The following is a 57,671-nucleotide window of genomic DNA, read 5'->3' as shown; positions in this document are numbered from 1 at the left end:
CCTCAGTCCCTACGCTGAACATATCCGTAAGCTTCTGACCGACATAGGAGATGGTCTCATCTCCCATGGTGTTAATCGGCGTTCCCCCGCCGTAAGTGCCAGTTTGTCCAGCATTATAATTCCATTCCGTGACATAGACAGGAAAGTTCGATTTTCCGCCATATTGGAGCGCCTTGGCACGCCAACTATTAACGGCAGTGGATATTTTGTCCGTTCCGTTATATACATGCATCGAGGCGAATTCAAGATTATCTCTATTACGGGGATCCGAAAATATATAACTTAAATAATCCGGCCACGTAGTCCCAGAGGCCAGTGCCGGGCCTCCGATCTTAATCGTCTTTTGAGGATCAACGGATCGGAGCGCATTGGTGACATGATAGAAGATATCATTGTATGCGTCTGCTTTGGTTGTATAGGGACTGCCCATTCTCGTGAAGGCGGATTCATTATCCGGTTCGTTCCATACCTCAACCCATGAAATTCGGTCCTTGTAGTGTTGAATCACTTTTTTTACAAGATCCTCGTAGACATCCCAATCCTTGGGCACTCCAACTTCCGTCCCGCTATAAGTAAGCCAAGTTGGCGCTTTGGTCACGAGAAGCATCATCTTCTGACCCGTACTCTGCCACGCGAAATTTGCGTCCATAATCGACCAATTCCACGTTGAAGGATCTTGAATACTGTTCACATTGTTCTTATAATCGTCTAGCGTGATCGTTGTGAACATCTTGTGCAACGCTGTTTCCGTACGTACGGTCCTAAATCCAATATCAGTGACCTGCTGTGCATATTGCGGAGTGGCTCCGCCTCCGTTACCGCCGAATACTTCCGGGTGACCGGTGGCTACAGCAGTCGCATAGTCAATCGATACCGTACCAGCCGCGGCCGAGACTGAGCTAACAGGAATGGCGCCTAGAAACAGCACGGCCGCAGCTAGCAATACTCCTGTGGTTTGCTTAACCTTTCGCTTCATCGTAAACATATAACATCTTCCTTTCTTCATCGTGGATTCAATAGTTGTTGATTCAAGCAACACACTGATGTCTCATACTCCTCTTCCGTTTAACCTCCCCCCCCTCACCTTGAGTTGCTCTGATTTTATCTTTGATAAAGACTGTCGCTCAACTCCCTGTTTTTAACTCTCCTTTTTTAAACCACCAACGCATCATAATAAAAAACGCTATATGAAAGTCGACAAGCCGACTCGTTGCATGACCTCCTTAGCGGTTGACGCAGCCGGGATTTCAATTTGCCTACCGCTTAGCGCTTATCTTCCTTTTGTCAATGCAACATTGGTCAGTTGAGCGGTTTGGTAGGTAGCATAGTCTCGGAGTGCAACGACTGTAGCTGGATCAGCAACCGATAAACCTGCGAAAATATCGTGGTGGGGCGCTTGGAATGAGGATCAAGGTCCTGACGAGATGATCAAGGAATTCAACAAAAAATTTCCCAAGATCAAGGTGGAATACGTCAAATTCGCCAACACTGATGAAGGGAATGTCAAGGTAGATACCTCTCTAATTGCAGGTCATGAAATTCGCAGGCGGTTACCGCTTCAAGACATCGCCCCACAAATCGAGAACACCGCTTCCTTCTGCAACGCATTCAAAAAAAGCCGAGGGCTTTCACGATTCATTCATTTGATACATAGAGTGGTCTGCCTGCTGAATCAACTCATCCAACTGAGGTGACTCCATCCCCGTTGAATCCGCTTCCCCAATAGAGCAGGTAAGAGAGCAGTTCACCCTTGACAACACCCTCAACTATCCCTTACACTAAATTAGTACCTAGTACTAATACTTGATACCAAAAGGAGTGTCAACCATGCCTTCCTCTCTGCCCTTGCAAGCTCGCCTCACCGCCATCGGCACTTATGTGCCATCGCGTATTCTGACGAACGAGGAACTTTCTCACTGGGTGGATACGAACGATGAATGGATTGTGCAGCGCACTGGCATTCGCGAGCGCCGCATCGCGGAGGAGCATGAGTTCACCAGCCACCTCTGCATCGCTGCTGTAAACAACATGCTGACGAGGTATCCCGACGCGCTCACGAACGTCGAGCTCATCATCGTCGCTACACATACACCAGATCTATCTTCTACGCCTGTGGCGTGTCTCGTTCAAGCTCATTTCGGCCTCGCGCACACTGGCGCCTACGATCTGAACGCAACCTGCGCGGGCTTCACCTACGCGCTTCATACCGCAAGCGCGCTCGTCTCCGCCGGCGCGCATCGCAAAATTCTTGTGATCGGGGCTGATGCCCTATCCAAGATTACAGACTACTCCGACCGTTCCACCTGCATCTTATTCGGTGATGGAGCTGGCGCCGTCATCGTTGAACATGATGCGGAGCAGCCTTCCTTCCTCGCGCATCATATCGGCTCAGATGGAACGGGCGCGAAGCACGTGTATCGTACTGGACTAGCCGCAGATTTAAACGGAGCTCCCCTGATCGGCAATGGCAAGCTTGTCCAAAATGGCCGTGAAGTCTATCGCTTCGCTGTTTCCACAGTCCCGCAGGGCATTGAGCAATTGCTCATCAAGAGCGGTCTATCCACCAGCGATATCGACTGGTTCATCCCACACAGCGCCAATCTGCGAATGATTGATTCGATTTGTGAGAAGAGCGGTATCCCGATCGAACAAACACTCTACAGCCTCGAATACTTCGGCAACACGTCCGCGGCCTCCATTCCGCTTGCGCTGGATCTGGGCATTCGCGAAGAGAAAGTACAAGATGGCGACACGATGTTGCTCTATGGCTTTGGCGGCGGCTTGACGCATGCTGGCTTAATTATTCGATGGGGGTAGCAGCAAGCGAAAGCGAAATAGGGAAAGTCAAGCTCACTCCCCCTCAATGACTTCCCTATTTCGAATAATATCCAGAAAATCGATCCGCCCCCCTTTGGCTTGCATCGCCATCTGCAACGCTTCGACATGATCACCAATGCCTGAACGAATCCCCTCGCGACTCGCCTCATTCTTGACTCCCTTGCTGCTAGTACTCGCAGCTGCGGGCTTTACACTGGTAGGCGCTGTGATGCGCAGGCCCGCCAGAACGGCGTGGGTATGTGCTTTGGGCGATACCATAAGTTCAGACTGGTCGACAATTTGGAGCGCTTTGCGTGAAATCGCATGAGGAACGTCCGCGAGGGAGTTCACATACAAATCGGTTCGATTGAGCGAAACATTCAGAAAATGCTTCATCACGGTATTCGTATCCCACTGGGAAAAGGGCGGCGTATACGGTGTGACATTGTTAAGCGCAATATCAGACCCTTTCTCGATATCCTGAATAAAAGGAATCAGCTTTTCCGCCGCAACGATCTGGTTGCCTTCCAGAAAAAGCAAAATATCGGATTTCGATCTCTTGGTTCCAATCGCCCTTCCTACATCCTGACCGATGAAATCCCGGTAAAGAACGACCTGCCCCTTGGCATTCGCTCTTACCCTCTCTAACGTTCGGTCCGTCGAACCGTGCACAATCACGATGAGCTCCTCAAGCGCAAGACGCTGCAGCTGCTCCAACACTTGCACAATCGTGCCCTCCGCATTGGAAACGGTGACAATGGCCCCGACCGTACGCTTCGTTGGAAGGAGCACCCAATTCGGCGGTTCCTTTTTTAACACTTTGCTGACACCAGAGATAAATCCTTTAGAAGCCTCCACATAGTTGGGCAGCTCAGCTAGCCTTGGCTGGGTTTTATACCATTTTACCCAAGCATCGCTCAGTACCTTGTTCTGAAAGACGCGCTGGCTTGCGCGCAAAGTAGTCGCATAGCTGGTTCCAGCTTGCAAGCCCTTGCTCCGCCAGAAATGCTGCGAACGTGTGAGTGTGCTGTCTCGTTTTAAGAGGGTTGTAGCTGCTGAAGTCATCAGCTCCCCGCGTTTGCTTTTTCGCTTGATGGGTGCCTGTTTCTTCGATGGCTTCTTACTTTTGGACTTCACGAACTCACCTCAACTTTTCTCTTTTTCGAGTCTTATCCAGGAGATGAGCCCTCGCATCTGTGGCTTGGATAAGCCAGCCAATCGCTTCCAAATGATCTCCCAGGATGAGGTCGCCGACAGGATCACCTGGCGTTGCATGCGTTCGAACACGATTTCGATTCCCGACTTCAATGTAATGTGGGGCACGAATACGAAGACCGCTTTGGATCGCAATCGTTTGTGCCAGCGGTGGAATAGCAAGATTCTCGGCTCCTATGGTTTGGAGAGCCCTCCGGCTAATCGCATGAGGAATGGAAGTCATGGAGTTGCCTTGCAAATCGGCGCGAGATAGGATCGCATTTAAGGCATATTTCGCCAGAACAACCCGATGAATTTCCTTATTCGATGTGTTGCCGTTATATTTATTCAGGGCGACATCCACCCCCTGTTCCACCGCTTGAATGAGCGGAATCATTTCCTTCGCGGGGATAATGAAATCAGCATCAACGAAAAGTAGGATATCGCCTTTCGCTTCTTTGGCACCTAAACTGCGGCCGACATCATGGCCTAATCGGTGTGGAAATGAAAAGACTCTTGCGCCAGCTCGCTCCGCAATTTCTTTACTCCCGTCCGTGGAGCCGTTCTCGATAACGATGACTTCCGTATGTTTATGCACGAGAAATGCTTGCCGAATGACCTTGGCCAAGGTCGCAGCCTCGTTGCAGACTGGGATAATGACAGAGACAACAGGTGGCGGTGAAGGCGCAGATGAGCTAGGAGAAACCTGTTCAGCGTCTAATTCAACCTTGTTATCACTCATGCGGTTCAACTCCTGACCGTGGCGGAATACCTGCTTTACACATTCTATGATGCTTTTGGGAATTGGGCAGGGCAGAAGCCGCGATTGCACAACTTCTATTGGATTTTTGTCAGGATGGCTGTCTCGAAATAATCCACCTGCAAGAAGAAATCGAGCGCAGAGCGCCAATCGCGCATCGGTGTAAAGCCCTTCTCGCACATCGCCTTCTGTGCAAAAGCCGAGTACATCGGCCGTGCTGCAGGTGAAGTCAGGAAGGCATCAGTAGGAACAGGTTTCAAGGTAACTTGTGATAACAAACCTGCGGTTGTCAGAATGTGCTCGGCAAATTCATAACGGGAACATATCCCTTCATTGGACGCATGATAGAGACCATAACGATCGGTGGCGATGAGATCTCGCATGAAGAGAGCAAGGTCTAAGCAATAAGTGGGCGAACCGAACTGATCATCCACAATGGAAATGGCCTGATCCCTACGAGCTTTTTCCAATACTTTAGTTACAAAATTCGTTCCCTTCGTCCCATATAACCAGGAGGTTCGGACAATAAAATGCTTCGCACACGTCATGCTAACGAACTTCTCTCCGAGCAGCTTGGAATGCCCGTATACACTGAGGGGATTAGGAATATCCTGCTCGTCATACGGGGATAATTTCGTCCCGTCGAATACATAATCCGTGCTCACATAGACAAGCTTGGCACCTATTCGTTCACACGCTTTAGCAACATGCAAAGCGCCCATGGCATTCACTTGGAAAGCCGCCTCTTTCTCCCTTTCAGCTCCGTCCACATTCGTAAAGGCAGCAGCATGAATGACAACGTCTGGCCGCTGCGCGAGCAGCAGGTCGAGGACGGCTTGTTCCTGAGTAACATCCAAGCTGGCTCTAGCAACGCCGATGATGCGATGGAGCGGACCCATGACACGCATAAGGTCATACCCTAACTGCCCACCCGCTCCTGTAATCAGAATGTTCATGAGGGATCCTCTTCCTTATGGCATCGGTACGAGCCATCAGCAATACGGGCACACCATGCCGTTTCTTGGACATACCAATCCAGCGTCTTCGCAAGTCCTTGCTCAAACGAATACGCAGGTGCCCAGCCTAGCTCCCGATGTATCTTCGAGCTATCCATCGCATATCTGCGATCATGCCCCAAGCGATCCGTAACGTATTGAATTAATTGCTCCGATTTGCCTAGCAGCGCTAAGATCCGCTTTACAACCTCCACATTCGTTCGTTCATTTTGACCGCCGATGTTGTACACTTCTCCAGGAACACCAGCGGCGATCACTCGTTCAATGGCAGAACAATGATCCTCAACGTACAGCCAGTCTCGAACATGTAAACCATCACCATAGAGGGGAATGATGCCATCACGAAGGGCGCGGGTGATCCCAAGGGGAATCAGTTTTTCGGGAAATTGACGGGGGCCGTAATTGTTGGAACAGCGGGTAATGACAGCGGGAAAGCCATAGGTTTCATAGTAGGCGCGGACGAGTAAATCGGAGCCCGCTTTGCTAGCGGAATAAGGAGAGTTCGGAGCGATTGGCGTCATTTCACTGAATGCCCCTTCATCTCCAAGGGAGCCATATACTTCATCCGTGGAAATATGAATAAACTTCTTCACTTGCCGTTGTCGTGCAGCTTCAAGCAAGATTTGAGTTCCCATCACATTCGTCATCACGAAGCCGCCAGGGTGCTCAATACTGCGATCTACATGCGATTCCGCTGCAAAATGAACGACCACATCTATCCCTTGCAGGAGCCTCATCATAAGCGCCTCATCGCTGATACTGCCATGAACGAACGCATATCCTAATTGCCCTTCCATCATGCGAAGGTTATCCCGATTACCTGCATACGTAAGTGCATCAACATTCACGATACGATCCTCAGGGTGATGTTCCTTCCAATAGTGAATAAAATTGCTTCCAATAAAGCCCATACCGCCCGTCACTAGCAATGATTGCATATTAACCGTTCTCCTTCCTAACGAATACAGAAGCTTGGAAGAGCGATTCATGTGTACCCGCGTCGATCCACCAACCCTTGAGAATCCTATGATTCAACGTGTGGGTTGCGGCATAGACATTATTCACATCAGTGATTTCCATTTCTCCTCTTGTTGAAGGAGATTGCCCTTTAATAATGTCAAACACTGAAGAATCATAGAGATAGATGCCCGTTACGGCATAGGGCGAGTCAGGGTGCTCCGGCTTCTCAACAATGACATCCAAGCGACCATGACTCATCGTAGCTACGCCATATCTGCGAGGGTCCTCCACCTCTTTCAGAAGGACCATCGCTCCTGTCTCTTGTGTCCGATAGACTTCGATCATCGGTAGAAGCGAATCTTCAAATAAGTTATCTCCGAGCATGACGACGAATTTCTGACCGCGCTGGATAAAATCCTCCGCTAAACCTAACGCTTGCGCGATACCGCCTGCCTGCTCTTGGATCTTGTACGTCAATTGAACGCCGAATCGGTCTCCGCTCCCCAAATAATCGACGAATAGCCCCGCTGATTGTCTCCCTGTAATGACAAGGATATCTTGAATACCTGCATTTCCTAGTTTCTCAATGGCATATTGAATCATCGGCTTTTCACCAACGGGAAGCAAATGCTTATTGATCATCTGCGTTAAAGGTCGTAACCGGCTTCCTGTTCCTCCTGCAAGTACAACACCTTTCACACGTCATCCCCCTCAACAACCACTCGAATCTCAAGTGTCATCCTCATTTCTCCTATCATATGCTTAGGTAATTTACAGAAATTGGACGATTTGCCCTCCCTTGAAAATTGGTTATCCAACTATCACACGGGTTACCTGGGGGGAAACAACAAAAAACGGCAATCCCGCATAAACTGCGAAACACCGTTTTATCAGAGTCATCATGCAGAAAGCTGATCATTGCCTTATTGACTTTGACCAATTGCCATCCAATTCACGATCCCTTTTTGATCATTGGAGAACTTCGCACGCACAATGGAAAGTAGCGCGCTTTTCGTTGACTTTGCACTAACAATGACATAGGAAGCGGGATGATTCGTGATCGCTGTCAGCACATAGTTCTCATTCGCATATTCCTCTTCGAAATGGAGCACAAGCTCAATCGTCTCATCCTGGATCTTCATTTCAAACGGCTCCAAACCAAACTGTTGCAAAATATTTCTTTGTTTGGAGGATGTCCGGAGAACATTATCTGCAAATTTCGTGACGGTCAACGAAGCATCGGCAAGATGCTCATTCGTGACAACTCCTGGTTGCAGCTTGCTTCCATCAATACTGCCAGGTGCAAGATGCGGATTCTGGACAGATCCATTCGCCAGCTTCTTACTATCGACACTGCCATCTGCGAGTTTGGCTGTAACGACCGCTCCACCCGCAATTTTACTGCTGTCCACACTTTCAGGCGACAGCTTTGCCCCCGTTACCGCTTCATTGGCAAGGTGTTCACGATTCACGGCGCCTTGCACCAGTTTGCTGCTGTCTACGCTGTTTGACGCAAGCTTATCAACGGTGATTGCACCCGCTTGCAGGTGCTCATTTTGAACGGCATCCACAGTTAGTTTACTACTGTCAATACTGCCATTAACCAGTTTCGTGCCTTCAATAGAGCCATTCGCAAGATGGGCGCCTGTAACAGAACTTAAAGCAATCTTTAAACCATCCACGATAAAGTCCGATAAATGCTCGCGTTGAACCGCCCCGTACATTATCTTACTGTTATCCACACAGCCAGGCGCCAACTTGGTGGCATCCACGATGCCCTCGATCAAATGCTCTCCACTTACCGAACCGACAGCCAGTTTGCTTCCATCGACGCTGCCAGGCGCCAATTTTACGCCAAATACTGCGTGATCGGCAAGATGATAGTTATTCACCGAGCCAGAAACGATTTTAGAGCTGTCTACGGAATTAACAGCCAGCTTTTCACTGTCGATCGCACCGGCAACAAGATGCTGATTACTCACAGATCCGTGCGCTAGCTTCGTCCCTTTCACTAGACCAGGCGGCAAATGTTCGTCTGTGATTGCGCCTGACATAATTTTCGAGCTGTCGATGCTATCATTGGCCAGTTTGCTGCCAACAACGGCACCGTCTGCCAGATGCTCACTTTGAATCGCACGATTAGCAACCTTAGCGCTATTCACTGTGCCGTCTGCCAAATGCCGTGCTACGACCGCACCTGCAGCAAGCTTGCTGCCATGCACACTTTCATTGGCAAGCTTTGAGGCCGTAATGGCTCCATCCAGGATATGCTCAGCGCTAACCGCTTTGTTCGCAATGATGCGACTGGTTACACTTCCATCCGTCAATTTATCTTCCGTCACAACACGATCCTTCAATTTCGCGTTTGTGATGGCTTGCTTGGCAATGCTCTCCGAGGAAACTGACTCCGCCTGAAGGTGCCGAGTTCCTACAGCGCCATTCGCCAGCTTATCTTCCGTGACTGCTCCGTCAGCGATCGTCTCTGTCGAGATGGCGCTTTCCTTCAGCTTCGTTCCGACCAGACTTCGATCCTCAAATACATCAAGTGTAATGGAACCCTGAGCTAGATGATCCGAGGTAATAGATCCTCTCTTAATATGAAGTCCCTCAATAATATCTTCTTGCAAATGACGTGATTCAATCGACATCGAGGCAATTTTCGCCGTCGTGACAGCTTCTTCGGCCAGTTTACTTGTTGTCACTGTTTCTTCTTGAATATGTCTGGTCACGATCGCTTCGTCTGCAATATGATTGCGATGAATCGCTTGCGAATCGATCTGCTGATCACCAATGGCTCCCTTGGCAATGTGCCCGCTCGCTATAATTTCATCCTGAAGATGCGTTGAGAGTATGCTGCGATTCGCGATTTTACTTGAAGTGACACTTTCGTCCTTCAGTTTGGAATTAGTCACACTGCCTTCGGCCAGCTTATCAGTTTGGACAGCGCCAGCAGCCAGCTTGGAACTGGATATCGCATGATCTTCCAAATGTTCGGTTTGGATCATATTGGAACCAATATGCTTGGATTCAACAGCTCCCGGTGCCAGTTTCTCTGCCGTAACAGCACTATCTTGCAATTTGCTGTTCGTAATCACGTTATCGGTCAAGTGGACAGACTCCACGACTTGTGAAGTCAAATGGCGGCTGGAAATGATATGATCGCTCAGTTTCTGTACGGTAATCGCACCGTCCTGGATAAGCTTCGTATCGATCGCGCCTTCCCCAATGTGCTGAGTCTGGATCGCTTGATTCGTAATGTGGTAACTCGTCACTTCGGCAGCATCAATATGGTGACCTTTAATAACTGCTTGCGAGAGATGTTCCGACTCGATGGCTTTGGGTGCCAGTTTCGTGCTCGTAACGGACTCATCAGCCAGAGTGTCACTCGTAATCGATCCATTCTCCAAATGCGCCGAAGAGATAATTTGTCCCTTAATATGTGTGGCATTAATGCTGCCAATCCCCAATTTGTTTTCGGTTATCGCATGATCCCTGATTTTGTCGGAGGTGACCGATGCATCCATTATCTTAGCTGTATCAATAATATGATTGGCCAAATGCTTTGTCTGCACAGCGCCGCTAAAAATTTTATCCGACGTAACCGCCTGATGATCAATCAATTGGCTTGTAATAATAAATTCAGATAAATGCTGCGGCAAAATCGCTTGATCCGCCAGTTTGGTGGAATCAATTGCGTGATCGGCAATTTTGGCTGCTGTAATGCTATCGTCTAACAATTTCGCGCCAGATATCGAGTTTTCTTGAATTTTATCTCCTGAAATGCTGTTTGGAGCCACATGCTCGTCGTGGATGGCATGATTCGAAATTTTCGAACGAGTTACACTTCCCTGCGCCAATTTGGACTGCTCAACAGCCAAGTCCTTGATCGACCTAGCACCGATACTGAACGGTTTGATTTTCGTATCATCGATGGACCGGCTTGCAATTTTATCCCATGTGATTGCTTCATTCACAATGTCATCGGTATAGATAACCGGTTCAATGAACTTCCCCGTTTTACGCTCGATTAACAAGTCGTCTGGCTTCTCATTTTCATTCGCTTTTGGCACCTCTGGGGCCTTGGCCGGCGTTGCCTTTTCCACCGCAGAAATAAGGGGTTTCGGCTTGGGCAGATCTTCGATCTTCTCCGTCCTAACCAGCGGTTCGTCGAGCCATTTCAATTCATTCAAGCTTGCGTTCACTTTGTGTACATTCGCCTTTTGGTTGTTGGTACTGGGGATGCTGTTGGTGCTGCGATTGATGATATTCTTACGCTTACTCATAGGACTCCTCTCCATTCACGAAGGATTACTCATGGTAACATATTCATTCTTAGCCTAATGAGTACATTAGCCCTGAAAAATGTGCGCTAACCTAGACAAGAGCCGTTTCCTTTCGCATTTGACTGTACAAATGAAATCTCACTTGGGCAGCTTTCTGCCATGTAAACAACTCGTTTACCCGCCTAAGTCCGTTCTCTCCCAGCGTGCGCTGTAAATTCTCATCTTTGATCACACGCAGGATATTTTCTGGCAGCTCTGTCTTAATGTTGGCCGGATCAACTAGGTAGCCCGTTTGCCCATGCTCGATCACTTCTTGAATCCCTCCGACCCTAGTCGCAATAACGGGAACACCCGTTGCCATCGCTTCTACATTGACGAGTCCGAACGCTTCAGGCCCAATAGAAGGCACAACGAGAACATCTGCAATTCCAATCCATTTGGGCATTTCTTGATGCTTCACATAAGGAATAAACGTTACATGATTGGACAGCTTTTTCGCCGATTTCACAAGCCCTTTGACATACCCCGTTACTTTATCTGATCCATAAAAGGCACTTCCGACAAGGACTAATTTCGCTGTTGGCTCGCTTTCAATAACACGGTGCATCGCCTCAATCAGATGATGAACACCTTTCTTCGAGATCAACCGGCCTACGAACAAAATGATTTTGCAATTCTCACAATCCAGCTTCTTTCGCATGAGCTTTCGCGTTTCCTGACCTTTTACCGACCATTTCGATGTAAATTGCCCTGTATCGACGCCCAAATAATGCGTTTTGATTTTGCGCGCGGCACTAGGTACTTCTTGTTGCAAATACCGTTTCAGGAAATCGCTATTCACAATAATGACGTCTGCCCCTTGCAAGCATGCGGTTAACGCTTTTTTGGAGATATGAGGCTCCGTAATAAAGGTCGTGGAATGCAAGACCAGGCTTAGGATCGCCTTTGGATGCTTCTTCCGAAGAATGCCAAGAAACCGCGGCCGATTGTCCACTTGAATAATGTTTGGCCGCAGGCGGGAGATTTCTTTATGGATATGTGAAATATAGGATTTAGGCCCTTGATAACGCACCCTCCTATATGCGATTCCTTGCTTAATCTCCTTCCATGGTTGATTCGGCGCCTTCCGGCCAAGCACATAGACAGGCATTCGTTTGACGAGATGCTCCGCTGTCTTCTGAATGACTTGCTCGACCGAGCTGCTGTTCCCTGAGGGGATAGGAAAGGATCCTGGTGTGACGATGACGAGACGAGGCAATGGGGACTTCCGTTTTGTCTTCAAAATACTGACCCTCCTGGTTCCAATGAGGCACGAATCCAGGCCCCATTTCTAATCTTCCTTCTATACATATGCGGAGAAAGTCATAAAGCATGGGCATCTGTCCTTGTTTTACGAAGAAAGTATCAGCTCCTGTACAAACAAGCACGCAACTTTTGCCATAAACTAAAAGTAATTCGCATTTCAGACTGCACGCAGATCCCCCACTTGGAGAAGGAGTGACGTACATGAGTAATCCCTATGTGGGTATTTTGGTCAACGATGCTTTGTTTGCAGGTATTCCTCTAGGGAACACAAAATATGAAGCTATTGGATTTTACGGGGATGCTGGCAAGTTTTATGGGGTAACACCATGTTATTTTCGCATACAAGATGTTCGTATGAAAACGATGAAGGTTCATGCCTATGTCCAAGAAGACGGCCGTTATAAAAGGAAATGGTCCAAACTCCCGAAAGTGGTCCACAATCGTGCCATATATTTGGATCCGGAGTCAGCGAAGACGTTGGGGGAATGGTCCAAACGCGGGATTCAAATCTTCAATCAGTGGAACCGCTATAGCAAGCTGCGCATACATGAACTATTGATGAAAAATGAAGCCATTCGTCCGCATCTCCCCTGTACATTCCCAGCTACGATCCCCAATGTCAAAGCGATGATGGCCTCCTATGACTCTCTCATCATAAAACCTACCAATTCTAGCATTGGGCGCGGCGTCATGAAGTTAGAACGGAGATCCGGGAAATGGAATCTTCAGTATCCCGTTAATATGAAGCTAAGCAATCGTAAATGGAGAACCCTCATCTTCCGTCAACGCTTACCCTTGATCCTGCGGCGCAGGCTTCGCACAGGCAGCTATATGGTGCAACAGTGCCTTCCCCTTGCAACGGTTGCGGGACGACCGTTTGATATGCGCATTTCGGTGCAGCGCGGGGCGAACGGTGAATGGGGGGTAACGGGCATCGTCGCCAAGGTAGCATCCAGCAAGCAATTCCTTACGAATGTGGCGCAAGGCGGACGGTTGATGACATTAACCGATATACTAAATACAGAATACCCGCATCTGAACCAAGATCATGTGTGCCGCGAGATTACGGACTTCTCGCTCCTCGTTGCCCAGCAGCTCAGCTTGGATTTACCGAATTTAGCTGACATCGGCCTCGATATTGCGATTACCAAAGATGGGTATCCGCTTTTCATTGAATGCAACAGCAAAGATCAACGTTACAGCTTCCGCGAAGCGGATATGCAGGCCTGTTGGCAGTCCACCTATTACAACCCTATCGCTTATGCCAAATTCATCTTAGACGGCGGTACGCCTCCTAATTGAACTTACAGCAAAAAACACCGTGCTTGCGAGGATTACCTCGCAAATACGGTGTTTTTACTATGTTTAGAGCCTATTTCTTGATCGGAGCAAGCACCCGCGCAACTTCCAAATCTAAGCTTTTCGGATCTGGGGCAACCACTGGTCGATCTTGCAGGAGATACTTTCGTTTTAACCGAACCACCTCTGCGACACTTTGATCGATGGTTGCCATCGGAATCGTACCTGCTTGCACAGCCGCCTTCAGAGATTTCAGGACAGCCATCGCTTTCTCGGGATCATGCCCGACCATCACTACATTCGAGCCAGCCAGCACGGACTTCTGGGCAGCTTCACTCATGTTGTAATTTTCAGCGATAGCCCCCATCGTCATGTCATCCGTCATAATAAGACCTTGGAAGCCAAGCTCCTGTCTGAGAAGGTCAGTCATGATTTTTTTGGACATGGAAGCGGGATTCGCCGAGTCAATTTTGGGCAGCAAAATGTGTGCAACCATTATCGCGTCCGCCTGCTGGCGAATCGCTTCTGCGAACGGCACCAACTCCAGCTTGCGCAAGCGAGCCAAATCGTTCTGCACAACGGGCAAGCCTACATGCGAATCGACTGAAGTGTCTCCATGCCCAGGAAAGTGCTTCACAACGGGAACGACTTTCATCTCTTGCAATCCCTTCATCATCGGGATCCCATACGTGCTTACCGTCGTTGCATTTGCGCCGAAGGATCGATCCCCAATGACAGGATTTTTCGGATTCGAATTTACGTCGAGATCTGGGGCAAAGTCCATATTCAAGCCATAGGCGAGCAGTTCTTTTCCTAATAACTGCCCAATATCGTGGGCTATTGCGGGTTTGCCCGTCTTTCCAATGATTTGACTTGAAGGTGTTTTGGTAATTTCATCTGGCAGACGTGTGACTCGACCGCCTTCCTCATCGACACCTAACCAGAGCGGAAGTGGATTCCCATTGTTGGACAGCTTAAGTTCATTGACCAAATCAACCAGCTGTTTCGTATCTTTCACATTCGGTTTATACAAAATAATACCGCCAACATGATAGGTGGTTATCAATTCACGAGCTTGCTCGTTTAATGTAAAACCATCGATGCCTGCAATAACCATCTGACCGAGCTTTTCATCCAAAGTCATGGAAGCAGGAACTCCCTGCATGTCTGTAGGCTTAGGAGTTGCAGTACTAGTCGGGGAAGGAGCTTCCATGTTAGGAGTGGCTGATGGGACTGAGCTTACAGGCAAGCTGCTCGTTGGTGTTGGCCTAGCGACTTGTGCTCCTTGATGAAACTGACAACCTGATAAGAGCAGTATGAACAAAATCAGTAGTGGCTTCACTTTGTCCTCCTCTCTTCGGGTTCCCGCATCTACAACGATAGACGCATTGCAACAACATTTCGCCCAATTTCCTCCTTATTCCTTGCGCAAGCCTTTCAGGAAGTGAAGCAGCAGCACATAAATCCCATATGCGCCCAAATAGGCTCCACAAAACAAAAACAATGTGTTCGTGAAGACCACGTGGATATTCGTCATAAATACCGTGTCATCGCGAAGAATATCGTGGATCGCCAGTGAGATCACGATGCCTACGATATAGGCACTTAGGACCGCTGCACCTGCAAATACATGTCGGCCGATCTCAAACAACCACGAACAGATCCCCATAACGGGAGGAATTAAAATAATGAGCAATACAATCATAATCGACATTTATGTTTTCACCTCCTTCACAGCATTGACGATTTTCGACTGGAAAATACAATTCTGAGCATGGCCAGTCTCAGATAATAGCCATTTGCAATTGATTCTTTTACCCATCTGTGGCAAGATTAGCGAAGAACCGCTAATAGGTAGCATTGTACCTCGTGCACAATCTGGCCTAACCACCGAATGAACAGGAGTTTATGAACTATGTCGAAGCCGTTTTTCCGATTACTGACCGAACTATCCTCGCGTAAATGGGTATCTCAAATCACAGGTGCCTTTGCTCGTTCCAAAATAAGCCGTCTTTTCATTCCGCGTTTTGCGCAAACATACGGCATTCGCATTGAAGATGCCGAGAAGCATCTCAAGGATTATAAGTCGTTGAACGATTTCTTCACGCGCAGATTAAAGCCAGGTCTTCGCCCTATTCATCAAGACACAACGCGTGTCGTGAGTCCTGTCGATGCGATGATTACAGGGATTGGCGACATCAAAGATGGCTTAATTGTCAATGTCAAAGGTCAAGACTACACGATCGAAGAGATGCTGAACCGCTCGCCGCGCACAGTGAACTACAAGAACGGTTTCTATTTCGTCTTGTATTTGAGCCCGACCGATTACCATCGTATCCATTCCCCGATCTCCGGTGATATTCTCGAGAAAGAGCATGTCCTAGGGAAAGTGTATCCCGTGAATGAATTTGGCCTTCGCCATATGAAACGCGTGCTAAGTCGCAATGAACGTCTCATTACTTTCATTCAACACGCATCAGGAGAAGTGGCTGTCGTCAAGGTAGGCGCTCTCAATGTGAGTTCCATTCAATATGTAACCCCGCTTCCAAACACACTTGAACGCGGTCAAGAACTCGCTTATTTTGAATTTGGTTCAACCGTCGTTCTGTTATTTGAAGATGGGATGTTCGAACCTCGCGCTGATTTACAACTAGGCTCCAAAGTGAAAATGGGCGAAGACCTCGGACGATTCCTGGAAAACTAAGCTGGGGAACAGTACCAGGGAGGAGTAAACCATGGCATCCATCTCAACAACACGCCCAGACCGCGGCGGAAGCAGCCTGCAGCATACAGGAGATATTAAGCCCACGGTGTATCGAATCTTATTCGCAATCGGTCTTGTTCATTTGTTGAATGATTCAATTCAATCCGTTATTCCTGCCATTTTCCCGATTTTGCAAAGAGATTTGGGATTAAGCTATACACAAGTCGGTTGGGTTCAGTTTGCAATTAATTTTACAGCGTCGATTATGCAGCCCGTTGTGGGCTTATACACAGATCGGAAACCATCACCTTACATGCTCCCCATAGGGATGACATCGACATTGATCGGCATGCTCTTGTTATCCTTCGCGCATTCGTACTGGATCGTACTCTTATCTGTCTGCTTTGTCGGACTTGGTTCAGCAGCCTTCCACCCAGAAGGCTCGCGGGTATCGCATATGGCGGCAGGCGGACGCAAAGGTCTTGCCCAATCCATCTTCCAAGTAGGCGGGAATGCTGGCCAATCCCTAGCCCCGATGATGACCAAATGGATTTTCATTCCGCTCGGCCTATTCGGCTCCATCTGGTTCACAGGCGTAGCGGCGGTTGCCATTGCCGTTCAAATGTACATAGCCCGTTGGTACAAAGTTGTGTTACAGGATGCACCAGCCAAAGCCAAATCAGTCGTCAAACGCACGGTTAGTCCGCAGCGGCGCAAGCAAGTGAGGTTCGCGATTTCGGTCTTAATTTTCCTTGTGTTTGTACGTTCCTGGTATGGAGCGGCGATGAGCGGGTTTTTCGCATTCTTCTTGGTAGATAAATATGGTATCACCATTGACCGTGCACAGGATTTCATCTTCTTATTTCTAGCCGCGGGTGCCGTCGGCACGTTCTTCGGCGGACCGATCGCTGACCGCTTCGGGAAGCGAAATGTCATTTTCTTTTCGATGCTAGGCTCGGCGCCCTTCGCATTATTGCTCCCCCATGTGTCCATCACCTGGGCGTATGTACTGCTCGTCATTATTGGGGTCATTCTCTTATCCAGCTTCTCGGTCACTGTCGTGTATGCGCAAATGCTCTTCCCTGGTAAAGTTGGAACTGTATCGGGACTCATCACGGGATTAGCTTTCGGACTCGGCGGCGTCGGCAGCGTCGTGATAGGTAAATTATGTGATGTGTATAAAACTACCACAGTGATGGAGCTCTGTGCGTTCCTGCCGTTGCTCGGCGTGCTGACGTTCTTGCTTCCAACGGATCGCAGGTTGAAGGAATGGACGGAGGAGCAGGTAGAGTAGGCAAAAACAAAAGCAGTTCAGGCCACGCGGTAATCGCGTTGGTGCTGAACTGCTTTTTGGTATTATTCGTGATGGTGCGCATCCTGCGTTTCACGTTGGGAACGTCGGCGAGCGACGCCTGATTCGTAAGCGGCTTCCATAACGGCTTCTCTTACTTTCTCGACAACCTCATGGTTGAACACGCTCGGAATGATGTAATACTCGTTCAACTCATCTTCGCTCACAACCGAAGCAATCGCTTTAGCTGCCGCGAGCTTCATCTCTTGGGTAATTTTCGAAGCACGGCAATCCAGTACGCCGCGGAAAATCCCCGGGAAGCACAGCACGTTGTTAATCTGGTTCGGATAATCCGAGCGCCCAGTCGCCATAACGCGTACGTAAGGCTCTGCTTCTTCCGGCGTAATTTCTGGGGTTGGATTCGCCATTGCGAATACAATCGGATCGGACGCCATACGCTTCACGTCGTCTTGCTTCAACACGCCTGGGCCAGAGAGACCGATGAAAATGTCCGCCCCTGCGATAACATCCGACAAGGTTCCACGTTCATCGTTCGGATTCGTATTCGCCGCATACCACTCCCAAGCGGCATTCGTATAAGTCTCGCTTCGCACAATCGCGCCTTGGCGGTCAACACCAATCACATTGGTGACGCCTGCGGACAGCAGCATTTTCGTACAAGCAATCCCTGCAGCCCCAATCCCCGTGATCACGACTTTACAGGACTCTAACGGCTTGCCCACCAGCTTAACGGCATTCAACAATCCAGCAAGGATAACGACAGCCGTTCCGTGCTGGTCATCATGGAAAACGGGAATGTCGAGTTCATTAATTAAGCGTTCCTCGATTTCGAAGCAGCGCGGCGACGAAATATCTTCTAAGTTAATCCCGCCGAACGCAGGCGCAATTGCCTTCACCGTGCGGATGATTTCTTCGGTATCCTGCGTGTCTAGACAGATCGGGAACGCGTCAACGCCCGCCATTTGCTTAAACAGCATCGCTTTCCCTTCCATAACGGGCATAGCGGCTACAGGACCAATATTGCCAAGTCCTAAAACAGCTGTTCCATCGGATACGACAGCAACGGTATTTCTTTTGATCGTGAGAGAGTGCGCCTTCGCAGGGTCTTCATGAATCGCCATACAAACCCTAGCAACACCTGGTGTATAGACACGGGACAAGTCATCCCGGTTTTTGATTGGCACTTTCGGCGTAACTTCAATTTTGCCGCCCAAATGCATCAGGAACGTCTGATCGGATACGTTAATCACGCGTACGCCTGGCAGTTTTTTCAATACTTTCGTAATCGTCTCAGTATGTGCAGGGTCACTCACAGAGACTGTGATATCACGCGTTGTCGTTGTTTTGCTGGCACGTGTTACGTCCACAGCTACGATATCGCCGCCCGCATCGCCAATCGCCGTAGCAATTTTCCCGAACGTTACGAGCTCCTTATGTATTTCCAAACGCACAATGATACTTGTGCCCCCACCATTTAATCCTGCCATACGAAGGATCACTCCTATGAAAAATTAATTTAATTGACCACATGTAGATAATAACATACTCCATCTCTCCTGCCAAAACTATTGTGGGCATCCTTCGACAAACCTTATCCAATTAAGGCTAATTTAAGTCTAAACTCGCGAGCATCCCCTCAAAAACAACCCGCATCCGAGCCACACCTAGCCGCAATTCCTCTTCTGTCAAATGCGCATAACCAAAGCAGGCGCCTGCCCGTCCGGCAGGCAGGTTGTAGGAAGCGGCGTCCGTCCAGGCCACGCCGGCCTCCCGGCATGCGGCTGCATAGGCCGCGTAAGTGGCGGGATCTCCCCGCCACCAGCCGAAGACATGCAGCCCGCTGTCGCTGTCCACCCACTCGAAGAGGGTGGACAGCCCCTCCTGCAGCAGCGCCTGCAGGAGCAAGAACTTGCTCGCGTACACCCGCCGCATGCGGCGCAGGTGTCGCTCGTAGCCCCCGCTCGCCATGAATGCGGCGAGCGAGCGCTGCTCGAGCAGCCCCGTGGGGTGCGGCTCGTACAGCCGCTTCGCGGCTGTAAAAGCGTCGTGCAGCGCCTCCGGCAGCACGACATAACCGATGCGCAGGTCCTGCAGCATCGTTTTGGAAAAGGTGCCGATGTACACCACTCGGCCCTCTTGGTCCAGCACCTTGAGCGGCTCTATCGGCCGCCCGCGGTGCCTGAACTCGCTGTCATAATCGTCTTCGACGATGACAGCGCCTTGCTCAGCCGCCCAGCGCAGCAGGAGCTGGCGGCGCTCCAGGCCCAGCACCGCCCCCGTAGGGAATTGGCGGCTGGGGGTCACGAACAGCAGCCGTGCGTTCCACGGCTGCGGGATCAGCCCTTGCCCGTCCACCGCCGCGTGGACAGGCACTCCGCCAGCCGCCAGCACCGCGCGGCTGGCGCCTTGGTACCCCGGGCGCTCCAGCACGACGGGATCGCCGGGGTTTACAAGCAGTTGGGTCAGCAGCGCGATCGCTTGCATCGACCCATTCACGATGACGATGCGCTCCGGCTGCGCATCAATCCCCCTCATCCGCCTCAGGTGCAGCGCAATCGCTTCGCGAAGCGCATAGTGCCCCTCGGCGATGTGGGCGTCCTCTTGCGGCGACTCCGTCATCCGCCGCACCTGCTCGTACATCACGCGGTTCCATTGCTCCCGCGGGAACGCCTCCAGCTGCGGGCGAGCTACCGCGAACGCAATCATTTGCTTTTGATCTACGCTCTTCGTATCGCTCTTCGTATCGCTCTTCTTCCCGCTCCCTCCTTCGCCCTCAGCGCGCTCCACCTGCCTGCTCTCCGTCAACCGCATCCCCCAAGTCGACAATTCGATCGCTTTCCCAGCAACCGCCTTCTGTTTATCCTGCCCATTTGCATAAACGACATATGTGCCGCGGCCGACATCCCCCTGCAAATATCCTTCCGCAATCAGCATGTCGTACACTTGGTTCACGGTCCCTCGGGACAAATGTAACATCGCCGCCATTTCCCTACTGGAAGGCAGCTTCGTATGCAGAGTAAGTTTATCCGTAATCATCGCATCGCGAAGCGCATGATATAAGGCAGCATATTTACTTGGGTATTGCGTGAGATAGCTCTGAAAAGGCAAATAAAATGTCATGAGACCCCTTCTTTTCATTTTCAAATTGGTACATACAAATCGACTTATATTGGCTCTTTTTATGAATCCAATCATAGCGTATTCTAGCTTATATCACACGAAAAAACTTTCCCATGTAAGGAGTCCTGAACGATGAATCTTCAATCGCCGCTTTTAGATGGAGTACGCGTTACTCTGCTGCCCCTGCAAGAATCCCACATCCCTGGTTTGACTGATGCAGCCAATGATCCTGCGATATGGGCGTATATGACCCCGCTGCGTAACCAAGATGATGTTGAACGTTTCGTTCATCAAGCACTCCAGGAGCAGCAAGCAGGGAAGGGCATTCCCTTCAGTGTCTATGATAAACAGCAAGATAAAATCGTCGGGAGTACGAGGCTCTTCGATATTTTCGCGGAACATCGCAATTTAGAAATTGGTCATACGTGGTACAACCCTGGGGTGTGGCGTACCCGCGTCAATACGGAGTGCAAATATTTGCTGCTCACCCACTGCTTCGAAACGCTTGACCAGCTTCGGGTACAAATCAAAACCGACCTGCGAAACGAACGCTCGCAAACCGCCATCGCACGATTAGGCGCACAACGCGAAGGCATTCTTCGCCAGCACCGCGTCATGCATGACGGCTATATCCGTGATACCGTGATGTTCAGCATTTTGGATAAGGAATGGCCTCAGGTAAAAGAAAGACTGCAAGGATTTCTCAATGCCTATGCGGATGCTGCACTGTCTTGAGCCGCTAGATTCGTTCGCGTAAGTCGTATTTCATCTAATCAGCGCCAAAACTCAGAAAATTTCTTTAGCGAAGTGACGTACACGAGCGAAAGTGATATAATAACTGGGAAAAAATGAAACGCAAATTGGAAGGAATGACCTACGCTTATGAATCCTTTGGCAAGACAGTTAAACGAGACCCTGCAACGTGAAAATTCTCACGTATTTGACATGCTTTCTGCATTAGGTAAATCGATTTACTTCCCGAAAGAAGGCATTCTCAGTCAATCGGCTGAAGCCAAGGCTAAAGCCAAGAAATTCAATGCTACTATCGGTATTGCCATTGAAAATGGTCAGCCCATGCATTTGAAGGTCATTCAAGATACACTCTCCACTTACAATCCAAAAGATATATATGAATACGCTCCACCTGCTGGTAAGCCTGAGTTGCGTACAGCTTGGCGCAAAAAAATGCTCGAAGAAAATCCGAGCATTGGCAACAAGCTCATCGGCAACCCGATCGTGACGAACGCTTTGACCCACGGTCTCAGCATCGCTGCTGATCTCTTCGCAGATGTAGGCGACGCTGTTATTATTCCAGATAAAAATTGGGAAAATTATGAGCTCACGTTCGAAATTCGCCGCGGCGCACAAATCGTGAATTATCCGCTGTATAACGAACAAGAACGTTTTAATTCAGCAGGCTTACGTGAAGCGCTGCTTGCACAGAAGTCTAAAGGCAAAGCAATTGTTGTCTTGAATTTCCCGAACAATCCGACGGGCTACACACCAGATGCTGAAGATGGTAAAGCGATTGTCGCTGCCATTCAAGAGGCCGCTGAGGCAGGCATTAACGTCGTCGTCCTAACAGACGATGCGTATTTCGGGCTATTCTTTGAGAATTCGCTGCATGAATCCTTGTTCGGTCAATTGGCCGACCTGCACCCGCGTGTGCTTGCTGTCAAAGTTGACGGTGCAACGAAAGAAGAATACGTATGGGGCTTCCGCGTAGGCTTCATCACGTACGCTGGTCAAAGCGATGCTCTACTAAGCGCGCTTGAGCAGAAAACGATGGGCATTATCCGTGCAACGATTTCCAGCGGGCCGCACCCTTCCCAAACCTTCGTGCTTCACGCACTGAATTCTCCTGAGTTCAATGCTCAGAAGCAAGAGAAATATGAGATCATGAAAGGCCGTGCGAACCGAACGAAGTCCATTCTGGACAGCGGCAAATTCGATGATGCATGGGGCTACTACCCCTTCAATTCTGGCTATTTCATGTGCTTAAAGCTCAAAACCGTAGAAGCTGAAGCGTTGCGCGTACATTTGTTGAATCAACATGGTGTAGGCACAATCGCCCTAGGCGAGACAGACCTGCGTGTTGCTTTCTCCTGCATCGAGGAAGGCAATTTGGAAGAGCTGTTTAACCTGATTTATCAAAGCGTGAAAGAGATCGAAGCTGTCACGGCTAGCAAATAACCGCGCATGCATATAGGAATGAAGCAAAAAACACGTACTAACGTAAGTTAGTTCGTGTTTTTTGTTTGTCGTTATTCTCATGTCGAGGTCGTACGGTTTATACGACAGACATTCATTCCTGAGTATGATCCATATTACATTGTGGGGGCGGTGAAACCACGAAAGAGGAAGCTTGGCGCGAATAGGTGCCGCGTCCTACTTTTACATGTGTTTCGTCGAACGATTCGACGAGACCGCCGCCGGCCATTTTACCCTCGATCAGAACCATGACATAGTGGCCAAACAGCATCGCATTTTGAAAATCGACATCATGAAGCAGGTTTCCCATTGCAGCCCCCTTGATTATGGTAAACAGATATCTCAAACCTAGTATATCATGTCAGAGGGGCGTGTGGGATTACCAATTAATAAAATTAACCCATTGATATCGAGTATATTGCGTAGTTTGTTTGCCCCTGTCTTAGTCCTCCGGCAACTCGCTTAACGCCTTCTTCACGCGTTGATATTTCAGCTCCGTACTTTGACGAAGCGATTGAATTTTCTCCAATTTATCATCCATGATCTGAAGTTGGCGGGCGATGATTTCTTCGATTTCTAACAGCTCTTGCTTCTTCTGCTGGGGATTGTCTGCCTGCAAATATCCTTGTCGATGCTCAAGCAACTGATTGCTGGACACTACAAATTCTTGTATTTCCTGCAAAGAAACACCTAGCACATCACGCGCAATCACGATCTGCTTCAATTGTTCTACATGCTCGTTCGAATATAATCGCATGCCGCCCTCACTTCGTTCTGGAGGAGAGAGCAGACCAATTTCCTCATAATATCGGATCGTTCGCTTCGTCAATCCACATTCTTTGGCTACATCATCAATTTTCAAATTCACCATACCCGTCACCTCACACCTTCATTACCAGACTACTCCTTCCTATTGTACACTAAAATAAAAGCTAATCGTATTTATCTTCATCTACGCTCTCGATCTGATCGATCATCATCGAGGCGAGTGACCAGCTACCTCAGTCTATTCATCCTCCTGAATGTCTCGGGACTCATACCCTCCGTTTTTTTAAACAGTGTACTGTAGTAACCTGGCGTATCAAAGCCTACTCGACGTGCGATCTCACCAATCCTTGCATCCACTTCCTGCAGCATCAGTTCCTTGCTTTTATTAATCCGTAATAAGTTCAAGTATTCAACAGGTCGATGATTGACAATTTTGCGAAATAACAAGCATAGATGTTGCGTTGAGACATTTAAAAGCTCAGCCATGTCCTCAAGCGTTATCTTGTTCGTGTAGTGGCTTTCCATATAGTCAAATACAGGCTGCAATCTCAAATAGTTTTGTTCGATGGACTGTTGGCGGATCGTGATGCTTTTCATCATATCGATGATGAGATTATACAGCAGCTTTGAGCACTCCAGACCGACTAGAGGCTTTTCAGATAAAGCTAAGGCTAGCGCTGCCTTCATATGATGAATCATTAACTCACTATTCGTCATGCGATATACGCCTGAACGATCTAAACCCGCCAATAAAGTCATCGGTAGGGCTTGTTCTCCTTTGAAATTAAGCCAATAGATTTCCCAGGGCTCCTGTATCGCTCGATACTCGTGGGGTTCGTTCGGCAATAGATATATGCCCATCCCTGGTTTGACGCTCATCTCTTCATGGCCTAGTTTCAACATTCCTTCGCCATTGGTACAAAAGAGCCATTGAAACAACGGATAACCCTCTGTCCGAATAATCGTTTCTTGACTTTCCCAATGGCCAGCTCCACACATGTAGATCGGCAGTTTCGTTTCTATATCCGAATGCATGAGAAATGCAAACCGTTGCAAATGATTCCCCTCCTGCTTTTCAAAATGTGAAAATCGTTAATGAAATGCGAATATCAAAATCTAGTTCTCACAAAATTTCCGCTATATAATGGTTTTATAACATATATATCCTTACCGCCACAACCTGAACCAATACGAATATTATTTAATTGATATGAGAACAGGAGATGCCAATCAAGATGACCGCCAAATTTCCACCAATTAGTAGTAAGCTTCCCGTATTTATGCATGGTGCCGATTATAATCCAGATCAATGGCTGCACGATCCAAGTGTGTTTGAAGAAGACATCCGCCTCATGAAACTGGCTCATTGCAATGTTATGTCTGTTGGCATTTTTTCATGGAATGCGTTAGAACCAGAGGAAGGCCAATTTAAATTTGAATGGCTGGATCATGTATTGGATACCTTTGCTGAAAATGGTATTTATGCATGGCTTGCCACTCCAAGCGGGGCGAGACCCGCATGGATGTCATCGAAATATCCAGAAGTTTTGCGTGTAACCCCAACGCGACAACGTAATTTACATGGTGCCCGTCATAATCATTGCTACACATCGCCTGTGTATCGTGAGAAGGTCAACATCATGAATACTAAACTGGCCGAACGCTATGCAGAGCATCCAGCTGTCGTCGGATGGCATATCTCGAACGAATATGGCGGCGAATGCCATTGTGACTATTGTCAGGATGCCTTCCGGGATTGGCTTAAAGTTAAATATCAATCATTAGATGAATTAAATCATGCATGGTGGACTTCCTTCTGGAGCCATACCTATACCGATTGGTCACAGATCGTCTCTCCATCTCCGATCGGTGAGTCAGCTGTACATGGCCATAATTTGGATTGGAAACGATTTGTCACCGACCAAACTGTTGATTTCTGCAAGCATGAAATTGCACCATTGAAAGCTATGAATGCCAACTTACCCGTAACCACCAATATGATGTATAACTTCTCAGCACTGGATTACCGGAAGTTTGCTCATGTAATCGACGTTGTATCTTGGGACGCTTATCCGACTTGGCATGATGCACAGGATCAAGCGGAAGATACCGTTGCCGCTTGGTTTGCATTCAATCACGATATATTCCGTTCGTTGCAAAAAAAACCATTTCTACTGATGGAGAGTACGCCAAGTCTTACGAACTGGCAGCCTGTTAGCAAACTGAAACGTCCAAGTATGCATCGCCTTTCTTCGCTTCAAGCCGTTGCACATGGATCGGATTCCGTCCAATATTTCCAGTGGCGTAAAAGCCGCGGTTCCAGCGAAAAATTCCACGGCGCCGTTGTTGATCACGTGGGGCACGAGCATACTCGCGTATTCCGTGATGTGGCATCCTTAGGGGAAACACTATCCAAGCTGACACCCGTGATTGGCACAACAACGAAATCAGAAGCTGCAATTTTGTTTGATTGGGACAATTGGTGGGCAGTCAACGACACGCAAGGCCCTAGAAATAAAGGGATTCATTTTGAAGAAACCGTTATGCAGCAGTATAAAGCATTATGGGAGCTCGGCGTGCCGACAGATGTGATCAGTTCTGAGGACAATTTCTCTACATATAAACTACTAATCGCGCCCATGATGTACCTTATGCGTGAAGAAACCGGCGCAAAAATTAGGCAGTTTGTTACAAAAGGCGGCACGTTCGTAGCGACCTATTGGTCAGGAATCGTCGATGAGAACGATTTGTGTTATTTGGGAGGCTTCCCTGGACCGCTTCGCGATACGCTTGGCATTTGGTCGGAGGAAATCGAAGGCTTACACGATCACGATCGAAACGGCATTGTGCTTCAGAAAGGGAATCCGCTTGGTTTGCAGGGAACATATGAGGTTAGGGAGCTTTGCGATCTCATTCATTCGGAAGGTGCCGAAGTACTGGCTGTCTACCAGGATGATTTTTACGCAGGACGTCCTGCGTTGACGAGGAATTCAATGGGAGATGGACAAGCCTATTATTTGGCAGCTCGCGTGAGTGACCCCCGTTTCTACACCGAGTTCTACGGTCAACTTGTGCAACAAAGCGGAGTTCGTCGCGCATTGCATGTAAGTTTGCCTGACGGGGTAACTTCAACAGTGCGAACAGACGGAGAGTACGACTACGTATTCTTGATGAATTTTAGCGGTAAAGAACAAGTGATCGAGTTGGATAATCAAGCTTACACGGATATGGAAACGAAGCAACTAGTAGCAAACAAGGTTGAGTTGCCTCTGCACGGCATCTCGATTTTAAGAAGAGAAGTCATATCAGCTTAATACGAAGAAGGATCAGAGACTGCTCTCTGATCCTTTTCCTTATGAGAGCCTACGGCAAAGCTAATTTCCCCATGATCGTCTGTCTTTCCGCTCCTGTCGCCGCGGGAACATTGTTCGTCTCGCCTTGTATGAATGCATTGCCTAACAAAGCAAACAACATCGCTTCCTTCGCATCGCAGGATATACCCAGCTCGTCGGATGTGAAAATGGTCTGATTTGGCAGCAGCTCACCAAGCATGCTAAGAAGTGTGCGGTTATGAGCTCCGCCTCCACTTACAATCACTTCAGCAATCTCACTCTGTGGAAAAATAAAGTCCTGATATCCGCGAGCAATGCTGTGTGCGGTAAAAGCTGTCGCCGTGGCAACGATATCCTCCTGAGGAAGTCCTCGTTCCAAAGCAGATGCTAGCCATGTCGCGGCATAGGCTTTTCCGAATATTTCGCGTCCTGTCGTTTTGGGAGGCGGTTCTTGGAAGTACGGATGTGCGAGCAAGTCCTCAAGTAATTCTTGATGCACCCTGCCTTTGGCAGCCCATTCTCCATTCGCATCGTACGAAAGTCGTCCCTCGGATAGCTCGTATACGACTTGATCCATGATCATGTTTCCAGGACCCGTGTCAAAGGCAATACCCCCACTGGAAGCAGCGGGGATGGCTGTGCAATTCCCAATACCACCTATATTTTGAAGGATGCGCCCTTTGTTTTCGTCCCTGAAAAGGAGATAGTCACCGTAGGGTACAAGCGGTGCGCCTTGCCCGCCTACGGCGATATCCGCTGTCCTGAAATCGCCGACGACAGGTTTGCCTGTTCGTTTGGCAATCACGGACAAATCCCCAATTTGCAGCGTCGATTTGGGCAGAAAAGGATTCGCATCGTCCGCTATAGGGATATGCCAAATCGTCTGCCCATGGGAGGAGACGAGATCGATATCCGCCATGCTTAGGTTAGCGGCAGCAGCTGTTTGGATGACGGCATCTGCAAAGCGCTCCGCTATCGCGAAGTTCATGCCGCACACTTGCGCAACATCAGAATGCTCAATCGTACATAACAGCTTGAGCTTCTCACGAACATCCGCTTCGTAGGCAAAGCTCTCGAAGTGAATCAGCTTGATGCTTGTATCAAGACCGCGGCCATCGATGCGGACAATAGCGACATCAATGCCATCCAGCGAAGTGCCTGACATAATCCCTGCTATGGTCAGTGAAGTTTGATTCAAAAGTTTTCGAAGCAAGACGATTCATCTCCTTTACACTAACTTCGAGTAAGAATCGTAGCTTTTCCACACGTGGTAATTTAGCTTTTCATAGAAAGCCACGAGTGTTGTCCAGTCGATGACGATCTTTTGGATTTTACGCTCCCTAAGGAAATGAACACCTGCCTGAACAACCGCCAGCCCAAAACCTCTGCCTTGGTAAGCAGAATCTACACCTAGAGGCCCAATCCCCCCTAGCTCATCTTCAAATAAGGGCGACCAGTAAACGTTTTGAGCAATGATCGGAGATGAACTGTCGTTAATCCGGCAAAAACCAACAATGTGGCCATCTGTTTCAACCACAACAAACTCGCGCCCCGTTCCTCCCAGTTCGAAATAGCGAATGGCTTCGTATTCCCAACGTCCTGGGAAGCAGCGTCGGAAAAAAGCAAGCAGATCGTCCTTTTCATGACTCTCCAACAGCCGATACGAAACGCCTTCTTGTCTTGGCAATTCGTTCGCCGTATGTTCGTCATACATCGCCAGTAGATCATTTTCCACACGATTGTCGTCCTTGTAGCCCTTAGCATCGAACCATGCTCTGACTTCAGGGTATTCTTTGGGGATTCCTGGGAAGTAGTGCCACGGATCACGACCGAGCAAGATTTTATGAACCCCCCTCTCCAAAAGAGCCGTTTCAGCCCGTTTCAGCAGCTCGCTTCCGATGCCAAGTCTGCGAAAATCCCGATCAACCAACAATACCTGGATCCAGCCTGCACCAGCTCCCAAAACAAGTTCCCGTTGTTCCTGCCATTGCTTGGCAACGATAAAACCAACTGCTTTCCCAGACCCCTCATCAACGGCAATCCAAGAACCACCCTGCAATACGTTCACATCGTCAAAACTGTTCTGTCTGAACAGTTGTTCTTGCATAGGAAACTGCTCGCCAAGCTCTCGGTTCCACAGCACGCATAATTCGGTCAGCCGATCTTCTGTTAATGGGACATAGTTCATTTCGAAAACCTCCAAAACTAATCTAATTGAGAAAGAATGAGATTGTGCAGCCTCGGGCGAAGCTGCAAGATATGTTCGGTTCGACCGAAATGAACCCGATTGGTGAGCAATATGATTTGCAAATCCCGCTCAGGATCGAACAAAAGACTAGTACCTGTAAACCCAGTATGCCCGAATGATTGCTCGGATACATAATCGCCGCCGAACCAGAAGCTTCGCGGATTTCTAAGCAACCAGCCGAGACCTCGAGGTTCTTGGTCATAAGGTGTAAAGTTACGGGATGCCAGCTGGGTAGCTGCGCTAGTAAGGATTCGCCGCCTCTTATAGACGCCTTTCTGCCGGATCATTTCAGCATAATTCGCCAGATCGTGAACCGTGGAGAATAGCCCAGCGTGACCGCTTTCGCCATGCATGATCTCTGCTTTTTCATCGTGCACAATGCCTGACTTGTACGCTTGGCGCTGTTCCGAGAACTCAGTAACCGCATAGCGTGTACCCTCGAAGGTCGGGCAAAAACCTGTTTCGGACATCTCCAGCGGATTAAACAGCTCGCGACGAAGATAAGTGTTTAACGCTTCACCACTCACGGATTCAATGATGAGGCCGAGCAATATCATACCCAAATCACTATACACAACCTTAGTACCCGGGGGATGGAGCGGTTGTTCATGTAAGATAAGTTCCACCAGCTCATCCCGGGATAGATGCAACAACCTTCGTATGCCCGGAATATCCGCCCTAAGCCCTGAGGCATGTGTCAGCAGATGTACGATTCGAATAGGTTCATCTTGTTGGTTACGAAATTGCGGCAAAAAGCCCCCGATCGGATCAGCCAATGAAAGTTTACCTTGATCCATCATTTGAAGAACCGCTGGCAATGTTGCTATAACCTTGGTCAGTGAAGCCAGGTCAAAAACCGTGTCTGTTCTCATCGGAGCCGCTTCTGGGTAGATTACTCTACTCCCATAAGCATGCTTCAGCAGTTCCTTCCCCCTATGAGCGATATAAAGGACCGCACCAGGTAGATGTCCTGCCTCTATTTCCTGTTCCATGAAAAAGCTTATCTTTGCGATATCTAAATTAGCCACGATCCTGAAGCTCCCTTCACTCAGCGGAACTTTATTGTCCCTCTTCCCATCTCCAGCCTGCTGGATAATCAGCGCCAAGTGCTACTGGTAAACGGCCTTGCGGCGTTAAAAGGCCAAGCAGTGAACGTGCCGTGCTCTGCAGCGCCAATGGTCGGCTTTCGTACGCAGCGATAAACGTCGATACGTCTGGAAACTCCAGCAGATCGTACGGCACGCGCAGCGCGACAACGACAAGCGGCTTGTTGAGCTTTTGCAATTCGCGCACCAGCTCGACTTGCGCTGGATGGAATCGGGCGTTATACGTCCCGATGACGATCTGCTCCGCAGCTGCTGCCTCCGCAAGCACGGAGGGGCGACGATCGCTCACGTCCGCAAGCGGAAGCACGCGATCGATCACGTCCAAGCCGTGCTCGGCCAGCGCAGCGCCCAAGCTTGCGACACCCGCATACGCTTCGTCGACGCCCGACGAAACAGCTGCGGCCACGGTGATCGCCAGCGTTCGCACGCGCGGCAGCGGCAGCAGCTGCCCCTCGTCCTTGACGAGCGTGATGCTCGCTTCGCTAAGCCGCTGAGCGACCGCGCAATGCGCCGCGGTTCCGACCTCAAGCGCAGCTGTAGCACGAGGCTGCTCCGCGATGACCCCGCGGCGCGCTTTTAGCGCGAGGAGGCGGCGGACCGAAGCATCGATTTGTGCTTCGCCAATACGTCCTTCGCGCACAGCTTGCTCGATCGCCGCTAGGGCACCGACCTGGAGGTCGCGACGGTGGCTGATTAACACGAGATCAGCGCCGGCTTCAACCGCCATGACGGCAGCGGCAACCGTACCGTAGTGCTCGGAGATCGCGTTCATCTCCATGCAATCGGTCATGATAACGCCATCATAGCCAAGCTCCTCTCGAAGCAAGCCCGTCAGAACAGCCTTGGAAAGCGTAACAGGCAGCTTGCTAGGTTCTAAAGCTGGGAAATAAATGTGAGATGACATGATCGCATCAACACCGCCCTGGATGGCTTCTACGAAAGGTACTAGCTCCACAGCGCGAATCCGCTCTTCATCATGCGTAATCGTCGGCAAATCCAAATGCGAGTCCGTATTCGTGTCCCCATGACCGGGAAAGTGCTTGGCGGTTGCAACGACGTTCGCATCTTGGAAGCCCCGTATAGCTTGGCTGCCGTACTGGGCGACTAACTTTGGCGACTCGCCAAACGAGCGCACGCCAATAACCGGATTATCCGGATTGTTGTTCACATCCAGATCCGGTGCAAAGTTTAGATTGATACCGAGCGAACGCAGCTCTGTACCCGAAATAAAGGCCGCTTCATAAGCTCCCTCCGGACCTGCATGCCCGGCAGCCAACGCCATAGAGCCCGGCATAAGAGCAACCCCTTCGGTAATGCGGGCCACCATGCCGCCCTCCTGATCAATGGAAATCCATAGCGGTAACGTACCATTTCGCTCTGCAATTGCTTGCAGACTGCCCGATAACTCAGCAACTTGCTTGGTATTCGCTACATTCCGTGCAAAATAAATAACACCGCCGATGCGCTGTTGTGCAATTAAGGCTTCTAACTCTGCAGACGGTTCTATGCCTTCAAAACCGCAAAGAAGCATCTGTCCGATCTTTTCCTGCAGCGACATCTCATGTATTTCTCTCATGCTCCATACCTTCCCTCGTTACATTATCACTGCAAACGGTTAAGCGCCATTTGGGCGGCGCCGCTAGCGGCATCTCTCTTAGGTGTTATACAGGTCATAGCCGGAAAACGTCCTTTTAGCCCCTCGATAAACGCTTTCTGGATAAAGTTGTTTTTCAGCAGAACGCTCCCAGCTATCGCCAGTATGCCGTCTTGCATCGCTAATTTCTCCGCGACCGGTACAACCAGTTCGAGCAAGGAATGCGCACTATTCTCAGCAATAGCCAGTGCCGCTTTATCACCAAGCTCGCAAGCCTTAGATAAAATAGGGGCCAGTGCAGCGATATCCTTTTTATTCGTCTGTTTATCGTAAACAAACCCAATGACTTGCTGAATAGATGTCATTCCTAGTTGCTCATACACCATGCTTGCAATCACAGTCTCTGACAATCGTCCATCATGAGCACGCACGAGGGCAGCAAGCAGATCCCTCCCGATACTGTAGCCGCTGCCCTCATCATCAATGAGGTAACCGTAACCGCCAGCACGATGCGTGTCACCCCTTTCATTTTTCCCGTAACAAATAGAACCAGTACCTGCGATCAGAATGATCCCAAGTTCTGCATTATGCGCACCGCAAAGTGCAGTATCTTGATCACCGGTTATGAGCAGTCCTCCCTCGTAGCCACATGCTCGAACGCTGGACTCCAAACGGGTCTTGACCGTTGGATTGCTGACACCAGCCGCCCCAATGCACACTTGCGCGCAATGCATAAGCCCGCCGCACACGCTTGCAATTGTACGAAAGATTTCCTCTAAACTGGCCCCCACACTTGCCTCGTCCTGTCCATTATAGTTAATGGCCCCTGAAGTAAAGCTATGAACCACATTTCCGCTCTCATCAACGATAGTTACGGCGGTTTTCGTACCTCCACCATCAAGTCCCACTGCAAATTTCTTCATGCTAACGTCACCTCCTGATGCGCTCTAGTACAGATGATATGGCTGCTTTCTTCTATTAAATTCTCTGCTTTCCTCACGGAATTGTTCCAACATAACCGGAACATCAACCTCATTCGCTCGGTAGTGGCTATCGCCGCCAAGTAAATCAATAAAGGGCCTTGAGCCCTCTTTAAAAGGAGGCAAAAATGAAAATTGCTCATAATTATACTTAATCGTGAACATCAACGTAACGCCAACATCAATCGGGCGAACCGCACGGTTGTCGAGCACGTGAATTTGCACGCCTGCGCACTGCTCTCCCTGAAATTTGGAAAATGAAGGCTTAAAATAAACAGGACGGAACACGACGCCTGGCAGCTTCTTCGCATTCATTTCATCCGCTAACTGCTGCGCATCAATAAATGGAGCCCCGACGATCTCAAACGGGACTGTCGTGCCTCTGCCTTCCGATAGATTCGTTCCTTCAATGATACAAGTGCCGGGATATAGCAGCGCTGTCTCAAATCGAGGAATGCCAATGGAAGGCATAATCCATGGTCGTCCCGTTATCGGGAACAGCATATTTCGCTCCCAGCCTTCACAGCGTACGACATGCAGCTTCCCGTGCCACTGCTTTTCATCATTCGCCATCATCGCGACCTCTCCAGGCGTCAGTCCATATCGAACACTGAGCGGATAGTTGCCGACAAAGGATTCGAACCCGCTTTTAAGCACATTACCTTCTACCGTAACACCATCCAGCGGATTGATGCGGTCTAGCACGACAAATTCTTTGCCAGCCTGGGCACAATCTTCTAAAGCATAAAGCATTGTATAAATGAACGTATAATAGCGGGTTCCTACATCTTGGATATCGTAAACGACGATGTCGACCTCATCCAGCATGTCCTGTGTCAGCCGTTTGGAATCTTTCCGATACAAGCTATAGACGGGAATTCCCGTCAACGGATCCAAATACGTGTCAACCAGCGCACCTGCTGCTAAATCCCCACGAACACCATGCTCTGGCGAAAACAAGGCGACCAAATTAAACTTTTCATGAATGATTTGTATGGTCGATACAAAATCCTTATTTAATCCCGTAGGTGCAGTAATCAGCCCTACGCGTTTCCCTTCGAATAAGTGCGCATACCGTTCTATACAATCGATACCATTTAAGATCATCGCTGCCTCCCCAAAACTCGCCTTGATTCAAAATAAACGGCTACGCCATCCTTTCAGGATGGGAGCGTTTATCCAGAATATAAGCGTTATATAAGAGTGAAACTCATACTTTCTTATATTTTAAAAATGACTGCAACAAGCTACACGTCTCGTTACAGTCATTTGGTATTTTTTTATCATGTAGTTTTATAATTCCGATTGACGAATTCGCATCGTTTCTTCTGGAACCATGAACGTCTGCGCATATTCTTTTCTCGCTTCAAGGCCGCGTACACGCATCAGATGCTTGTAATACTCCAAGTATTGAAACGATTTGCTGCCTGTCACGAACCAGTGTGTCGAAACTGCCTTCACCCATAGATCAAACGCCTCTTTAGGGAAATCGACATAAACGTAAGGACGATAGTCGACGGCATCCTCCCAGTTTTCGGCATAATACAGTTTCGGAGCAAAGTGAGCTGGTTTTTCCCTCTCAAATGAGGATAACCCTGCGAAGAATCGCGCATCGTTCACAATACGGTGAGTGGTCATATGATCCTTATGCATGCTGTTTTTAAAATGGGTGATGATCACATTCGGACGTACGTCGCGAATCACATCACACACGCGGTAGCGCATTTCATCGCTATCTTGCAGTTCACCGTCCGGAATGTCAAAGACGATGGATTCCCCGCCCAACATCTCAGCAAAAGTTCGAGCCTCATTCACTTTTTGCACACGATATTCCTTCATGTCTTGGCCAGCAGGAACGCCACGTTCTCCCGCAGTTAACGCTAACGTAACAATGCGATCACCTTTCAGAGCGTGGTGGGCGAGTACGCCGCCTGCCGTTAATTCGGCATCTCCTACGTGACCTCCAATAGCTAGTATAGTCATCTTTGGTTCGCTCATTATGCAAACTCCCTTCTCATGACAGCAAAAAGTTTCACAGTTTGAAAACCTGCCCGTTCATAGATGCGGATAGCTGGGTTCGACATACCTGTATAAAGCGACATGTAATCGGTCCCAATTTCCTGAAATGCTTCGCATAACTTAAAAAATAAAAGACTGCCTAAGCCATGACCCTCATGGTCAGGAAGCACACCGATTCCAGCAAAATAGCCGCGGCCGTTCTCTTGTCGAATAACTGGTCCCGCAAATCCAACCGTCTTCCCTTGGTAGGCTGCAATGACAACGGGCACACCACTTGCCGTGGATGCTCCAATTTCCTTTTGCCATAACGGATTCGCAAAACCCTTCAGCATATCTTCCACGCCAACGTGCTTACCCGGGTCGAACATATCAATCGTATACCCTTGGGCGCACGCTTTCGCTTCTTTTGCTCTGATTTCATCAGGAATCTTGAACCCTGACAAAGGGAGATACATCGCACATTGCTTGGCACGTTCGACGTAGCCTGCGCCCAGCAAGAACGTGTACAGTTTGCTATCTACAGAGACACCGGGTGCATTGTTGTGCTCATGCTTGGGTGTGTCTGGGATATACCACGGCAATAACATCGGATTGAAAAAGAGAATATCCGCTTGCTTTTTACCCAAATCTTTAAACCTGTCTTCCAACGCATTTAACAGGTTTAAATAGTTATCATCCGTCGCAAAACCGCTCGCTAACACGATACACGTAATATACCCTGCTATCTCACCAAGGGGAAGATTCTCCCCCGTACACCCGCAGGCGAAGCCAATAACCTGATCACCTGCAAGAAGAACGAAGGTACAATCTGGATCAAAATGTGGATTCTTAACAAAGATGTGATCAAAACTTATCTCTGAAAGCTCTTTATAACCATCTTTCACGGCTTCTTCATTCCATAAAGCAATAATTGCCTGCCGATATTGCTCGTCCCAAGTTACAAGCATGCTGCCGCGACCTCCCCTAGATTTCTCCTATCCTTTTACCGCACCTACAGTTACACCTTCTAAGAAGTATCTTTGTAGGCTAAAGAACAGAATAAACATAGGTAATGCTGAAATCGTAGCACCAGCCATCATCGGAGCGATGTAAGTTGTATTCGCGAATCGGAAGTTTTTGAGCCCCACCTGAATCGTCTGCATTTCCATCGTGTTGGTAACAAGCAGCGGCCAGAAGAACGTATTCCAGCTGTCCATAAAGGTTAGAATCGCCATAACGGCTAAAACTGTTTTGGATAATGGCAGAATAATACGAGCATAAATGGTGAACTGGCTGCATCCTTCAATTTTGGCACTTTCCATAATTTCGTTCGGGATGCTGCTCATGAATTGCTTCGCCAAGAAGATGTTATACACCGTAACAAGTCCAGGCATAATCAAGGCACTGTACGTATCTTGCAGATCAAACACATTCACAACTAGAATGTACAAGGGAACTTGTGTCACTTGATAGGGAATCATCATGGACATCAATAATATCCCAAACAACACGCCTCTACCTTTGAAGCGAAGTTTAGAAAAAGCGTACCCCGCCATGCTGGCGAAAATGACATTAGAAACCGTTACTGTCGAAGCCACGATCAGTGAATTCACTAACCAGCGATAGGAGTATTCGCTATAATCAAAGAAGAATTTGAAGGAAGCGAACGAGACTTTTGATGGAAAAATGGAATAACTAACCGCACCGGCTTCAACGGGATCTCCGAGTGCAGATATGACCATGAAATAAATCGGGAAAATCGTCGCCAGAGCAAAAAGAAGAAGGACGATAAAAATGACTGAATTGCGGATTTTTTTAACCTTTGGATTGCCAGCATGATTGCTATATAAAGACATTTTATATCCCCTTTCTTAATACTCGACGTCTTTACCCGCATATTTAAATTGAATAACGGATACGCCTGCTATAATAACGGCTAGAATGAGAGATTGTGCCGCTGCTTTGCCAAATTCGAAATACGTAAATGCGCTGTTGAAGATAAGTAACCCTACCATTGTCGTCGAATTGTTAGGACCGCCGCCTGTCATTAGGTAAGCGTTCTGGAATACTTGGAAGGAACCGATTACACCTGTTACTAGCAGGAACAACGTTGCTGGTTTAAGGCTAGGAACTACGATATACCACAGCTTTTGAAGGAAATTCGCGCCATCCATTTCTGCTGCTTCATAATACGTATCATCAATGCCGAGCAAACCTGCTAAATAAATAATAATGCTGGTACCATGACTGGACATCCAGGACATGAACACCAAAGAGAACATTGCTGTTTTACTGGAACCTAGCCAGTTCTGATTCTGAAAACCAAAGAAATGAATAAGTTGGTTTAAAATTCCGCCCTCTAAAGGATCGAAAATCCAAAGCCATACGACGGATAAAGCAACACCTGAAGCCACAACGGGCAAATAGTAAATCCCTTTGAAAAAGGATTGTGTTTTCTTTCTAAGCGGCAGAATCAACACAGCAATGGCCATCGAAAGAATCAGGTTTACAGGTACGGTCAATACGGTATAGACCAGCGTATTTTTCATAGCCTTCCAGAACAGAGCATCTTTCAATGTACTCGCGTAGTTATCCAAGCCGACATAGGTAGAGCCCAGTGGTTTATATTTTTGTAGACTAATGATAAACGCGCTTACGACCGGGTAAGCTGTGAACATGGCAAACACAACTAAAGACACAGCAATAAAGATATATCCCCAGGTGCCTTCTCCCTTAATTCCTTTTCGCTTTATCGACTTCGCCATTAATGCCATCCGATTCAACCCTCTTTTCACAACTTGCTTAAAATAGTTCGGATAGCCGGGCAATGTTCTGCCCGACTATCCGAGGTTTATACCCTATTCTTAGTCTTTCACGATTCCGTCAGCGCCGAAGGCCGCAATGGCAGCAGTTTTAACAGCTTCATACATCGCTTCAGGTGTAACCTCACCTGCGATTAGACCTTGGAATTTAGGAACGATAACTTCTGTTTCTATTTTGATCGCTTTAGCAGACAAATCAGAAGGAATGTCTGAACGAGCTGGTGTTGCGTTTTTAAGCATATTCTCTACAGCAGCAACGTTGTCAGGGTTTCTGTCAATTTTCATGTTTGCTGCTTCTTTTTTACCGCTTTGCGTGATGTGTGCTGCGAACAAATCATTGTTCGTTGTTGCTGCAACCTTACCGCTAGCTAGGAAGTAAGCCGCTTTCACGACATTCGCTTTATGCTCTGCAGTCGGCTCCTTTTTACCGCGGAATGCCATGTAACCATCAACAACCGTAGCGGCAGAAGGCTTCGCACCTTGGAATGTAGGAGCTGGCAATACGATATAGTCAACTGGCACACTGTCTTTCACTGCGGAACCATCAGCAGCTTTAATCTTAGCGTTATTCGCTTTCGCAGAGTTCTCGAAAGTTGCAAGACCTTTACCTGTGATCATCGTTTGAGCCGTTAAGAACATATTCCAACGTTTACCCGCATCCACGGAGCTAAGCTCTTTCGGCATAGAACCATCATCGATCAATGCACGAAGATCTTTCAGCAAACCAAGGTAGTTTTTGCTAGTATACGCATATTTCAAGTCTTTATTAAACGCATGCGGCATGCCTGCATTTTTGGCCATAATACCTAGGTAATCGACTGCTGCTACACCTTTTACAGCGAAAACAAAACCATATCTTGTTTTACCGTTTTCAGTGACAACGCCTTTTTTGATCGCTTGACGGAATTCATCGTATGTCCAACCGTTTGTCTGTACTTTTTTCCAGTCAATACCGGCCTTCTCTAAGAACTCTTTGTTACCGCCAAGTGCATGAACTTCCATATACGCTGGGAAGCCGTACAATCCCTTGCCGTTCTTCATATATTCAAGAGGAGCTTTATCGAAATCGTTCACCATATCAGGCGTTGCTGTACCCGTAATATCCATCAACAAGCCTTGCTCGATATACTTCGGAATGCTGTCAGATCCTCCGAAAGCGATATCCGGCGGGCTTCCTGCATTCACTTGTGTATCCAACTTTTGTTTCACATCTTCCCAGCTAGCTGGTTCGATTTTCAACGTCAGATTCGGATACAAGGCCGTGAAATCCTTGGACATTTGCTCAAAATTCTTTTGGTAGTTCGGTGAAACCGGTGGAAGCAAAGCCGTGATGGTATCTTTGGCAGTGCTGGCAGTAGCAGCTGGAGCCGCTGTACCTGCAGGTGTAGTTGATTCTTTTGTACCTGAACCACCACAAGCTGTTAAAGCCATCATCGATAATGCTACAACAGAAGCTAATACGGGCATTTTACTTTTCATAATAAATAGACCTCCTAATAATTTCAGTTATTTACACAACTTGAACATAAGTACGTATGGCCCTCTTTAAACTACCCTCACACTGTGTTAATGCTTCTTCTGCTTCCTTCACTTCCATGCCAGTTTTAATCATCATAATGGCAAGTTTGCAGTTCATGGATGCTTTCTCTAGATGAGCAATTGCTGTAGCTTCATCCACCCCTGTCGCTATCCGAATAATGCGAACAGAGCGATCGTACAACTTGATATTACTAGCCTTCATGTCAACCATGAGATTGTTATACGTCTTTCCAAGCTTAACCATTGTTCCGGTTGTCAGCATGTTAAGGACCAGCTTCTGTGCTGTACCCGCCTTCAGACGAGTAGATCCCATAATTACTTCCGGCCCAACCACTGGCGCGATGCATACATCAGTAACAGCTACCAACTTAGAATTCTTGTTATTTACGACCCCAATCGTGGCAGCACCAATTTCTTTTGCCTTCTTTAGGCAAGCTATAACAAACTGCGCACTTCCGCTGGCCGTAATCCCAATTACCGCATCCTTATCTGTCACTCCGCATCGTTCAATGAGGGCGACCCCCTCCTCAGCGTTGTCTTCAAAACCTTCCACTGCTGTTCGCAATGCGCCATCGCCACCAGCGATATGGCCTTGCACCATCAATGGATCAATGCCAAAGGTTGGAGGACATTCAGATGCATCAAGCACACCGAGTCTGCCAGAAGAACCAGCTCCTACGTAGAACATTCTGCCACCGTTTCTGAGAACTCCATGCAAAATATCAACCGCTTTCATAATCTGCGGTATTTCAGCTCCGACTGCTGCTGGAACCAAAGCATCTTGTTCATTCATCATCCGAAGCATTTGTTCTGTTGTACATTCATCAATCGTCTGTGTCTTCTCGTTAATCTCTTCCGTAGTTAAACCCGATAGATACTCATCCATAGCTGTCCTCCTGCCTTGCTTACTCTCTCTTACTGGTCTAATGTTAACGGAAAATTTCATTTTGGTCAATACTTTTTGAAATTTTATTTTATCATGAAACAAATAACTGATTTTTTATTTCTTATTTTTCGACAAAAAACGGCGCCTAAGCAGGACGCCGTTAGTATATCTCAAAGCTTATTTTCTATGCTTACTGCTTGCAATAATGTCGTGTGTTTTGGCCAAAAATTTCTTCACATGCTTATACTCGCTGCTCGCTACGCCTGCAAAAAGAATATCAATGACCGTCAACATCGCAATGCGCGAGCCCATCGCTCCACTACGAATGGTCACCTCGGGAGTCGAAATGCTGAGCACGATATTCGCATTATCGGCTAATGCGCTTTTATTATACTTCGTGATGGCGATAATGGTGGCTCCGTTTTTCTTGGCAATTTCCAATGTATCCAGAATTTCAATCGTGCTGCCCGAATTGGAAATAAAAATCGCGACATCACTCTTCCCCAGCAGCGTTGCGGCAGTTAGTTGGCTGTGGCCGTCTGTATACGTATGGCACATTTTATTAATTCTTGAAAATTTCTGCTCTGCGTCCATCCCTACCAAGCCAGACGCACCTATACCGAAGAACACGATCCGGTTGCATTCACGTAACACTTGGACCGCGCGGGCGATCTCATTTTTATCAATCACACTTAGCGTGTCTTCAATGGATTTACTATTGTTATGTGAGATGTTCGAGATAATGGTAGAGAGATCATCGCCTGGTTGAATATCTGTGTATTGGTCCTTCTGTTCTTCATCCATCGACCCCAGAGAGGCTGAAATACTCACAATGAAGTTGCGGTACCCTTTATATCCCATCGTTTTGCAGAAGCGAAGGACGGAAGCATCACTCGTTTTCGTTAGCTTAGCAAGACTATTAATCGATAGATGTGGAATCTCGTCCACATTGTCTAGAATATACTCAGCGACCAGCTTCTCCACGGGAGTTAAACTGTCTTTCATCTCGCGAATTTTGATCAAAATATTATCATTTATAGACATATAGGTTCCCTGCTCACCTTAGATTATCTGTGCTAAAATCACCTTCATCATACGTATAATTAGGCGAAAATACAAGATCCGTATTCCTTATTTCACCAAATTTTCATATAAAAAATCCACGATATGCACAGCCTTCATCTGCTCGGACATCTGCTCACGCTCGATGCCCAGCTTCATCTGCAGCAAGCAGCCTGGGTTGCTCGTCAGCAGGTAGTGGGCCTGAGTCTGCTTGACATGCTCCATCTTATGATCAAGAATGTCCATTGACATTTGAGGTTGGACTAGATTATAAATACCCGCCGAGCCGCAGCAGCGGTCAGCTCCCTGAAGTTCAACCAATCGAGCCCCTTCGATTCGGTTCATAAGATCGCGCGGCGCGTTACCGGCTTTCATGACATTACGCAGGTGACAGGAATCTTGATACGTGACTGCGACACGCTCATGACCTGAGCCGTTTTCCTTAACGGCGAACTGCGGAATGTTGCCTTTTTCCATCAACATCTGGCTAACGTCTTTCACATTCTCGGCAAAGTTCAAAGCCGCTTCCGCATATTCAGGATCATCATGCAGGAGATGCCCGTACTCGACCAGTAATGCGCCGCAGCCTCCTGCATTGGAGATGATATAATCAACACCTGCGGTTCGGAATGCATCGACGTTTTTCTTCGCCAGCTCCCGCGCTTGATCCAATTCTCCACTGTGCGCATGCAGCGCTCCGCAGCAATTCTGCGCCTCTGGAATGACGACATCAAAGCCCGCTTCAGACAGCAGCTTGACGGTGTTAATATTCGTCTCTGTGAACAGCACATCCATAATACAGCCACGGAACATTCCGACTGTAGCGATAGGCTTCCTGCCGCCGCTCGCTGGCACGTATGTACCGAGCTGCTCGATAACGCCCTTGGCGGAAGCCTCTGGCAGAATGCGTTCCATTTGACTCATTGTGTCTGGCAGAAGCTTCATAAATCCGGATTTTTGCACCAATCCTTGGATGCCGAAGCGCTGATAAATACGGAGCGCAGAGCCTAGCAAGCGCATTCTCTTCTGGTTCGGGAACAACTGCTTGAAAACTGCGTTGCGTATTGGTTTTACCCACCAGCGGTGCTCGGTATGCTTTTCGATAGCATCTCGTGTCTGCTCTAGCAGCTGCCCGTACTTAACGTCAGCCGGGCAAACAGGCTCACAAGCGCGGCAGCCTAAGCATAAATCCATCTGCTCGCGAAACGCCTCGTCAGGCACCATAAGATCGTCGACGACTGCTTTCATAAGCGCAAGACGTCCACGTGGGGACGCGGCTTCTATACCCGTCTCTTTGAACGTCGGACAGGATGGTTGACAAAAGCCGCAGCGAATGCAGTTGCTCAGTTCATCGTAGTTCAGTGTGAGCTTCAAGCGCTCTGCCAAAGGATTCACACTAGTTGAAGCCAGCTTCGGCTTAATGGACGTTTCACTCATCGCTGAACCACCAGCCTTTTACGGGATTCTTTTGCGAAAATTTTCCCGGGATTCATGATGTTGTTCGGATCAAACGCACGCTTGATCCCTTTCATCAATTCAATGCCCGCTTCGCCGACCTTCCATTCCAAGTAAGGCGCCTTCATCATGCCGACGCCGTGCTCACCAGTAATCGTGCCGCCCATTCGAATGGCCGCATCGAAAATTTCCTCAAACGCTTGCTCCACACGATGAATCTCATCCTTGTCACGTGCGTCCGTCGTACAAGTCGGATGTAAGTTGCCGTCTCCAGCGTGCCCGAATGTACAAATTTGCACATTATATTTCTTAGCAATTTTGTTGATTTCAATAACCATATCGGCGATTTTCGAGCGCGGCACCGTCGCATCTTCGAGAATCGTCGTTGGACGAATTCGGGCTAACGTTGACAAGGCACTTCGGCGCGCCATCATCAGCTTCGTCGCTTCCTCCGCGCTGCTAGCGATCTTCACGTCCGCAGCTCCTTGCTCATGGCAAATCCGCGTCATCGCTTCGATGTCACGTTCGACTTGCACCATGTCATTACCGTCTTGCTCGATTAACAGCACAGCTTCCATATCGAGCGGCAATCCAATTTTGTTAAAAGCTTCAACAACGCGAAGAGTTGGATTATCGATAAATTCTAGCGTTGCCGGAATGATTTGATGACCGATAATGGCGGAAACGGTTTTCGCCGCGGCATAAATATCCTTGTACATCGCTAGCATCGTTTTCTTATATTTAGGAGCAGGCAACAGTTTCACTGTCGCTTCCGTAATGATTGCAAGCGTTCCTTCCGAACCAACGAGCAGCTTCGTCAAATCGTAGCCGGCTACATCTTTATACAATTTGCCGCCAGTGCGAATAATCTCGCCAGAAGGAAGTACGGCTTCAAGCCCGATTACATAGTCCTTCGTTGTGCCGTACTTCAGCCCTCTCAGACCGCCTGCGCACTCCATAATGTTTCCGCCAAGCGTTGAAATCACCATGCTGCTTGGATCTGGAGGATAAAATAAACCGAGCGCCTCAACGGCCAAGTGGAACTCCTTTGTATTGAGTCCTGGCTGAAACGTTGCCGTGAGATTTTCTTGATCAATCTCGATCAGCTTGTTCATCCGATTCATCACCATAATGATTCCGCCCTCGGTGGCAACCGTCCCGCCGCAAAGATTGCTGCCGGCACCTCGGCCGACAATCGGAATCCGATGCTCGTTCGCAAGCTTAAGGATCTCGGATACATGTTCTCGTGTATGTGGATATATTACGCCGTCCGGCAAATTTTGCACCATGGGGGTAGCATCGTAGGAGTGTGTGACTAACGCTTCAGGATCATCTTTAAACCAAGCCTCTCCAACAATTTGGCGAAGTTGCTGGCGAATGGATTCAGCTAACATGGCAAAGCTCCTCTCAACATGATCAAATAAAAGTGGGCAGGTCATCTGATGACTTTTCAAGTATTATATCGTATGATTGAATAGATGTATATATCCATTTACTTTCCGGGGACCCACAGAAAGATTAGGAGGTACGGCATGTCATCATCCTTTCAGTCCATTAAGCCTCAAAAAGGCTCGGACATCGTCCAGGAACAACTGAAGCAGCGAATCGAGTCCGGCGAATACGAGCCGGGGTATCGTCTACCTTCCGTTGTTGATTTGGCTGCAGGCTTCAACGTTGGCCGTTCAACGATCCGCGAAGCTCTCAGCGCCTTGAAGGCTATGGGTTGGCTTGACATTCGCCACGGCGGAGGCACCTTCGTAAGCAAAGTGCTGCCGACCGAAACACCGCTGGAATCCGGCGATTTTTTCCATCGTAAAGAGTCCATTCAGGAAGTGCTGGAAATCCGTAAATATATTGAATCCGGCTGCGCTGCATTGGCTGCCAAACGCCGGACGAAAGCTGAACTGGAGCACTTCGAGCAGACGATTGCCCGCATGCACGAGGTGCTGGAAGACGAGAAGGCGTCTGAAGAGGCGGATCTTGAATTTCATTTGCTGATCGCCAAAGCTTCGCATAATTCGCTCTTCATTCAAATGATGGACAGCCTCACGAAGCGAATGCAGGAAAGCATGGGCGATTCCCGCAGACTGTGGTTTTTTTCGGAGTTGGCCTCAGGCCAACAGCTGCTTGAAGAGCATATCGGCATCTATGAAGCCATCCGCGCCCAAAACGAAACACTCGCCTCAGATCGTATGATGCAACATCTTTTAAAAGTAGAGTCCGTGCTTGAAAACAAATGAATAAGTAATAGCAACTTTACAAATGATTAAAGGCACTTCCATTTAGCTTGGAGTGCCTTTAACGTATTTACTAACAAGAAAAACAAAAAAAGCCTTTATTTCAAGGCTTTCAGCATTGTAAAGCTGGGATGCGGTCGGAGGGATTTGAACCCTCACGCCTTGTGAGCGCCACCCCCTCAAGATGGTGTGTCTGCCGTTCCACCACGACCGCATAAGATAAATGAGATTTATTAAAATCAGAGGGCGACCGATGGGACTTGAACCCACGAATGCCGGATCCACAAACCGGTGCGTTAACCCCTTCGCCACGATCGCCACAGTAATTGCCGTCCGCTTTCGCGGTCGGAATTACAATATAGCATAATCCATCCAACGGTTGCAAGTGCTAAATTATTCAATAACTTTTCAATCATTTTTTCAATACTCACTAAGTACTTGCTCAACAAGCTCTAATTCAAATTGCTCCTTAATCGAATCATTGCTAGGACCAATAGACAGCCCGAGTTCCTTAAATTCACGAATCAAATTCTGAATTTCTCCCAGATTGCCCTCTTGCACGTAATGCTCCGTCTGATTAATGACATGATAAGCGATGGCCTGGTACGCATCACTGAAGCTTTCATCAACGCCCTCAGCCTCTCTGTAATCGGCATAATAACGCTTAAATGTCGTTAACAAACTTTCTTCCATCCTCCATCCACTCCTTCCAAGATATCGGATAGTTTGTCTATTCACTTTCCAACTTATGCAAGGCTGCCATCACGAACAATAAGCCCCTAGCTGATCGCAGCCAGGAGCTTATTGAAGCTAACCTTTTTCTATTTCTACTTTCTTATTTTACGTCGATAGTTGTAACAGCTTGGTTGGAACCTTTAAGCTCAACCACATGACCTGTAGAGAAGTTTGCAAGGTTACCTGTCAACGTGAAGTTCGCACCTACATTATAAACAGTGGATTGATCCACACCGTTGATGTTTTGAGTTAACGTGATTGTTGCAATTTTACCTTGTGCATTGATCGTTGTTGCGCTCAAAATGCCCACAACATCAAAGTTTGTGCTAACAGGAGCCGTTCCAGTCACTTCTATGAACACAACAGTGTCTTCATATTTACGAAGTTTAACTGTGTCACCAACAGCAATTTGGGATGGGGCTACTTTCACACCGTTACGTAGAACGAATACATCTGGGTGCAAGTTGTAGTTCGTTACAGTACCATTAGAAGTCACGCCAAGAACATTGTTGTAAACAGCTGTACTAACTGTTCCTGTGCTCGTGTTTTGATCTTGACCAGGCAATTGCTCGCTTGTACGATCTAACAAGGCAGCAAGTTGTGCACGTGTTACGTTTTGCTCTGGGCGGAAAGTGTTGTCTTCAAAGCCATTAACTAGACCTTTATCGACAGCTACTTTCACATAACCTACGGAACCAGCAGGAACTTTTTTCGCATCTTTAAAAGTAAGCGTTGCTGTCATTTGCGCTTTCGCTTCTGCATTCAATTTCAAAGCTTTAACCAAAAGCGTTGTCGCCCATAGACGGTTAGCTTCTTCGTTCGGCTTCACGCTGTCGTCGCTTTCTGTGAACAAGTCGTTCTCAAGTGCTACTGCCACGTAACCTACTGCCCAAGCAGGAACTTTGTCGGCATCTTTAAAATTCAATTTCGTTGCTTTCTCAGCATCGGATTCTGCTTGCTCACGCAGACCCATCAAACGAACCGCAGCCGTAATGGCCTCGATGCGAGTAACTGTTTTTTCTGGTTTGAACGAGCCATCTTCATATCCTTCGAATACGCGTTTGGAAGCTAAGCTTGCAATGTAGCGCATAGCCCATTCTGCATTTTTCATATCATTGAAGTTGATGTTGATTGTGATGTTTGTGTTGCCTTTGAAAGAACCTTTTTGGTTAAAGTTATTTGAAAAGCCTTTATTGTCATTTTTATCATTGCCATGAGCAAATGCAGCAGCGCCGCCGCCCATTACCATTGTAAGTACAAGTCCAGTTGCTACTACTTTTTTCATAAGATTGTTTTTCATCTCAAAATCTCTCCCTTATTCATATGATTGGTTACATCATGATATGGAGCCTTCGCGAAGGGTTCCTGGTTATGCTACAAGGATTCGCCATAGCTTGTCAGTTTTTGGGGGTGGTGTTCAGAAAACTTTTTAACTTCTTTCTCAACATCTATTAAATCCCCCCTGAAACTGATAAAATTACTTCATATAGTCTAACGCTAAAAGGAGCTTTTGTATGCGCTTACGAAATCCACGAGTTCAGCTCGTTATTGCTTTGGCTTTCCTCCTAATCCTTGTTTCTGGCTTATCGTTCAGCAAGATTTGGTTCAAACAAGGCAGCGTTACTGTAAGTACGACGACCTCATCTGGCACGCATCAAGATACGCCCATTGCAACCGTGGAACCCGTACCTTCCGTTCAGGAGCCGAAAAATGAAAATGCCATTGCATCCGCCTATCCGACCGAACATGTTGATGTTGTGGTCATCGGGAGCGAGCTTGAAGGTCTTTATCTGGCAAGAGCAGCCGCGGACGAAGGGCTAAAAGTCAAAATCCTCGACCCTCATCAAGCTTTCGGCGGGCAAATTCTGCAAAGTCAAATGCTGTTTCTGGATGAAACGCGCGATGAGCACGGGCAACTTCTTGTGCAGGGGCGGGCCAAAGAATTATTCGACGGCTTCCGCAATGCGAAGATCCGCAAGCTTTCGGAATTTACTACCTATATGAATAAATTAAGCAAAGATATCCCGATAGAGTCTGGCATCACCATCCAAGACGTGGAGCAAATTCAGACACCTGATTACATGCACAAGATCCCTTCGATCACCTACCGCACAGACAAAAGTGAAATCAAAAAGATTACCGCTTCCTATTGGGTAGACAACAGCGATTTCGCCGCACTGCTCAGTCGCTTGGAAGTCAAACGCCTTCCTGGGCTGGAGAAGTTCTACGGTCAGAAAGAGATCGAATACATGAGTGCAGGCATGATGATGAAGTTCAAGAACGTGGATTGGAAGAAATTCAATTCGACGTTTAATGGCCTGAAGCCTGAAGATCGATCCAAACAATTTGGCGGAGGCAGTGTCAGTGACAGCTTTGCTATTGGATTGAGCGGGATGACGAAAGCGTATCACCCATCCAATGATCGCGTCTTCTTACGCGGGCTGAATGCGGTCAATCAGCGTGATGGCGAGGTTTTGATTAACGCATTGCTGGTGTATACCATAGATCCAGCCAAACCAGCGTCAGTGCAAGAAGCGGTTAATTTAGGTACGAAAGAAACAGCACTGATTCTTCAACATTTCCGCAAAACGCTGCCAGGCTGGGAAAAAGCAGAACTCGGCGAGCTGCCAACCTATCCGTACGTTCGCGAGTATAATCATTATGAGATGGACTATACGTTGAAACCGTCCGACCTTCTCGCGGGCACAATGTTCTGGGACAATGTCAGCATTGGCGGCTACCCGCTTGATCTGCAAGGGACCTCTGCCAACAAATGGGGCATTGAAATGGGCCGCCCCGATAAATACGGCATGCCGCTCCGCAGCTTTTTGCTTAAAAATTATGAAAATGTCCTTGCCGCTGGGAAAAATGTCGGATCATCCGCGATCGCTTATGGAAGCACACGCATTCAACCGAACACCAGTCTTGCCGCTGAATCCATCGGCGTCATCTTAGGTCAGCTTCATGGCAAAATGAAGCTCAGAGAAATAACGCCTGCCGAAATGAGCAATCTTCAAGCGTATTTGGCCGCACATTATCAAATCAAATTAACGGGCATCACGGCCAACAATAAAATTACTGGCTGGAATGAAGAAGAAATCCGGAAGTTAGACGCCGGCGAACTCACCTATCCAAGCTATGTGCAGACGCGAAAAAAAGCGGCGGTTAAATAACGAAAGCGAAAAACGCACTCTCCCTAACGAGAGCTGCGTTTTTTCTTTTGTCAACATATTGAAATGCACTTAATTTTCCATTAGAATAAGTTTTATACTTATAATCGCTTATAAATACTTAAGTCAAGGAGGTGAACACCTTTGTTTCAAGAAGAACGACTTATTTCCATTCTTGACTACTTAAAATCAAATAAGCGTATATCCGTAGATCTCATCTGCGAGCTATACGATGTATCACGGGATACTGCAAGACGCGATATGGTCAAGTTGGAAGAACAAGGTTCCATCGTTCGTACGCGTGGAGGCGCTATTCTTCCTACACTTTCTAAAGAAGTCGGCAACTACGATCAACGGCTCCAAGAAGAATCTTCCTCGAAGCTGACCATTGGGCGAACAGCCGCGGCACTCGTGCAGGATGGCGATTACCTTATGATGGATGCGTCTACGACGGTTCTGCAAGCAGCATCGGCGCTGACTTCCAAGCCTAATATTGTCGTCACCAGCTCCATTGAAACGGCCGCCGTTCTCACACGCAAAGACGGGGTAACGATTCATATGCTCGGCGGTGTGTTGGATAATAAACATCATCGCGTATACGGCGCCAAAGCCATTGAAATGTTAAACGACTATCATGTCGACAAGCTGTTCATTGGTACGTGCGGAATTACGGAGGATGGACTTTCTGCGCCTGATGAGGAAGACTGCTACATGGTCCGAGCAATGATGGGGCATGCCGATCAAGTGATTGTTCTCGCAGATCATTCCAAATTTGGCAAGCGGATGTTTCATCGTGTTGTTGGGTTTGACCAAATTGATCTCTTGGTGACCGATCAAGCGCTCAGTGAGGAAATGAAGGAAACGTTACTAGCCCATGATGTTGAAATTGTACTAGCAGGAGGAGATGACCACCATGATTAAACTTATCGTCAGCGATTTAGACGGCACCTTGCTGGATCATGATAAGAAAGTGACGACGCGGGAGATTGAGGCGCTTCAACAAGTGAAAGAAGCAGGAATCAACCTCTGTTTGGCTTCTGGCCGAATGAACAGCGAAATGCAGCAAGTTCTGCAAGAGATTAACCATCAAGCACATTCCGTGTCGCAAAACGGAGCTTTTATCCACTTGGATAATGGAACCTTGTTCCAAACCAAGCTTTTCGAACCCGCCATTGCGCTGAAGGTATACCGGCTCTTTCAATCTTCTGACACCGTTCAGCTTGTGTGTTCAGGTGACGCGAACTATATTGCTGCCATGAATACAGCAGCGGATGAGATTCAAGCGCGCATGTTCCACCCTTTTATCCTAAAGAGTGACTTAGAGAAATCCCTGGTGGATGCGTTCCCCGTCTGCAAATTCTCCTTATTCGGTCAAGTTGACAACTTATTATCACTTAAGGCTTTACTTGAAAAAGAACTCGGGAATCACCTAGACGTCTATTTATCCGACAAGGATTGCCTCGATATCATGCCACACCAAGTATCCAAAGGCAGCTCGTTATTAGAGTTACTTCAACATCTCGGTCTTCAACCTGAAGAAATCGCATGTTGCGGGGATTCGTTTAATGACGTATCGATGTTCGGCATAACACCGCATAGCTTCGTGATGCAAACAGCCCATCCCGATGTGAAGCAGCATGCCGCTCATCAAGTCGCCTCCGTAGCAGAAGCGATCGCACACGTATTGACGTACAATGAGAAGCTTCAATCCGAACGTACAGAAAGATGGGCTCGATGAAACGATTATTAATTATGGGCTGTTTATCCTACCTGTTAACGGGCTGTACGCATGTTATTTTTGGCGCCGTGTTGCCTGAACTTCTGTCCCATTACGGTCATAGCTACAGTGGCGGCGGGATGCTCGTCTTCCTTCAGTTCGGCGGTTTTCTGCTTGGTGTGCTCGCCATGCCTTCTCTTATACGACGCATCTCCCGTAGAAGCACCATTACGCTTGCGTTCAGCTTGCTTTTCATTGCCATGCTCTTGATTGCTTTACTGCCACCTTGGACACTTGTCATCGGCCTGACGTTCATTGCGGGTATCGCGTTCGGACTTGTCGAATCGAGTATAAGCACCTTTGTGTTAATGGCGGCGAAGGAAAAGCAAGCGATCGCATTCAGCAAGCTGGAAGTCTTCTTTGGTCTTGGTGCTCTCTTCATGCCAGTCGTATCGAGCTTGCTCATCGCGGGCGGCCTGTGGCGGTATGCATTCATGCTGCTCGGATTAAGCGCACTAGCTACGGGTCTCATTTGGTCGAAGCTATCCTTAGGTGAGCATGATGAATTACTTGCACACAAAGCAGACCGCAAACAGCAAGCCGAGCAGGCTCCTGCGTTAACGCGGAGTTCACTCATCTTTCTTTGCCTACTGATGGTCGTCTTCTTCTTATATGTAGGGATGGAAAATACAATCGTTAACTTCTTGCCTTCGATTTTCAAAGATCAGCTTAACGCATCTAGTTCGATCTCTACGCTTGGCGTTACCGCGTATTGGATCGCGATGGTCGTCGGCCGATTATTTGCAGGCGTGCTTGCTGAGAAAATGACGTACTACCGCTACTTAATCGTGTCATTTGCAGGCAGCTTACTCACCGTATTGCTCTGGTTATTTAGCTCAAATTTATGGAGCAGCTTCGCTGTCATTCTTATTCTCGGCTTATTCATGTCTGGGATGTACGCTGTTGCACTTATTTATGCTAATCAACTGCTGCCAGGACGAACGGAACAAACCACAAGCACACTCATCGCGGCAGGCGGTTTAGGCGGTTCGATTCTGCCGCTCGGCGTAGGTTGGGGGATGGACCACATCGATCTAGGGGTCTCCATTTGGTTTGTATTGATCTCCATGTGTGTGGTTTTCGGTATTATTTTGTATTCTCGAAAATGGCGGGTGTCTGAGCTGCATTCGGGATCGATTCGCAGAACGAATGCATAACGAATGCATAAAGAATACATAAAGAATGCATAAAAAAAGCACCTTACGGCGTCCTCTTAAAGTCGGATCCTACGTGGGAGGCACTCATCGAAATAGTCGATTTCTTCGACTAACTCCAGCCCCAGGACCATTTTTACTGGTGAGATAGTCGATTTTTCCGACTAACTCCAGCCCCAGGACCACTTTTGCTGGTGAGTTAGTCGATTTTTCCGACTAATTCGAGCCCAGAACCACTTTTGCTGGCGGGTTAGTCGATTTTTTCGACTAACTCCAGCCCCAGGACCACTTTTGCCGGTGAGTTAGTCGATTTTTCCGACTAACTCCAGCCCCAAGCCCGCTTTTGCTGGTGAGTTAGTCGATTTTATCGACTATTTCCAGAATAAGTAAGGGTAAGCTTCGCTTACCAACCCCAAACATATAAATTCTGATATTGCAAGAAAACCCTTCAATTCCACACATGTGGGATTGAAGGGTTTTTGCTTATTGTAACGCCTTTAATTGAACGACGATAGCCTTGTCCTCGAACACCACATTCTTAATCCCAATTAACTTGGGCAAATACGATTGCAGCGGGATTTCAACGGGTGCCATCTGCAGCCATTCACTGGGCAGCTGCAAGCTTTTGATCTGAGTGCTTTGATGCTGGATAACCAAGTTCGGCGATTCCCAAGACAGGAAAAACATCGCATGCGCGCCAATCGGTATCTTGTTCTGCCATCTGAGATTCACATCGGCATTGATCAAGGAACCTGCCATGTTCAGCTTGGCCCCTTCCAATCGAAAGTCATGCGGCAGCGTGCTATGATCAGCTAACTGCTTTTTGAGCAACTGATTGATATCATCTTCCGTTAAGCGAACTTCCAGCTTTCTCGATAGGATGATATCAGCAATCTTATTGCTTATCGAAATCTCACGATAAGTAAGATCCAGCGACTCCGTCGGTTTCACATATTGAATGACGATGAACAACAGCACCACAACGATGAGAGCTAGCGCTGCGATGCTCGCAATGATTTTTTTCAGCATGCGTTCCCCCCGCATAATGAAATTTCCTTCCAGCAGGAGCTACTCTTCCTTATTCTGCTGCTTTTCTTTCAACCAACGCGGAGCGCCCTTGCTCTTGCGATCGCGCTCACGCTGCGCCTTGCTGACGGCCTTGCCGCCGCCAGCAGGCTTGACCCCCGCCGCTGCCGGCTTCGCCGGAGCAGCGTCACGCGGGCTGCGCGCCTCCGACGGCGTCGCGGCGCTGACGCGAACCGCACCCGCTGGCGCGGCAGCATCGCGCGAGCCAGCGGAGCTGCCGCGCGTAGGTGCGCCGCTCGGGCGCGCCGCTTCACGGCGGCTGCGCATGGCAGCCGCGCTGCGGTCTTGGGCCGGGTCGACAAGCCGGCCCTCATAAAGCGATTTCGGCTCAATTGTGATGCCGAGCTGCTTTTCAAACTTTTCTATAATGAAAAGTTCTTTCGTTGTCACGATGGAGATGGAAGTTCCCTCGCGACCCATGCGACCTGTACGACCTACACGGTGCAAGTAATACTCCGCATTCGTGGCAACATCCAAGTGGAAGACGTGTGTTACACCTTCTATATCAAGACCCCTGGCCGCAACATCAGTCGCCAGCAACAATTGAAACTTCCCATCACGGAAGTTCCCCATGACTTTGGCACGATCTTGCTTGGAGGCTTCGCCGTAAAGCGCCTCTATCGAAAGCCCAACAAATTGCAGCTTGGCCACGACTTGCGCGATATCATCCGTCACATTGATGAACACAATCGCAGATTTCGGTTTAATCATCCGAACGAGTCGGCGCAGCGTATCAATTTTCTCGCGTTCCTGACACACGACATAGTGATGCTCCAAAGTCTCTGCCGTTCGTTGGGTCGGGTTGATCTTAATAATAACCGGGTTCTTCAACCACCGGCCTGCCGCTTGCTCCGTGCTTGGCGGAATCGTCGCAGAAACGAACACCATTTGACTGGAACGCAGCATCCCTTTCAGCACAGCCTCGACATCTTGCATAGACCCAAGTTCAAATACTTGGTCCACTTCATCAATAATACCGACTTTCACATGGTGCAGCGTCAGCTTCCGTACTTTCATAAGTTCTAGCAATCGCCCTGGCGTACCCACGACAATGTGCGGGTGAAGACGCAGTTTCTCAATCTGTCTCGCCACGGCTGCACCGCCAATTAACGATTGAGAACGAATCGGACCGCCGCTTGTCAGCTTTTCAATTTCTTGCATGATTTGCATGCCCAGTTCCCTTGTCGGAACGACAACAAGCACTTGCAATTGTTTCACAGCGGGATCGATCCGCTCTAATGCCGGAAGTAAATAAGCCAACGTTTTCCCCGTGCCGGTCTGGGATTGAATGATGGCATCTTTTCCTTCCAAGAGCACAGGAATCCCTTCGGCTTGAATCGGTGTAGCCTCCCCAATCCCCAATTGTGTTAATTTATCTACATATGTCTGTGTAATCTGCAGTTGCTCAAAGCTTATACCCAATACAATTTACCCCTTTTCTCTTCCAACCTTATGCCCCTATTATATGCCAGAGTGCCCAAGCAAACAAATGGTCCACTCCGTACTTGCTAACTACCTGCTCCCCACTCCTCCAACAGCTTCTGCTTAATCACATCGCGTGCCCGAAACAGCCTCTGACGGACGACACCTTCCGTTACACTGAGCTCATTCGCCATTTCTTTATAAGACAAATTATGAATCCATTTCATCGCAATAATTTGCCGATAGGAAGGACTTAATTGATTGATGTAGGCAATAATCGCTTCTCGCATGACCTTCATTTCCACTTCCATATCGAGTGAAACCGCATAGTCCGAAGCAGGAGCCGCTTCTTTCACCGAGAATACAGTCTCTGTCTCCAGTTCATCTCGGTTACGCCGATGCTTTCGCAAATGGTTCAATGTCACATTACGAGCCAATCTTTTGAGCCAGCCCTCACATTTATCAATCTCCGTTAATAAGGAAGCCTTTTGTACCGCGCGTAAAAATGACTCTTGAATAATATCCTCTACCGCGGAATGATCTCTTAGAATAAATTGAATCATCGGATAGACGAGCAGGTAGAATTCTCTATAGATTTGTTCCTGCAAGCTCTTATCTAATGTGTTAAAGTCACTGGTAAAGATCTCTCTCAGCGAATTCATAGGTTGTGCCCCCTAGCCAACAGGTAAAAAGACCCAAGATGTTCCTACCTTATTTTAGGTTAAAAAGAGGGAGTAAACAATCGTAATCCATGAATTAACGAAGAAATATTTTCCTATTCGCAGCTTTTGACAGCCATCCCTACATCTATTACACTAAAAGTGCTCTACTACCCCAATATCCATCCGAAGGGATGACGTCAATGTCTAGTAATTTCGAGAATGAATTCAACACCCTGGTTGCCAAAACAGCGGAATTAATAACGGGGGACACCTCGCCGGAAATGATCGAGAAAATTAAAGTGTGGGCGTTCTATAACCACGTACATAAGGCATTACCTGCGCTAGCCTCGCATTGGAACCAATCGCACCCCGAAAGCAAAGCGGAGATGCGCCGTATCTTCGAGGAAATTCGCGCGCTCAACCAAGCGAAACAAGCCGAGAAACCCGAGAAGGAATAAAATGATGTGAAAAAAAAGCGGCCCCACACGCTTGACGGGGAACCGCTTATTTTTTGTTCATTATGCCTGTAGCCAGCTTATCGAACAGGCGAGGAAACAGGTGGAACAACTTCACACCAAAGCCTGCGACGAAAGGAAGATTTTTCTCGGGAATGTTTTTCTCAACCGCATGAATGAGCTCCTTCACCACCTTCTCCGGCTTCAGCATAAACCAAGCGATGTTCTTCACATAGTTCCCGCTTGGATCCGCTTTGTCGAAGAAGGGTGTCTCGATCGGACCAGGATTAATCGCGGTAACGGATACTCCTGAACGTGCTAGTTCTTGCCGTAGACTGTTTGTAAAGCCGAGAACCGCATGCTTCGTTGCGGAATAGCCTGTGGATTTCGGCGATCCAATCTTGCCAGCCATCGAGGCAATATTAACAATGTGGCCGCTTCCAGCCTGCAGCATATGAGGCAATACCGCTTGCGTACAGCGAACTAACCCCAAGTAATTCACATTCATCATATCTTCAAAATGTTCAAGCGGAGCGCCGACAAACGACTCGAATATGCCATATCCTGCATTATTAATGAGGATGTCGATGCGGCCAAAATCCTCCATAATCTGTTTGATGACCTCATTCACTTCGTCTGTCTTTGTAACATCCATCGCATAGACGGCATGGCGGCCTTGTATCTTCGACGCAATTTCTTTCAATTTGGCCGTGCTGCGTGCCGTCAGAATAGGGACAGCGCCTTTCGCTGCAAATTGCTGCGCCATAACAGCACCGATGCCGCTGGAGGCTCCTGTTATCAAGACGACTTTATTCGTAATGTTCACTTGATTCAACCCTCTTCCAACAAAAAAAATGGAGTTACCTGGAAATCGGCACTCCACTTGTTGTTTCTTAATTTACGTAATTAACACTTGAATGTCAAGTTCGCCAATGCCATCCATGATTAATGGAATCGTTAATGCTTTCTTGGGCGTGAAACCAGCTGCGTTCGCAGATTGGACTAGCTTGGGAGGCGTGATATCTACCCGAACGCCTTGATTGAATAACATCGTGCTCGCGTTACCGCTAATCATATTACCCAGCTCCGAAATGGCACTCTTGCCCATCTCGTCCATCTCCGTGATGACGAATCCACCCATCATGGCGGAAACCATTTTCAGAGCAACATCCTCAGCTAATCCGAAGACAACGTCCCCTTCCATTTGCCCTGTCATCCCGATTTGAATCCAGATATACTTTTCCACAAATTTGACGTCTTTGACGCCGAGCTGCCCTGTTGTTGGGCGAATGTTAGCAACTTGCTCGATGACGATTCTAGCCGACTCCAAAAAGGGATTAATGTACTCAGCCTTCATAGCTCCGCTCCGATCTCACTTGTGAATAAGTTCCACAGAAAAACGACCTTTTTCAACATTATACCTAAAATTTTGGGACAAGTATACTGTCTTTTTAACAAAAATAGTTCCATCTGCTCACATACAGCTTACCACTTCAACCTTCATACTAAAAATGTCAAGTCGTAGCAAGAAACGGCATCGTCCTGCAAATATCATGATAAAATGATGGAAAATTATACAATTTCATGTCTATTCCTGTTAAACTAGAGAAGAGTCTCTGAAAGGAGAGTTGAAAGTCAATGACGTTGAATCCCCCTGCTGCTTATAAGAGAAAATTGACCATTTACCTTGCTAGTGCACTGACACTTGTCGGTGTGGATTTGTTTGGTTTTCATTCTTTATCGCTGTTCCAACACAACTCGACCGCTAGAATTGCGCTTGATATAAGTGTATTCGGCACATTACTCCTACTCTCCTACCTAGGAGTGAAATTGATTTACTCCCGTGAGACAACCTTTTCTGAGTCTGCCCAACGCTATAAATCCCTTTTCGACAATCATCCAGATTCAATCATTTCGTTTAGCTTGGATGGCGATATGCTTTCAGCCAATGATGGACTGGAAAGTCTGCTTGGTTTGACGCCAGAATCCTCTAAATCGGCTTCTTTTTTACCTATGATCCATCCGCCAGATTTGCTCAAAACGTTACATCACTTTCAAGTAGCCTCATCTGGCATGCCGCAAAATTTTGAGGCCGCGTTCCTGCATCAGAATGGCACACCCATTTCCTCTCATGTCACTTTCGTTCCAACGAAGGTTGACAATGAAATCATTGGCGTTTATGCGATACTGAAAGATTTGACG

General features: G+C 48.0%; 51 protein-coding genes and 2 tRNA genes (2 of these 53 cut by a window edge). 14 read left to right on the top strand and 39 right to left on the bottom strand.

Features of this window, described 5'->3' with window-relative positions:
* Positions 1-976, bottom strand: the 5' portion of a protein-coding gene (locus MJB10_RS06505; protein ID WP_314802748.1) for a CBM96 family carbohydrate-binding protein. Its footprint begins 929 nt before the window's first position; the window shows 976 of its 1,905 coding nt (coding positions 1-976); it begins with the start codon at positions 974-976; its stop codon lies beyond the left edge, outside the window.
* An 851-nt stretch (positions 977-1,827) separates the two neighbouring features.
* Between MJB10_RS06505 and MJB10_RS06500 the strand changes: the two genes are divergently transcribed.
* Positions 1,828-2,817 (top strand): ketoacyl-ACP synthase III, encoded by a 990-nt coding sequence (locus tag MJB10_RS06500; RefSeq protein ID WP_314802746.1) that lies wholly within the window; start codon positions 1,828-1,830, stop codon positions 2,815-2,817.
* A gap of 33 nt (positions 2,818-2,850) precedes the next feature.
* Here the strand turns inward: MJB10_RS06500 and MJB10_RS06495 are convergent, their stop codons facing one another.
* The 7 genes from MJB10_RS06495 to MJB10_RS06465 form a co-directional block, all read right to left on the bottom strand.
* Positions 2,851-3,954 carry a glycosyltransferase gene (locus tag MJB10_RS06495; RefSeq protein WP_314802744.1) on the bottom strand — a complete coding sequence of 368 codons (1,104 nt, stop codon included), beginning with the start codon at positions 3,952-3,954 and terminating at the stop codon, positions 2,851-2,853.
* 4 nt (positions 3,955-3,958) lie between these two features.
* Positions 3,959-4,753 carry a glycosyltransferase family 2 protein gene (locus MJB10_RS06490; RefSeq protein ID WP_314802742.1) on the bottom strand — a complete coding sequence of 265 codons (795 nt, stop codon included), beginning with the start codon at positions 4,751-4,753 and terminating at the stop codon, positions 3,959-3,961.
* A gap of 95 nt (positions 4,754-4,848) precedes the next feature.
* Positions 4,849-5,727, bottom strand: coding sequence for a dTDP-4-dehydrorhamnose reductase (rfbD, locus tag MJB10_RS06485; RefSeq protein ID WP_314802740.1), 879 nt, complete (start codon positions 5,725-5,727; stop codon positions 4,849-4,851).
* Positions 5,724-6,725: a dTDP-glucose 4,6-dehydratase gene (gene rfbB, locus MJB10_RS06480; RefSeq protein WP_314802739.1), complete on the bottom strand. Its 1,002-nt coding sequence runs from the start codon at positions 6,723-6,725 to the stop codon at positions 5,724-5,726. Before rfbB ends, rfbD begins: the two co-directional genes overlap by 4 nt.
* 1 nt (position 6,726) lies before the next feature.
* Positions 6,727-7,446, bottom strand: a complete 720-nt coding sequence (locus MJB10_RS06475; protein WP_314802738.1) for a sugar phosphate nucleotidyltransferase — start codon at positions 7,444-7,446, stop codon at positions 6,727-6,729.
* Between the two features lie 224 nt (positions 7,447-7,670).
* Positions 7,671-11,030 carry a WIAG-tail domain gene (locus MJB10_RS06470; protein WP_314802737.1) on the bottom strand — a complete coding sequence of 1,120 codons (3,360 nt, stop codon included), beginning with the start codon at positions 11,028-11,030 and terminating at the stop codon, positions 7,671-7,673.
* Between the two features lie 91 nt (positions 11,031-11,121).
* Positions 11,122-12,312, bottom strand: coding sequence for a glycosyltransferase family 4 protein (locus tag MJB10_RS06465; RefSeq protein ID WP_314802735.1), 1,191 nt, complete (start codon positions 12,310-12,312; stop codon positions 11,122-11,124).
* Positions 12,313-12,536: 224 nt separating this feature from the next.
* On the opposite strand from MJB10_RS06465, the gene MJB10_RS06460 reads away from it, so the two are divergent.
* Positions 12,537-13,637 carry a YheC/YheD family endospore coat-associated protein gene (locus tag MJB10_RS06460; RefSeq protein ID WP_314802734.1) on the top strand — a complete coding sequence of 367 codons (1,101 nt, stop codon included), beginning with the start codon at positions 12,537-12,539 and terminating at the stop codon, positions 13,635-13,637.
* A 70-nt stretch (positions 13,638-13,707) separates the two neighbouring features.
* Here the strand turns inward: MJB10_RS06460 and nagZ (MJB10_RS06455) are convergent, their stop codons facing one another.
* Positions 13,708-14,976: a beta-N-acetylhexosaminidase gene (gene nagZ / locus MJB10_RS06455; RefSeq protein WP_314802732.1), complete on the bottom strand. Its 1,269-nt coding sequence runs from the start codon at positions 14,974-14,976 to the stop codon at positions 13,708-13,710.
* A 75-nt stretch (positions 14,977-15,051) separates the two neighbouring features.
* Entirely contained in the window at positions 15,052-15,348 is a 297-nt protein-coding gene (locus MJB10_RS06450; protein WP_314802730.1) for a transposase, read from the bottom strand.
* Positions 15,349-15,549: 201 nt separating this feature from the next.
* Between MJB10_RS06450 and asd the strand changes: the two genes are divergently transcribed.
* Both asd and MJB10_RS06440 read left to right on the top strand, forming a co-directional pair.
* Positions 15,550-16,338, top strand: coding sequence for an archaetidylserine decarboxylase (gene asd, locus MJB10_RS06445; protein ID WP_314802729.1), 789 nt, complete (start codon positions 15,550-15,552; stop codon positions 16,336-16,338).
* Between the two features lie 31 nt (positions 16,339-16,369).
* Positions 16,370-17,632: an MFS transporter gene (locus MJB10_RS06440; RefSeq protein WP_314802727.1), complete on the top strand. Its 1,263-nt coding sequence runs from the start codon at positions 16,370-16,372 to the stop codon at positions 17,630-17,632.
* Positions 17,633-17,694: 62 nt separating this feature from the next.
* On the opposite strand, the gene MJB10_RS06435 is transcribed toward MJB10_RS06440, so the two are convergent.
* Together MJB10_RS06435 and pdxR are read right to left on the bottom strand one after the other, a co-directional pair.
* Positions 17,695-19,137, bottom strand: coding sequence for an NAD-dependent malic enzyme (locus tag MJB10_RS06435; RefSeq protein WP_314802725.1), 1,443 nt, complete (start codon positions 19,135-19,137; stop codon positions 17,695-17,697).
* 118 nt (positions 19,138-19,255) lie between these two features.
* Positions 19,256-20,770, bottom strand: a complete 1,515-nt coding sequence (pdxR, locus tag MJB10_RS06430; RefSeq protein WP_314802723.1) for a MocR-like pyridoxine biosynthesis transcription factor PdxR — start codon at positions 20,768-20,770, stop codon at positions 19,256-19,258.
* Positions 20,771-20,902: 132 nt separating this feature from the next.
* On the opposite strand from pdxR, the gene MJB10_RS06425 reads away from it, so the two are divergent.
* Together MJB10_RS06425 and MJB10_RS06420 are read left to right on the top strand one after the other, a co-directional pair.
* Positions 20,903-21,505, top strand: coding sequence for a GNAT family N-acetyltransferase (locus tag MJB10_RS06425; protein WP_314802721.1), 603 nt, complete (start codon positions 20,903-20,905; stop codon positions 21,503-21,505).
* Between the two features lie 147 nt (positions 21,506-21,652).
* Positions 21,653-22,963, top strand: a complete 1,311-nt coding sequence (locus tag MJB10_RS06420; protein WP_314802719.1) for an aminotransferase class I/II-fold pyridoxal phosphate-dependent enzyme — start codon at positions 21,653-21,655, stop codon at positions 22,961-22,963.
* 112 nt (positions 22,964-23,075) lie between these two features.
* Here MJB10_RS06420 and MJB10_RS06415 read toward each other — a convergent pair whose 3' ends face one another.
* From MJB10_RS06415 to MJB10_RS06405, 3 genes are all read right to left on the bottom strand, one after another.
* Positions 23,076-23,291 carry a hypothetical protein gene (locus MJB10_RS06415; RefSeq protein ID WP_314802717.1) on the bottom strand — a complete coding sequence of 72 codons (216 nt, stop codon included), beginning with the start codon at positions 23,289-23,291 and terminating at the stop codon, positions 23,076-23,078.
* A gap of 132 nt (positions 23,292-23,423) precedes the next feature.
* Positions 23,424-23,852, bottom strand: coding sequence for a MerR family transcriptional regulator (locus tag MJB10_RS06410; protein WP_314802715.1), 429 nt, complete (start codon positions 23,850-23,852; stop codon positions 23,424-23,426).
* Between the two features lie 125 nt (positions 23,853-23,977).
* Positions 23,978-24,805, bottom strand: coding sequence for an AraC family transcriptional regulator (locus MJB10_RS06405; protein ID WP_314802713.1), 828 nt, complete (start codon positions 24,803-24,805; stop codon positions 23,978-23,980).
* 179 nt (positions 24,806-24,984) lie between these two features.
* Between MJB10_RS06405 and MJB10_RS06400 the strand changes: the two genes are divergently transcribed.
* Positions 24,985-27,063: a beta-galactosidase gene (locus MJB10_RS06400; RefSeq protein WP_314802711.1), complete on the top strand. Its 2,079-nt coding sequence runs from the start codon at positions 24,985-24,987 to the stop codon at positions 27,061-27,063.
* Positions 27,064-27,112: 49 nt separating this feature from the next.
* On the opposite strand, the gene MJB10_RS06395 is transcribed toward MJB10_RS06400, so the two are convergent.
* The 15 genes from MJB10_RS06395 to MJB10_RS06325 form a co-directional block, all read right to left on the bottom strand.
* Positions 27,113-28,294: an anhydro-N-acetylmuramic acid kinase gene (locus tag MJB10_RS06395; RefSeq protein WP_314802709.1), complete on the bottom strand. Its 1,182-nt coding sequence runs from the start codon at positions 28,292-28,294 to the stop codon at positions 27,113-27,115.
* A gap of 15 nt (positions 28,295-28,309) precedes the next feature.
* A complete protein-coding gene (locus MJB10_RS06390; RefSeq protein WP_314802708.1) occupies positions 28,310-29,269 on the bottom strand; it encodes a GNAT family N-acetyltransferase in 960 nt (319 codons plus the stop codon).
* Between the two features lie 17 nt (positions 29,270-29,286).
* Positions 29,287-30,357 (bottom strand): serine hydrolase domain-containing protein, encoded by a 1,071-nt coding sequence (locus MJB10_RS06385; protein WP_314802706.1) that lies wholly within the window; start codon positions 30,355-30,357, stop codon positions 29,287-29,289.
* A 31-nt stretch (positions 30,358-30,388) separates the two neighbouring features.
* The gene (gene nagZ / locus MJB10_RS06380; RefSeq protein WP_314802704.1) at positions 30,389-32,011 is read right to left on the bottom strand and encodes a beta-N-acetylhexosaminidase; all 1,623 of its coding nucleotides are present in this window, start codon (positions 32,009-32,011) and stop codon (positions 30,389-30,391) included.
* Positions 32,012-32,037: 26 nt separating this feature from the next.
* On the bottom strand, positions 32,038-32,952 hold the full coding sequence (locus MJB10_RS06375; RefSeq protein WP_314802702.1) for an N-acetylglucosamine kinase: 915 nt from the start codon (positions 32,950-32,952) through the stop codon (positions 32,038-32,040).
* A gap of 24 nt (positions 32,953-32,976) precedes the next feature.
* Positions 32,977-34,116 (bottom strand): exo-beta-N-acetylmuramidase NamZ family protein, encoded by a 1,140-nt coding sequence (locus MJB10_RS06370; RefSeq protein WP_314802701.1) that lies wholly within the window; start codon positions 34,114-34,116, stop codon positions 32,977-32,979.
* A 186-nt stretch (positions 34,117-34,302) separates the two neighbouring features.
* Positions 34,303-35,007 (bottom strand): PIG-L deacetylase family protein, encoded by a 705-nt coding sequence (locus MJB10_RS06365; RefSeq protein WP_314802699.1) that lies wholly within the window; start codon positions 35,005-35,007, stop codon positions 34,303-34,305.
* A complete protein-coding gene (locus MJB10_RS06360) occupies positions 35,007-35,975 on the bottom strand; it encodes a GNAT family N-acetyltransferase (protein ID WP_314802697.1) in 969 nt (322 codons plus the stop codon). The genes MJB10_RS06365 and MJB10_RS06360 overlap by 1 nt, the downstream gene beginning before the upstream one ends.
* Before the next feature lie 27 nt (positions 35,976-36,002).
* Positions 36,003-36,863 carry a carbohydrate ABC transporter permease gene (locus MJB10_RS06355; RefSeq protein WP_314802695.1) on the bottom strand — a complete coding sequence of 287 codons (861 nt, stop codon included), beginning with the start codon at positions 36,861-36,863 and terminating at the stop codon, positions 36,003-36,005.
* 15 nt (positions 36,864-36,878) lie between these two features.
* The gene (locus MJB10_RS06350) at positions 36,879-37,781 is read right to left on the bottom strand and encodes a carbohydrate ABC transporter permease (protein WP_314802693.1); all 903 of its coding nucleotides are present in this window, start codon (positions 37,779-37,781) and stop codon (positions 36,879-36,881) included.
* A 90-nt stretch (positions 37,782-37,871) separates the two neighbouring features.
* Positions 37,872-39,308, bottom strand: a complete 1,437-nt coding sequence (locus tag MJB10_RS06345; protein WP_314802691.1) for an ABC transporter substrate-binding protein — start codon at positions 39,306-39,308, stop codon at positions 37,872-37,874.
* Between the two features lie 31 nt (positions 39,309-39,339).
* Positions 39,340-40,254, bottom strand: coding sequence for an N-acetylmuramic acid 6-phosphate etherase (gene murQ, locus MJB10_RS06340; RefSeq protein ID WP_314802689.1), 915 nt, complete (start codon positions 40,252-40,254; stop codon positions 39,340-39,342).
* Between the two features lie 177 nt (positions 40,255-40,431).
* Complete coding sequence (locus tag MJB10_RS06335; protein WP_314802687.1) at positions 40,432-41,298, bottom strand: MurR/RpiR family transcriptional regulator; 867 nt, start codon at positions 41,296-41,298, stop codon at positions 40,432-40,434.
* 87 nt (positions 41,299-41,385) lie between these two features.
* Positions 41,386-42,753: a (Fe-S)-binding protein gene (locus MJB10_RS06330; RefSeq protein ID WP_314802685.1), complete on the bottom strand. Its 1,368-nt coding sequence runs from the start codon at positions 42,751-42,753 to the stop codon at positions 41,386-41,388.
* Entirely contained in the window at positions 42,750-44,165 is a 1,416-nt protein-coding gene (locus MJB10_RS06325) for an FAD-binding oxidoreductase (RefSeq protein ID WP_314802683.1), read from the bottom strand. The genes MJB10_RS06330 and MJB10_RS06325 overlap by 4 nt, the downstream gene beginning before the upstream one ends.
* 138 nt (positions 44,166-44,303) lie before the next feature.
* Here MJB10_RS06325 and MJB10_RS06320 point away from each other — a divergent pair, with 138 nt between their 5' ends.
* Positions 44,304-45,011 (top strand): FadR/GntR family transcriptional regulator, encoded by a 708-nt coding sequence (locus tag MJB10_RS06320; protein ID WP_314802682.1) that lies wholly within the window; start codon positions 44,304-44,306, stop codon positions 45,009-45,011.
* A gap of 129 nt (positions 45,012-45,140) precedes the next feature.
* Here MJB10_RS06320 and MJB10_RS06315 read toward each other — a convergent pair.
* The 4 genes from MJB10_RS06315 to MJB10_RS06300 all read right to left on the bottom strand — a co-directional run bounded on the left by MJB10_RS06315 (position 45,141) and on the right by MJB10_RS06300 (position 47,043).
* Positions 45,141-45,222: transfer RNA gene (locus MJB10_RS06315), tRNA-Leu, on the bottom strand.
* Positions 45,223-45,253: 31 nt separating this feature from the next.
* Positions 45,254-45,326 (bottom strand) — tRNA-His (locus tag MJB10_RS06310).
* A 102-nt stretch (positions 45,327-45,428) separates the two neighbouring features.
* Complete coding sequence (locus MJB10_RS06305) at positions 45,429-45,701, bottom strand: hypothetical protein (RefSeq protein WP_314802680.1); 273 nt, start codon at positions 45,699-45,701, stop codon at positions 45,429-45,431.
* Between the two features lie 142 nt (positions 45,702-45,843).
* A complete protein-coding gene (locus tag MJB10_RS06300; RefSeq protein ID WP_314802678.1) occupies positions 45,844-47,043 on the bottom strand; it encodes an S-layer homology domain-containing protein in 1,200 nt (399 codons plus the stop codon).
* Positions 47,044-47,257: 214 nt separating this feature from the next.
* On the opposite strand from MJB10_RS06300, the gene MJB10_RS06295 reads away from it, so the two are divergent.
* The 4 genes from MJB10_RS06295 (at position 47,258) to MJB10_RS06280 (ending at position 51,847) form a co-directional block, all read left to right on the top strand.
* Positions 47,258-48,916, top strand: a complete 1,659-nt coding sequence (locus MJB10_RS06295) for an FAD-dependent oxidoreductase (RefSeq protein ID WP_314802677.1) — start codon at positions 47,258-47,260, stop codon at positions 48,914-48,916.
* A gap of 141 nt (positions 48,917-49,057) precedes the next feature.
* Positions 49,058-49,834, top strand: a complete 777-nt coding sequence (locus MJB10_RS06290; protein WP_314802675.1) for a DeoR/GlpR family DNA-binding transcription regulator — start codon at positions 49,058-49,060, stop codon at positions 49,832-49,834.
* On the top strand, positions 49,827-50,651 hold the full coding sequence (locus tag MJB10_RS06285) for an HAD family hydrolase (protein ID WP_314802673.1): 825 nt from the start codon (positions 49,827-49,829) through the stop codon (positions 50,649-50,651). The genes MJB10_RS06290 and MJB10_RS06285 overlap by 8 nt, the downstream gene beginning before the upstream one ends.
* On the top strand, positions 50,648-51,847 hold the full coding sequence (locus MJB10_RS06280; protein ID WP_314802672.1) for an MFS transporter: 1,200 nt from the start codon (positions 50,648-50,650) through the stop codon (positions 51,845-51,847). The genes MJB10_RS06285 and MJB10_RS06280 overlap by 4 nt, the downstream gene beginning before the upstream one ends.
* 480 nt (positions 51,848-52,327) lie before the next feature.
* Here the strand turns inward: MJB10_RS06280 and MJB10_RS06275 are convergent, their stop codons facing one another.
* The 3 genes from MJB10_RS06275 to MJB10_RS06265 all read right to left on the bottom strand — a co-directional run bounded on the left by MJB10_RS06275 (position 52,328) and on the right by MJB10_RS06265 (position 55,014).
* A complete protein-coding gene (locus MJB10_RS06275; protein WP_314802670.1) occupies positions 52,328-52,873 on the bottom strand; it encodes a hypothetical protein in 546 nt (181 codons plus the stop codon).
* Positions 52,874-52,912: 39 nt separating this feature from the next.
* Complete coding sequence (locus tag MJB10_RS06270) at positions 52,913-54,352, bottom strand: DEAD/DEAH box helicase (protein WP_314802668.1); 1,440 nt, start codon at positions 54,350-54,352, stop codon at positions 52,913-52,915.
* 86 nt (positions 54,353-54,438) lie between these two features.
* A complete protein-coding gene (locus MJB10_RS06265) occupies positions 54,439-55,014 on the bottom strand; it encodes an RNA polymerase sigma factor (protein ID WP_314802666.1) in 576 nt (191 codons plus the stop codon).
* Positions 55,015-55,214: 200 nt separating this feature from the next.
* Between MJB10_RS06265 and MJB10_RS06260 the strand changes: the two genes are divergently transcribed.
* Positions 55,215-55,472, top strand: coding sequence for a DUF2573 family protein (locus MJB10_RS06260; protein WP_314802665.1), 258 nt, complete (start codon positions 55,215-55,217; stop codon positions 55,470-55,472).
* A gap of 46 nt (positions 55,473-55,518) precedes the next feature.
* Here MJB10_RS06260 and MJB10_RS06255 read toward each other — a convergent pair whose 3' ends face one another.
* Positions 55,519-56,295: an SDR family NAD(P)-dependent oxidoreductase gene (locus MJB10_RS06255; protein WP_314802663.1), complete on the bottom strand. Its 777-nt coding sequence runs from the start codon at positions 56,293-56,295 to the stop codon at positions 55,519-55,521.
* A gap of 72 nt (positions 56,296-56,367) precedes the next feature.
* Complete coding sequence (locus MJB10_RS06250) at positions 56,368-56,826, bottom strand: chemotaxis protein CheX (protein WP_314802661.1); 459 nt, start codon at positions 56,824-56,826, stop codon at positions 56,368-56,370.
* A 281-nt stretch (positions 56,827-57,107) separates the two neighbouring features.
* Between MJB10_RS06250 and MJB10_RS06245 the strand changes: the two genes are divergently transcribed.
* A protein-coding gene (locus MJB10_RS06245) for a PAS domain-containing sensor histidine kinase (protein WP_314802659.1) crosses the window boundary here: on the top strand, positions 57,108-57,671 show its 5' portion. It continues 1,116 nt past the right edge of the window; the window shows 564 of its 1,680 coding nt (coding positions 1-564); its start codon is at positions 57,108-57,110; its stop codon lies off the right edge, out of view.

It is taken from the genome of Paenibacillus sp. MBLB1832 (assembly GCF_032271945.1).
Lineage (GTDB): Bacteria > Bacillota > Bacilli > Paenibacillales > NBRC-103111 > Paenibacillus_E > Paenibacillus_E roseopurpureus.
The sequence above is the reverse complement of the archived record's forward strand: the minus strand, read 5'-3'. Positions and strand labels throughout refer to the sequence as shown.

Bases quoted from the DNA above. Each gene is read 5' to 3' on its own strand.
- MJB10_RS06365 (WP_314802699.1), bottom strand. From the start codon at position 35,007: ATGAGCGAACCAAAGATGACTATACTAGCTATTGGAGGTCACGTAGGA.
- MJB10_RS06390 (WP_314802708.1), bottom strand. From the start codon at position 29,269: ATGAACTATGTCCCATTAACAGAAGATCGGCTGACCGAATTATGCGTG.
- MJB10_RS06345 (WP_314802691.1), bottom strand. From the start codon at position 39,308: ATGAAAAGTAAAATGCCCGTATTAGCTTCTGTTGTAGCATTATCGATG.
- MJB10_RS06415 (WP_314802717.1), bottom strand. From the start codon at position 23,291: ATGGGAAACCTGCTTCATGATGTCGATTTTCAAAATGCGATGCTGTTT.
- MJB10_RS06285 (WP_314802673.1), top strand. From the start codon at position 49,827: ATGATTAAACTTATCGTCAGCGATTTAGACGGCACCTTGCTGGATCAT.
- MJB10_RS06265 (WP_314802666.1), bottom strand. From the start codon at position 55,014: ATGAATTCGCTGAGAGAGATCTTTACCAGTGACTTTAACACATTAGAT.
- MJB10_RS06350 (WP_314802693.1), bottom strand. From the start codon at position 37,781: ATGGCATTAATGGCGAAGTCGATAAAGCGAAAAGGAATTAAGGGAGAA.
- MJB10_RS06330 (WP_314802685.1), bottom strand. From the start codon at position 42,753: ATGAGTGAAACGTCCATTAAGCCGAAGCTGGCTTCAACTAGTGTGAAT.
- MJB10_RS06355 (WP_314802695.1), bottom strand. From the start codon at position 36,863: ATGTCTTTATATAGCAATCATGCTGGCAATCCAAAGGTTAAAAAAATC.
- MJB10_RS06375 (WP_314802702.1), bottom strand. From the start codon at position 32,952: ATGAAGAAATTTGCAGTGGGACTTGATGGTGGAGGTACGAAAACCGCC.
- rfbB (WP_314802739.1), bottom strand. From the start codon at position 6,725: ATGCAATCATTGCTAGTGACGGGCGGTATGGGCTTTATTGGAAGCAAT.
- MJB10_RS06490 (WP_314802742.1), bottom strand. From the start codon at position 4,753: ATGAGTGATAACAAGGTTGAATTAGACGCTGAACAGGTTTCTCCTAGC.
- MJB10_RS06360 (WP_314802697.1), bottom strand. From the start codon at position 35,975: ATGCTTGTAACTTGGGACGAGCAATATCGGCAGGCAATTATTGCTTTA.
- MJB10_RS06325 (WP_314802683.1), bottom strand. From the start codon at position 44,165: ATGTTAGCTGAATCCATTCGCCAGCAACTTCGCCAAATTGTTGGAGAG.
- MJB10_RS06410 (WP_314802715.1), bottom strand. From the start codon at position 23,852: ATGGTGAATTTGAAAATTGATGATGTAGCCAAAGAATGTGGATTGACG.
- MJB10_RS06500 (WP_314802746.1), top strand. From the start codon at position 1,828: ATGCCTTCCTCTCTGCCCTTGCAAGCTCGCCTCACCGCCATCGGCACT.
- pdxR (WP_314802723.1), bottom strand. From the start codon at position 20,770: ATGACATTTTATTTGCCTTTTCAGAGCTATCTCACGCAATACCCAAGT.
- rfbD (WP_314802740.1), bottom strand. From the start codon at position 5,727: ATGAACATTCTGATTACAGGAGCGGGTGGGCAGTTAGGGTATGACCTT.
- MJB10_RS06370 (WP_314802701.1), bottom strand. From the start codon at position 34,116: ATGATCTTAAATGGTATCGATTGTATAGAACGGTATGCGCACTTATTC.
- MJB10_RS06450 (WP_314802730.1), bottom strand. From the start codon at position 15,348: ATGTCGATTATGATTGTATTGCTCATTATTTTAATTCCTCCCGTTATG.
- MJB10_RS06300 (WP_314802678.1), bottom strand. From the start codon at position 47,043: ATGAAAAACAATCTTATGAAAAAAGTAGTAGCAACTGGACTTGTACTT.
- MJB10_RS06435 (WP_314802725.1), bottom strand. From the start codon at position 19,137: ATGGCAGGATTAAATGGTGGGGGCACAAGTATCATTGTGCGTTTGGAA.
- MJB10_RS06470 (WP_314802737.1), bottom strand. From the start codon at position 11,030: ATGAGTAAGCGTAAGAATATCATCAATCGCAGCACCAACAGCATCCCC.
- MJB10_RS06335 (WP_314802687.1), bottom strand. From the start codon at position 41,298: ATGTCTATAAATGATAATATTTTGATCAAAATTCGCGAGATGAAAGAC.
- MJB10_RS06320 (WP_314802682.1), top strand. From the start codon at position 44,304: ATGTCATCATCCTTTCAGTCCATTAAGCCTCAAAAAGGCTCGGACATC.
- MJB10_RS06250 (WP_314802661.1), bottom strand. From the start codon at position 56,826: ATGAAGGCTGAGTACATTAATCCCTTTTTGGAGTCGGCTAGAATCGTC.
- murQ (WP_314802689.1), bottom strand. From the start codon at position 40,254: ATGGATGAGTATCTATCGGGTTTAACTACGGAAGAGATTAACGAGAAG.
- MJB10_RS06425 (WP_314802721.1), top strand. From the start codon at position 20,903: ATGAATCTTCAATCGCCGCTTTTAGATGGAGTACGCGTTACTCTGCTG.
- MJB10_RS06295 (WP_314802677.1), top strand. From the start codon at position 47,258: ATGCGCTTACGAAATCCACGAGTTCAGCTCGTTATTGCTTTGGCTTTC.
- MJB10_RS06400 (WP_314802711.1), top strand. From the start codon at position 24,985: ATGACCGCCAAATTTCCACCAATTAGTAGTAAGCTTCCCGTATTTATG.
- MJB10_RS06275 (WP_314802670.1), bottom strand. From the start codon at position 52,873: ATGCTGAAAAAAATCATTGCGAGCATCGCAGCGCTAGCTCTCATCGTT.
- MJB10_RS06260 (WP_314802665.1), top strand. From the start codon at position 55,215: ATGTCTAGTAATTTCGAGAATGAATTCAACACCCTGGTTGCCAAAACA.
- MJB10_RS06460 (WP_314802734.1), top strand. From the start codon at position 12,537: ATGAGTAATCCCTATGTGGGTATTTTGGTCAACGATGCTTTGTTTGCA.
- nagZ (WP_314802704.1), bottom strand. From the start codon at position 32,011: ATGAGAGAAATACATGAGATGTCGCTGCAGGAAAAGATCGGACAGATG.
- MJB10_RS06440 (WP_314802727.1), top strand. From the start codon at position 16,370: ATGGCATCCATCTCAACAACACGCCCAGACCGCGGCGGAAGCAGCCTG.
- MJB10_RS06280 (WP_314802672.1), top strand. From the start codon at position 50,648: ATGAAACGATTATTAATTATGGGCTGTTTATCCTACCTGTTAACGGGC.
- MJB10_RS06420 (WP_314802719.1), top strand. From the start codon at position 21,653: ATGAATCCTTTGGCAAGACAGTTAAACGAGACCCTGCAACGTGAAAAT.
- asd (WP_314802729.1), top strand. From the start codon at position 15,550: ATGTCGAAGCCGTTTTTCCGATTACTGACCGAACTATCCTCGCGTAAA.
- MJB10_RS06305 (WP_314802680.1), bottom strand. From the start codon at position 45,701: ATGGAAGAAAGTTTGTTAACGACATTTAAGCGTTATTATGCCGATTAC.